The sequence below is a fragment of the Hamadaea sp. genome, assembly GCF_013362815.1.
Taxonomy (GTDB): Bacteria; Actinomycetota; Actinomycetes; order Mycobacteriales; family Micromonosporaceae; genus Hamadaea.
Map to the genome: position 1 here is coordinate 1 of NZ_JABFVK010000022.1, position 49,090 is coordinate 49,090.

The 49,090-nt window shown below is 70.1% G+C and carries 46 protein-coding genes, 3 pseudogenes and 1 riboswitch; of the genes and pseudogenes, 23 read left to right on the forward strand and 26 right to left on the reverse strand.

Annotation, left to right across the window (positions count from 1 at the left end; genetic code table 11):
- On the reverse strand, positions 1 to 287 hold a 287-nt coding region (gene groES / locus HOV77_RS12870; RefSeq protein ID WP_290861746.1), incomplete at its 3' end, for a co-chaperone GroES.
- A 196-nt stretch (positions 288 to 483) separates the two neighbouring features.
- Between groES and HOV77_RS12875 the strand changes: the two genes are divergently transcribed.
- Positions 484 to 1,674, forward strand: a complete 1,191-nt coding sequence (locus HOV77_RS12875; RefSeq protein ID WP_290861748.1) for a class I SAM-dependent methyltransferase — start codon at positions 484 to 486, stop codon at positions 1,672 to 1,674.
- A gap of 135 nt (positions 1,675 to 1,809) precedes the next feature.
- Positions 1,810 to 2,289: a Cys-tRNA(Pro) deacylase gene (gene ybaK / locus HOV77_RS12880; RefSeq protein ID WP_290861753.1), complete on the forward strand. Its 480-nt coding sequence runs from the start codon at positions 1,810 to 1,812 to the stop codon at positions 2,287 to 2,289.
- 58 nt (positions 2,290 to 2,347) lie between these two features.
- Here the strand turns inward: ybaK and HOV77_RS12885 are convergent, their stop codons facing one another.
- The 4 genes from HOV77_RS12885 to HOV77_RS12900 form a co-directional block, all read right to left on the reverse strand.
- Positions 2,348 to 3,589, reverse strand: a complete 1,242-nt coding sequence (locus tag HOV77_RS12885) for an MFS transporter (protein WP_290861755.1) — start codon at positions 3,587 to 3,589, stop codon at positions 2,348 to 2,350.
- 2 nt (positions 3,590 to 3,591) lie between these two features.
- Positions 3,592 to 4,236, reverse strand: coding sequence for a helix-turn-helix domain-containing protein (locus tag HOV77_RS12890; protein ID WP_290861757.1), 645 nt, complete (start codon positions 4,234 to 4,236; stop codon positions 3,592 to 3,594).
- 137 nt (positions 4,237 to 4,373) lie between these two features.
- Positions 4,374 to 6,110 carry an ABC transporter ATP-binding protein gene (locus HOV77_RS12895; protein ID WP_290861759.1) on the reverse strand — a complete coding sequence of 579 codons (1,737 nt, stop codon included), beginning with the start codon at positions 6,108 to 6,110 and terminating at the stop codon, positions 4,374 to 4,376.
- A complete protein-coding gene (locus HOV77_RS12900) occupies positions 6,110 to 7,846 on the reverse strand; it encodes an ABC transporter ATP-binding protein (protein WP_363260145.1) in 1,737 nt (578 codons plus the stop codon). The genes HOV77_RS12895 and HOV77_RS12900 overlap by 1 nt, the downstream gene beginning before the upstream one ends.
- Positions 7,847 to 7,926: 80 nt before the next feature.
- On the opposite strand from HOV77_RS12900, the gene tsaB reads away from it, so the two are divergent.
- The 4 genes from tsaB to HOV77_RS12920 are packed head-to-tail and all read left to right on the forward strand — an operon-like array spanning position 7,927 to position 10,355.
- A complete protein-coding gene (gene tsaB, locus HOV77_RS12905) occupies positions 7,927 to 8,583 on the forward strand; it encodes a tRNA (adenosine(37)-N6)-threonylcarbamoyltransferase complex dimerization subunit type 1 TsaB (RefSeq protein WP_290861761.1) in 657 nt (218 codons plus the stop codon).
- Complete coding sequence (rimI, locus tag HOV77_RS12910) at positions 8,580 to 9,026, forward strand: ribosomal protein S18-alanine N-acetyltransferase (protein WP_290861765.1); 447 nt, start codon at positions 8,580 to 8,582, stop codon at positions 9,024 to 9,026. Before tsaB ends, rimI begins: the two co-directional genes overlap by 4 nt.
- Before the next feature lie 10 nt (positions 9,027 to 9,036).
- Positions 9,037 to 10,083, forward strand: a complete 1,047-nt coding sequence (tsaD, locus tag HOV77_RS12915; RefSeq protein ID WP_290861767.1) for a tRNA (adenosine(37)-N6)-threonylcarbamoyltransferase complex transferase subunit TsaD — start codon at positions 9,037 to 9,039, stop codon at positions 10,081 to 10,083.
- A gap of 17 nt (positions 10,084 to 10,100) precedes the next feature.
- On the forward strand, positions 10,101 to 10,355 hold the full coding sequence (locus HOV77_RS12920; RefSeq protein WP_290861769.1) for a hypothetical protein: 255 nt from the start codon (positions 10,101 to 10,103) through the stop codon (positions 10,353 to 10,355).
- 105 nt (positions 10,356 to 10,460) lie between these two features.
- Here HOV77_RS12920 and tsaE read toward each other — a convergent pair whose 3' ends face one another.
- The 5 genes and pseudogenes from tsaE to HOV77_RS12945 form a co-directional block, all read right to left on the reverse strand.
- Entirely contained in the window at positions 10,461 to 10,937 is a 477-nt protein-coding gene (gene tsaE / locus HOV77_RS12925; protein ID WP_290861839.1) for a tRNA (adenosine(37)-N6)-threonylcarbamoyltransferase complex ATPase subunit type 1 TsaE, read from the reverse strand.
- Positions 10,938 to 10,942: 5 nt separating this feature from the next.
- On the reverse strand, positions 10,943 to 12,019 hold the full coding sequence (locus HOV77_RS12930; RefSeq protein ID WP_290861771.1) for an alpha/beta hydrolase: 1,077 nt from the start codon (positions 12,017 to 12,019) through the stop codon (positions 10,943 to 10,945).
- 2 nt (positions 12,020 to 12,021) lie between these two features.
- Positions 12,022 to 13,131 (reverse strand): alanine racemase, encoded by a 1,110-nt coding sequence (alr, locus tag HOV77_RS12935; RefSeq protein WP_290861773.1) that lies wholly within the window; start codon positions 13,129 to 13,131, stop codon positions 12,022 to 12,024.
- Positions 13,132 to 13,410: 279 nt separating this feature from the next.
- Positions 13,411 to 14,832 carry an NAD(P)H-hydrate dehydratase gene (locus HOV77_RS12940; RefSeq protein WP_290861775.1) on the reverse strand — a complete coding sequence of 474 codons (1,422 nt, stop codon included), beginning with the start codon at positions 14,830 to 14,832 and terminating at the stop codon, positions 13,411 to 13,413.
- Positions 14,833 to 14,897: 65 nt separating this feature from the next.
- Positions 14,898 to 15,263, reverse strand: a pseudogene (locus HOV77_RS12945) (holo-ACP synthase); the annotation flags it as partial.
- A gap of 133 nt (positions 15,264 to 15,396) precedes the next feature.
- On the opposite strand from HOV77_RS12945, the gene HOV77_RS12950 reads away from it, so the two are divergent.
- Positions 15,397 to 15,639, forward strand: coding sequence for a hypothetical protein (locus tag HOV77_RS12950; protein ID WP_290861777.1), 243 nt, complete (start codon positions 15,397 to 15,399; stop codon positions 15,637 to 15,639).
- Positions 15,636 to 17,102: an alpha/beta hydrolase gene (locus HOV77_RS12955; RefSeq protein ID WP_290861779.1), complete on the forward strand. Its 1,467-nt coding sequence runs from the start codon at positions 15,636 to 15,638 to the stop codon at positions 17,100 to 17,102. Before HOV77_RS12950 ends, HOV77_RS12955 begins: the two co-directional genes overlap by 4 nt.
- Before the next feature lie 3 nt (positions 17,103 to 17,105).
- Here the strand turns inward: HOV77_RS12955 and glmS are convergent, their stop codons facing one another.
- The 4 genes from glmS to rplM form a co-directional block, all read right to left on the reverse strand.
- A complete protein-coding gene (gene glmS, locus HOV77_RS12960; RefSeq protein WP_290861781.1) occupies positions 17,106 to 18,977 on the reverse strand; it encodes a glutamine--fructose-6-phosphate transaminase (isomerizing) in 1,872 nt (623 codons plus the stop codon).
- 150 nt (positions 18,978 to 19,127) lie between these two features.
- Positions 19,128 to 20,456, reverse strand: a complete 1,329-nt coding sequence (gene glmM / locus HOV77_RS12965; RefSeq protein WP_290861783.1) for a phosphoglucosamine mutase — start codon at positions 20,454 to 20,456, stop codon at positions 19,128 to 19,130.
- A gap of 91 nt (positions 20,457 to 20,547) precedes the next feature.
- Entirely contained in the window at positions 20,548 to 21,030 is a 483-nt protein-coding gene (rpsI, locus tag HOV77_RS12970; protein WP_290861785.1) for a 30S ribosomal protein S9, read from the reverse strand.
- A gap of 20 nt (positions 21,031 to 21,050) precedes the next feature.
- Positions 21,051 to 21,494: a 50S ribosomal protein L13 gene (gene rplM, locus HOV77_RS12975; protein WP_290861787.1), complete on the reverse strand. Its 444-nt coding sequence runs from the start codon at positions 21,492 to 21,494 to the stop codon at positions 21,051 to 21,053.
- Between the two features lie 297 nt (positions 21,495 to 21,791).
- On the opposite strand from rplM, the gene HOV77_RS12980 reads away from it, so the two are divergent.
- From HOV77_RS12980 to HOV77_RS12990, 3 genes are all read left to right on the forward strand, one after another.
- Positions 21,792 to 23,141: a nitrate/nitrite transporter gene (locus tag HOV77_RS12980; protein WP_290861789.1), complete on the forward strand. Its 1,350-nt coding sequence runs from the start codon at positions 21,792 to 21,794 to the stop codon at positions 23,139 to 23,141.
- Between the two features lie 150 nt (positions 23,142 to 23,291).
- Positions 23,292 to 23,882: a malonic semialdehyde reductase gene (locus tag HOV77_RS12985; RefSeq protein WP_290861790.1), complete on the forward strand. Its 591-nt coding sequence runs from the start codon at positions 23,292 to 23,294 to the stop codon at positions 23,880 to 23,882.
- A gap of 123 nt (positions 23,883 to 24,005) precedes the next feature.
- Positions 24,006 to 24,557, forward strand: coding sequence for a MarR family transcriptional regulator (locus HOV77_RS12990; protein WP_290861792.1), 552 nt, complete (start codon positions 24,006 to 24,008; stop codon positions 24,555 to 24,557).
- A gap of 135 nt (positions 24,558 to 24,692) precedes the next feature.
- Here HOV77_RS12990 and HOV77_RS12995 read toward each other — a convergent pair whose 3' ends face one another.
- Both HOV77_RS12995 and HOV77_RS13000 read right to left on the reverse strand, forming a co-directional pair.
- Positions 24,693 to 24,995, reverse strand: a complete 303-nt coding sequence (locus tag HOV77_RS12995) for a type II toxin-antitoxin system PemK/MazF family toxin (protein WP_290861794.1) — start codon at positions 24,993 to 24,995, stop codon at positions 24,693 to 24,695.
- Between the two features lie 13 nt (positions 24,996 to 25,008).
- Positions 25,009 to 25,284: a DUF6364 family protein gene (locus tag HOV77_RS13000; protein WP_290861796.1), complete on the reverse strand. Its 276-nt coding sequence runs from the start codon at positions 25,282 to 25,284 to the stop codon at positions 25,009 to 25,011.
- Positions 25,285 to 25,558: 274 nt separating this feature from the next.
- On the opposite strand from HOV77_RS13000, the gene HOV77_RS13005 reads away from it, so the two are divergent.
- From HOV77_RS13005 to HOV77_RS13035, 7 genes are all read left to right on the forward strand, one after another.
- The gene (locus tag HOV77_RS13005) at positions 25,559 to 27,664 is read left to right on the forward strand and encodes a molybdopterin oxidoreductase family protein (protein ID WP_290861798.1); all 2,106 of its coding nucleotides are present in this window, start codon (positions 25,559 to 25,561) and stop codon (positions 27,662 to 27,664) included.
- Entirely contained in the window at positions 27,661 to 29,136 is a 1,476-nt protein-coding gene (locus HOV77_RS13010; protein WP_290861799.1) for an FAD-dependent oxidoreductase, read from the forward strand. Before HOV77_RS13005 ends, HOV77_RS13010 begins: the two co-directional genes overlap by 4 nt.
- Positions 29,133 to 31,616: a nitrite reductase large subunit NirB gene (gene nirB / locus HOV77_RS13015; RefSeq protein WP_290861801.1), complete on the forward strand. Its 2,484-nt coding sequence runs from the start codon at positions 29,133 to 29,135 to the stop codon at positions 31,614 to 31,616. Before HOV77_RS13010 ends, nirB begins: the two co-directional genes overlap by 4 nt.
- Positions 31,613 to 31,990: a nitrite reductase small subunit NirD gene (nirD, locus tag HOV77_RS13020; protein ID WP_290861803.1), complete on the forward strand. Its 378-nt coding sequence runs from the start codon at positions 31,613 to 31,615 to the stop codon at positions 31,988 to 31,990. Before nirB ends, nirD begins: the two co-directional genes overlap by 4 nt.
- 70 nt (positions 31,991 to 32,060) lie before the next feature.
- Positions 32,061 to 33,176: a uroporphyrinogen-III synthase gene (locus tag HOV77_RS13025; protein WP_290861805.1), complete on the forward strand. Its 1,116-nt coding sequence runs from the start codon at positions 32,061 to 32,063 to the stop codon at positions 33,174 to 33,176.
- Positions 33,177 to 33,226: 50 nt separating this feature from the next.
- Positions 33,227 to 34,294, forward strand: a complete 1,068-nt coding sequence (locus HOV77_RS13030; protein WP_290861808.1) for a hypothetical protein — start codon at positions 33,227 to 33,229, stop codon at positions 34,292 to 34,294.
- Positions 34,295 to 34,516: 222 nt separating this feature from the next.
- The gene (locus tag HOV77_RS13035; RefSeq protein WP_290861810.1) at positions 34,517 to 35,029 is read left to right on the forward strand and encodes a DinB family protein; all 513 of its coding nucleotides are present in this window, start codon (positions 34,517 to 34,519) and stop codon (positions 35,027 to 35,029) included.
- Here the strand turns inward: HOV77_RS13035 and thiC are convergent.
- The 6 genes and pseudogenes from thiC to HOV77_RS13065 all read right to left on the reverse strand — a co-directional run.
- A complete protein-coding gene (gene thiC, locus HOV77_RS13040; protein WP_290861812.1) occupies positions 35,026 to 36,567 on the reverse strand; it encodes a phosphomethylpyrimidine synthase ThiC in 1,542 nt (513 codons plus the stop codon). The two genes, HOV77_RS13035 and thiC, sit on opposite strands and share 4 nt — an antisense overlap.
- A gap of 54 nt (positions 36,568 to 36,621) precedes the next feature.
- Positions 36,622 to 37,413 (reverse strand): bifunctional hydroxymethylpyrimidine kinase/phosphomethylpyrimidine kinase, encoded by a 792-nt coding sequence (gene thiD, locus HOV77_RS13045; RefSeq protein WP_290861841.1) that lies wholly within the window; start codon positions 37,411 to 37,413, stop codon positions 36,622 to 36,624.
- A 59-nt stretch (positions 37,414 to 37,472) separates the two neighbouring features.
- Positions 37,473 to 38,267: a thiazole synthase gene (locus HOV77_RS13050; RefSeq protein ID WP_290861814.1), complete on the reverse strand. Its 795-nt coding sequence runs from the start codon at positions 38,265 to 38,267 to the stop codon at positions 37,473 to 37,475.
- A 2-nt stretch (positions 38,268 to 38,269) separates the two neighbouring features.
- Positions 38,270 to 38,461, reverse strand: a complete 192-nt coding sequence (gene thiS / locus HOV77_RS13055) for a sulfur carrier protein ThiS (RefSeq protein ID WP_290861816.1) — start codon at positions 38,459 to 38,461, stop codon at positions 38,270 to 38,272.
- Positions 38,458 to 39,432 (reverse strand): glycine oxidase ThiO, encoded by a 975-nt coding sequence (gene thiO / locus HOV77_RS13060; protein WP_290861818.1) that lies wholly within the window; start codon positions 39,430 to 39,432, stop codon positions 38,458 to 38,460. Before thiO ends, thiS begins: the two co-directional genes overlap by 4 nt.
- An 80-nt stretch (positions 39,433 to 39,512) precedes the next feature.
- Positions 39,513 to 40,109: pseudogene (locus tag HOV77_RS13065) on the reverse strand (thiamine phosphate synthase); the annotation flags it as partial.
- Positions 40,102 to 40,210: riboswitch (TPP riboswitch) on the reverse strand. (Overlaps the previous pseudogene by 8 nt.)
- A 136-nt stretch (positions 40,211 to 40,346) precedes the next feature.
- On the opposite strand from HOV77_RS13065, the gene HOV77_RS13070 reads away from it, so the two are divergent.
- Positions 40,347 to 41,654, forward strand: a complete 1,308-nt coding sequence (locus HOV77_RS13070) for a glycoside hydrolase family 18 protein (protein ID WP_290861823.1) — start codon at positions 40,347 to 40,349, stop codon at positions 41,652 to 41,654.
- Positions 41,655 to 41,739: 85 nt separating this feature from the next.
- Here the strand turns inward: HOV77_RS13070 and HOV77_RS13075 are convergent, their stop codons facing one another.
- Positions 41,740 to 43,440 carry an ATP-binding cassette domain-containing protein gene (locus HOV77_RS13075; protein WP_290861825.1) on the reverse strand — a complete coding sequence of 567 codons (1,701 nt, stop codon included), beginning with the start codon at positions 43,438 to 43,440 and terminating at the stop codon, positions 41,740 to 41,742.
- Between the two features lie 106 nt (positions 43,441 to 43,546).
- Between HOV77_RS13075 and HOV77_RS13080 the strand changes: the two genes are divergently transcribed.
- Positions 43,547 to 44,779: a CBS domain-containing protein gene (locus HOV77_RS13080; RefSeq protein WP_290861827.1), complete on the forward strand. Its 1,233-nt coding sequence runs from the start codon at positions 43,547 to 43,549 to the stop codon at positions 44,777 to 44,779.
- The gene (locus tag HOV77_RS13085) at positions 44,772 to 45,341 is read left to right on the forward strand and encodes a DUF1003 domain-containing protein (RefSeq protein WP_290861829.1); all 570 of its coding nucleotides are present in this window, start codon (positions 44,772 to 44,774) and stop codon (positions 45,339 to 45,341) included. Before HOV77_RS13080 ends, HOV77_RS13085 begins: the two co-directional genes overlap by 8 nt.
- Before the next feature lie 113 nt (positions 45,342 to 45,454).
- Here HOV77_RS13085 and HOV77_RS13090 read toward each other — a convergent pair.
- The 3 genes and pseudogenes from HOV77_RS13090 to HOV77_RS13100 all read right to left on the reverse strand — a co-directional run.
- A pseudogene (locus tag HOV77_RS13090) lies at positions 45,455 to 45,655 on the reverse strand (hypothetical protein); the annotation flags it as partial.
- Positions 45,656 to 45,657: 2 nt separating this feature from the next.
- On the reverse strand, positions 45,658 to 46,452 hold the full coding sequence (locus tag HOV77_RS13095) for an enoyl-CoA hydratase-related protein (protein WP_290861830.1): 795 nt from the start codon (positions 46,450 to 46,452) through the stop codon (positions 45,658 to 45,660).
- Positions 46,449 to 47,246, reverse strand: coding sequence for a PaaX family transcriptional regulator C-terminal domain-containing protein (locus HOV77_RS13100; protein ID WP_290861832.1), 798 nt, complete (start codon positions 47,244 to 47,246; stop codon positions 46,449 to 46,451). The genes HOV77_RS13095 and HOV77_RS13100 overlap by 4 nt, the downstream gene beginning before the upstream one ends.
- A gap of 203 nt (positions 47,247 to 47,449) precedes the next feature.
- On the opposite strand from HOV77_RS13100, the gene HOV77_RS13105 reads away from it, so the two are divergent.
- Together HOV77_RS13105 and HOV77_RS13110 are read left to right on the forward strand one after the other, a co-directional pair.
- Entirely contained in the window at positions 47,450 to 47,617 is a 168-nt protein-coding gene (locus HOV77_RS13105) for a DUF3117 domain-containing protein (protein WP_084556858.1), read from the forward strand.
- A 136-nt stretch (positions 47,618 to 47,753) separates the two neighbouring features.
- Positions 47,754 to 49,090 (forward strand): leucyl aminopeptidase family protein (locus HOV77_RS13110; RefSeq protein ID WP_290861835.1); only part of this gene is annotated, 1,337 nt, incomplete at its 3' end.

Here is a 49,090-nt window from a genome sequence, read left to right on the forward strand (position 1 = left end):
CGGGCGGAGAGCACCAGGTACTCCTCGCCGGCGTACTTGATCTCGGTGCCGCCGTACTTCGAGTAGACGACGGTGTCGCCGACCTGCACGTCGACCGGGATCCGAGCGCCCTTGTCGTCGAAGCGGCCCGGGCCGACGGCGAGGACGGTGCCCTCCTGCGGCTTCTCCTTGGCGGTGTCGGGGATAACGAGCCCCGACGCGGTGGTCGTCTCAGCCTCGTTCGCCTGGACCAGGATGCGGTCCTCGAGCGGCCTGATCGCAACCTTCGTCGCGGTAGTCACGAGCATACCCTCCTGGGGTATCGGAAATTGCTGTCTGTCCACCCTCCGCAGCGGCACCGTCGTCGCGGGTGCCGGGCCGCCGTGGCTGGCTGGTGCCCTGATGGCACTTGTCATTCTTAGCACCCTCAGCAGGAGAGTGCTAAACCGAAGGTTATGACGTGGCTAGCACTCAGTCAAGGAGAGTGCCAGTACGATCGCCCGTGTGGACTCCGAACAGCTCGCCGCGCTGCGTTCCCGGGAGGGAATCGCCGCGCTGGCCGCCGCGGAGGAGCTGATCGACACCGACCGGCTCGCCGCCATCAGCGCGCTGCGCTCCCGGGGATACGCCGCCGAGGTGGCGGGAGCGGCGCTCACCCAGGCCGTGCTGCGGGCCCGGGCGGCCGCCAAGTTCGGCGAGTCCGCCTCCCGGATGCTGTTCACCCAGGCCGGCCTGGAACAGGCCACCCGGCCGGTCGTCGCCGCTCGGCGCGCCGCCCGGCTCGCCCAGGCGGGCGTACGCCGGGTGACGGATCTGGGCTGCGGAATCGGGTCGGACGCGATCGCGATGGCCCGCGCCGGGATCACCGTGCACGCCGTCGACGCCGATCCGGTGACCGCCGACATCGCCGCCTTCAACTTCGAGGCGCTCGGCCTCGACGCCGTCGTGACCTGTGCCGACGCCCAGGACGCCTCGTTGCACGACATCGGAGCGGCGTTCTGCGATCCGGCTCGGCGGCAGACCGGTTCCGGCGTACGCCGAACTCGGCGGATCTTCCGTCCCGAGGACTACTCGCCGCCCTGGGACTGGGTCTCCCGCTTGCCGCAGGCTGTCGAGTACACCGTCTTGAAGCTGGCCCCGGGGTTCCCGGGCGAGCTGCTGCCCGACGACTGCGAACTCGAACTGACCAGCGTCGACGGCGACGTCGTGGAAGCCGCCGCCTGGTTCGGGCCGCTGGCGCGCGTACCCCGGCGGGCTTCGGTTCTGCGGGGCACCGCCGTCCACGAGCTGACCGGCTCGGGCGAGGCGCTGGGACCGGTCGGTCCGGTGGGCGAGTTCGTGTACGACCCGGACGGGGCGGTCGTCCGCTCCCATCTCGTGGCGGAGTTCGCCCGGCTGGTGGACGGCCGGCTCGGCGACCCCGACATCGCGTACGTGTGGGCCTCGGCTCACCTTCCGACGCCCTTCGGGCGCTGCTTCGCCGTGGACGAGGTACTGCCGTTCTCGCTGAAGCGCCTGCGCTCGGCCCTGCGGGAGCGCGGCGTCGGACGACTGGAGATCCTCAAACGCGGGTCCGCCCTTGACGTCGAACAACTACGACGTGACCTTCGGCTCTCCGGGGACGCTGACGCCAGCCTGCTGCTCACCAAGGTCGCTGGGCGGCCGGTCGCGGTGATCGCTCGCGCTCTTCCTTAGCGCTCCGGCGGTCGTTGGTGGGGCTTCGCGCGCTTGGGCGCGTGCGTTTATCCCGGGATAACGCGGTCTTCGCGCTCGTCGAGGGGACGTTATCCCCGGATAACGCGTACGCGTAGGCCCGTACACTCGATCACCGTGGCAAGCCAAGGAACTCCGGCCACCGCGCTGTTGGCCAAGCAGAAGGTCGCGCACACGCTGCACCCCTACGACGTGTCTCCGGACGCACCCAACTACGGCGCGCTCGTCGCCACCGCGATCGGCGCCGATCCCGCTCGAGTCTTCAAGACGCTGGTCACCGAGGTCGACGGTGGACTGACCGTCGCCGTCGTGCCGGTCACCGGCGAACTGGACCTCAAAGCACTCGCTTCCGCCGCGGGTGGCAAGCGAGCCGCGCTGGCCGACCGTGCGGTCGCTGAGCGTACGACCGGCTATGTCCGAGGTGGCATCAGCCCGCTCGGCCAGCGCAAACGGCTGCCGACCGTGATCGACGCGACCGCGTTGGCCGGTGCCACCGTCTACGTCAGCGCCGGCAAGCGCGGGCTTCAAGTTCAGCTCGCCCCCGACGACCTCGTACGCCTCACCGGCGCGGTCGTCGCTTCGATCGCCTCCAGCTAGAGGACCTTGAATGGAAAACGCTGCCGGGGCAACGTTTTCCATTCAAGATCGCCTGAAATCAGGCGGCGACGAGTTCCGGAGTGACAACAGGAGCGGGCCGCCGATCCATCTCCCGCCAGAACTTCCCGACGAACGGCGCAAGCGTGGCGAGCAGGTACGCCACACCGCAGACGATCAACGCGAGCTGAGCGCCGTACTCGCCGAGCCAACCGGCCGCCAGTGCGCCGAGCGGCATCCCCGCGAACGCCACCGCCGTCCCCAGCCCCTGTACGCGAGCCTGCAAGTGCTCCGGCACCCGCTCGTACATGACGGCCGAGAGGATGGGGTTGACCGCCGCGATGGCCACCCCGTCGATCAGCCCGAGGACCACGATCGACCAGGCGGGAGCGCCGAAGGCGAGGAAGAAAAAGCGGGGCGCACCGGCGATGAGGAAGCCCACCGAGAACAGCGCCCAGCGGGGCAGCCGCGGAGCCAGGAAGCCGAAGGCGATGTTGCCGAGCACGGCGCCCAGACCGAAGGAGCCGCCGACCAGGCCGATGCCGACCGGCGTACCGAAGATGTCGCGGGCCCACAACGGAACCAGCACGGCACTGAAGCCCTGGTCCAGCATGTTCGTCACGAACAACATCAGGATCAGCCCGAGGACGAGCCGGTCGCCTCGCAGGTACGCCAGCCCGCCCCGAAGGGCCACCCCATACGGCTCGGCCGCCCGATCCGCCTTCCCCGGTACGCGTACCAGCAGCCCGACAAGTAGCGCGCACAACCCGAACGAGACCGCGTCGAGCAGCAGGACGTCGGCGGCATCGCCGAACCAGACGATCAGCGGGCCGGCGAGGATGCCGCCGATGAGGCCGGCCGCCCGGCTGGTCCCGTCGACCAGGGTGGCCGCCCGGGTCATCTCGACCCCGGACTTCGCGACGACCTGGGGGAACATCGCACCTCGCTTGGCGGTGTCGCCGAACCCGCGGAGCAGTCCGGCGACCGCGACCAGCACCATGAGGACTGGCAGGCCGAGCCCGCCGGACCGGTGCAGCAGCGGGATCGCGCCGACGACGACGAGACTGAGCAGGTCGGCGACGACCGAGATCCGGCGTCCGCCGATCTTGTCGATGACCGGCCCGCCGAGGGCACAGGCCAGCACGTACGGGACGAGTTCAGCGGCTCCGACGAGCCCGGTCTTGGCGGCGCTGCCGGTGCTGACGAGCACCAGCCACGGCAACGCGATCATCGTCATCCGGCTGCCGAGCAGGGACAGCGTGCTGGCGAGCAGAAGGCCGGCGAGGGGGGCGCGGCGATTCATGATCAGTTCTCCTCAGAAGCGTCACGGGAGTCACGAGCGTCGCGGGAGTCAGGAGCTTCACCGGCGTCGCGACGGTCCAAAGAGTCATGGTTCAGAAACGGCAGGATGTTGAGCTGGACCACCACCTGCTCGGCCCCGGGCGGGCCCGGCTTCTCGTAGTGCGGGCGGGCGCTCTTCAGCAGCTCCAGCAGCTTGGCGGAGAGCTCCGCCGCCTCGGCCGGGGTCAGTAGGAGGCCGTAGTCGTTGAGGCCCATGGAGTCGTCCCACTCGGGCGGGATCGAGGTCGCCTCGCCGAGCCAGCGGTCCACCCGCTCCGCGCTGGCGGTCGCCACCGCCCGCATGTAGATCTCGGTCTCGAGCGGCGCTTCCCGAGCGGCCGGGGCTTCGAGGGTGGTGCTCTGGTGACTCGCGCGCCACCAGCGCTCCCGGCCGGTGCCGAGCGAGGCGTCCTCTTGGACGAAGCCGTACTGGGCGAGCTGCCGGAGGTGATAGCTCGTGACCCCGCTCGACTGCCCGATGCGCTCGGCCAGCTTCGTGGCGGTCGACGGGCCCTCCATGCGGAGCAGGCCCAGCAGGCGTACGCGAATCGGGTGCGCGATGCCCTTCAGCGTGTGGGCGCTCAGGTGGATCCGGCTCTCCTCGGTCATACCGCAAAGATAGTTCTGCAAAGAGTTCTTTGCAAGCACTTCTTTGCGGTCGGCCCGCGCCCAGACGGATCAGGGATCTGGGTCGAATCTTGAGGAAAGATTCGACCCAGATCCCTGATCGAGCGCCAAAAAGGGCGTCAGGCCTGCCAGGAGCGCCAGAGCGCGGCGTACGACCCGTCAGCGGCCACGAGTTCGTCGTGCGACCCGAGCTCGGCGATCCGCCCGTCCTCCACGACGGCCACCCGGTCGGCGTCGTGGGCCGAGAACAGCCGGTGCGCGATGGCGATGACGGTCCGCCCGTCGAGCACTGCGGCCAGGGACCGCTCCAGATGACGAGCGGCTCGGGGGTCGATGAGCGAGGTGGCCTCGTCCAGGACGAGCGTATGCGGATCGGCGAGCACCAATCGGGCGAGCGCCAGCTGCTGGGCCTGTGCCGGGGGCACGGTGAAGGTGCCCTGGCCGACCTCGGTCTCCAGCCCGTCCGGCAGTGACTCCACCCATTCCCGGAGATCGACGGCGTCCAACGCACGCCACAGGTCCGATGACGTGGCAGTGGGCCGCGCCAGCAGCAGGTTGTCGCGAAGCGTACCCAGGAAGACGTGGTGTTCCTGGGTGACCAGGGCGACCTCGCCTCGGCGTACCGGCAGTGGCAGGTCGGCCAGCGGAGCCCCGCCGACGGTCACCGATCCCGAGGTCGGCGGGTGGATTCCAGCCAGCAGGCGGCCCAGCGTCGACTTCCCCGCGCCGGACGGGCCGACCATCGCCAGCCGCTCCCCCGGCGCCAAGGCCAAGTCGATGCCGTGCAGAACCGGTCGGCCTTCCACATAGGAGTAACGAACCTCCGAAGCGACCAGGTCGGAGCCCACCGGGCGGACGTCCGAGGAGGCGTCGGACGGCAGCAGGCTGACGCCGACGAGCCGGGCGAGCGCGGCCCCGCCGACCTGGATCTCGTCCAGCCATTCGAGCGCGTGCTCGATCGGCCGGACCATCTGCTGCACGTACGCCACCGCCGCCGCCAGCTCACCGATGGAGACCCAGCCCTTGAAGTAGAACGCACCGCCGATGACCAGAGTCGACGTGATCGAGATGTAGAAGCCCGCGTCGATCGTCGGGAACAGGATCGTCCGCAACCGGAGAGTGAACCGCTCAGCGGCGTACGACTGGGAGATCTTGGCGTCGATGTCGGCCCGCCGCCGTCCCCCGAAGCCGAAGGCCTCGCTGGTCCGCGAGCCCTCGACCGTCTCCGCGAGGGAATCGGTGACGTCCGCGTAGGCCGCGTTCTCGCGCAGGTAGCCGGGCGTGGCGCGGCCGAGGTACCAGCGTGAGATGGCGATGAGCAGCGGCGCGCCGAGCAGGCACGGAATCGCGAGCTGCCAGCTGTTGAGCACGAGCGCGCCCGCCGAGAGGACGGCGGTCACAACGGCGACGAAGAGCTCCGGCACGCCCCGGCGCACGCTGTGGTTGAGCGAACCGACGTCGCGGGAAGCCCGCGTCATCAGGTCACCGGTGCCCGCACGCTCCACAGTCGACAGCGGCACGCCGAGCACCCCGTCGACGAACTCCTCCCGGATGTCGGCGAGCATGCGTTCGCCGAAGCGGGCCGAGGCGTACACGGCGAACCGGATGAACACCGCGTTCGCCAGCACCGACACCACGATCGCCAACGCCAGAAGGTCGACGCGATCCGTGGTGCCATGGTCGGCGACGGTGTCGATGAGCCGCCCCAGCAGGGCCGGCGCGAACAACCCGGCGACGGCGGCGAGGCCGTGCAGCAGCACGACGAGCGCCAGCGCTCCCCGATGTTCGCGCAGCAGCCGCACGGCGTACGCCTTGACGACCGGCGCGGTGGCGATCGGCAGGATCTCCCGGCTCATCAGGCGTCCTCTCCCCGGGTCACGACCGCCCGGTAGCGCGGTTCCGTACGAAGCAGTTCACGGTGGGTGCCCTCGGCGACGACCTTGCCGTCCTCCAGGTAAAGCACCAGGTCGGCTCGGTCCAGCACCAGCGGGCTCGTGCTCGCGACCACCGTCGACCGCACGCCTCGCTCCGCGCGATACGCACCGATCCGGGCGGCGATGCGCGCCTCGGTGTGCGCGTCGACCGCGCTGGTCGGCTCGACCAGCAGCAGCATCGGCGGGTCGGCAAGCAACGCGCGGGCCAGCCGCAACCGTTGCTGCTGCCCGCCGGAGAACTCGCGGCCGCGCTCGGCCACGTGACTGTCCAGGCCGTCCGGCAGCGCGTCGACCACGTCGGTCGCGCTCGCCGCCGTCAGCGCCGCGCGAATCTGCTCGCCACTAGCTGCACGCCCGGTCCCGGCCCGCGGGTCCAGCTCCGCGCGCAGAACACCGCTGAACAGACGCGCGTCGTTGTCACCCACGAGGATGACCTCACGGATCGCCCGCCTCGCCATTTTCTCCAGGGGTACGCCGTCAGCAGTGACCGAGGTTTCGGCGTACCGGCCGAGGCGATCCACTACTTCGGCCGCGTCCTCCGGTTTGGCACTGGCGATGACGGTGTACCGGCCGGCCGGGATGGTGACACCCGACTCCGGATCGTGGAGCTCCACGGCGCTCGTCGGCGGCATCGCCCGGTCGAGCGCGCTGGGCTCGTCGATCTCCGGCTCCAGCTGCAGGAGGTAGACCATCCGTTTGGCCGCCACGAGACCACGGGTGATCTTGTCGACGAGTTCCACGATGGTCCGCAGCGGCACCAGCAGGAAGGCGGCGTACCCGTAGAAGGTGAACAGCTGGCCCACCTTGATGTCGCCGGCGAGCGCGAACCGCGCGCCGAGCCACGTGACCAGCGCGACGAACAGACCGGGGAGCAGCACCTGCGCGGCCTCGAGCAGCGCGTCGACCTTGCCCACCCGGACGCCCTCGGTTCGGAGCTTCTGCGACTGCTGCCGGTAGCTCGCGGCGAAGACCGACTCGCCGCCGACACCCCGGAGTACACGCAACCCCGCGACGATGTCCCCCGCCCGGCTGATCAGCGTCCCCTGCTGATGCCGGTACGCCGCCTGCCGGGTGTGCAGCGGCCGGATCAGCAGCGCGACCGCCGACATCATCACCGGTACGCCGATCAGCACGACCAGCCCGAGCTGCCACGACGTCGTCAGCAGGATGACCGAGACCACCACGATCGCGACGACCGCGCCGGAACCCCGCAGGAGGATGTCCAGCGCGCCACCGATGTGGCTGACGTCGGAGTTGCCGATGCTCACGACCTCGCCGGTGGCGATGCGCTTGGGCAGCGTCGCGCCGAGGCGGTTGGCCTGGTCGACGGTCAGCTGGATGGTCCGGTACGCCGCCCGCAGCCAGTTGTAGACGGCGAACCGGTGCCGCATGATGTTCGCCCACGCCGTGATCGCGCTGAGGAGCACGAAAACGCCGGCCCAGCGAAGCAGGCCGGCGAAGTCGGGTGCGTCGATGGCGCGGCCGATCGCGGCCGGGCCGAGCGCCATGGCGACCATCCAGATGACGCCGAAGCTCATACCCACGGCCATCGTCGGCCACTGCTTGCGCCACAACCAGAACAGGTAACGCCCCGGTGACCGCCCGTCGGGACGGCCGGGATCAGGTTCGGGAAGGGGTTTACGTAAGGGGCGGCGCACAGCGCGGACATTACGAGATCGGCCCGCCGCGCGGCAACCGGTTTTCGCCTCGGACCGGCTGCCCGGATAGGCTGTTCGTCGTGCTTGTCCTCGTTCTCGACACCGCAACGCCCGCCATCACCGCCGCGGTGGCTGAGATCACGCCCACGGATGTGCGAATTCAAGCCGAACGGGTGACGGTCGACGGCAAGAAGCACGGCGAACTTCTCGCCCCGCAGATCGACGCGGCGCTCGCCGAGGCCGGCGTCAAGCCGCGGGAGCTGACGGCGATCGTGGCCGGCGTCGGCCCCGGCCCGTTCACCGGCCTGCGAGTGGGCCTCATGACGGCGGCCGCCATCGCCGACGCGCTCGGGATTCCCACGTACGCCGTGTGCAGCCTCGACGGGCTCGGTGCCACGACCTCCGGCACCGCCCTGGTGGCGACCGACGCCCGGCGGCGCGAGGTCTACTGGGCGGCGTACGCCGAGGGGCAGCGGGTCGACGGACCCCACGTCGCCAAGCCGGCCGACGTCGGGCAGACGGTGGCCGACCACGCCGTCGGCGAAGGCGCCCGGAAGTACGCCGATCAGCTCGGCCTCGCCGTCGGCGCCGAAGCCCCGGACTATCCGTCGGCCGAGTGGCTGGCCCGGCTCGCGGCTTCTCGCGTACGCGAGAACGCGCCGTCGGAGCGCCTCACCCCGCTCTACCTGCGCCGCCCCGACGCGGTGGAGCCGGGAGCACCGAAAAAGGTGTCATGACCTTTCAGTTGGGGCGGCTTCGGTGGTGGCAGATCGCCGATCTCCTGCCGATCGAGGCGGACCTGTTCGGGACCGAGGCGTGGACGGCGGGCATGTTCTGGAACGAGCTCGCCAACGGCCACCTCTATCTGGCCGCGACCGAGAACGACCAGGTCCTCGGCTACGCCGGGCTGGCGCTGAGCCCGCCCGACGAAGCCTGGATCAACAACGTCGCCGTACGCCGAGACGCCCAGCGCCGCGGGATCGGCCGCGCCCTGGTCACCGCCCTGCTCGACGTGGCGGGCCGGGCCGGGGTGGACCAGACGTTGCTCGAAGTCGCCGCCGACAACAAGCCCGCCCAAGCGCTCTACACCGACTTCGGCTTCGAGACGGTCGGCGTACGCAAGGGCTACTACCAGCCGAGCAACACCGACGCGTGGGTCATGCGCCGGATCGAACCATGAGGTGATCGTTGTGAAGAGCGAACCGCTCGTCCTGGGCATCGAGACGAGCTGCGACGAGACGGGCGTGGGCATCGTCCGGGGCCACACCCTGCTCGGCGAGGCCCTTGCGTCCAGTGTGGACGAACACGCCCGGTTCGGCGGCGTCGTGCCGGAGGTGGCCAGCCGCGCCCACCTCGAGGCGATGATCCCGACCATGCAGCGCGCACTGGACCAGGCCGGAGTGACCTTGGCCGACGTCGACGCCATCGCGGTGACGGCGGGCCCCGGCCTGGCCGGGGCGCTGCTGGTCGGGGTGGCCGCCGCCAAGGGGTACGCCCTGGCCGCGGAGAAGCCGATCTACGGCGTGAACCACCTCGCCGCCCACGTCGCCGTCGACACGCTGGAACACGGGCCGCTGCCCGAACCAGCCGTCGCCCTCCTCGTCTCTGGCGGCCACTCGTCGCTGCTGCTGGTCAACGACCTGGCCCGGGGCGTCACTCCGTTGGGTGCGACCATCGACGACGCCGCCGGTGAGGCCTTCGACAAGGTCGCCCGCCTGCTCGGGCTGCCGTTCCCGGGTGGACCTTGGATCGACAAGGCGGCTCGCGACGGCGACGGCGAGGCGATCGCCTTCCCGCGTGGGCTCACCGCGCCGAAGGATCTCGCCACCCACCGATACGACTTCTCATTCTCGGGGCTGAAGACCGCCGTCGCCCGCTGGGTCGAGACCCGCGAGAAGGCCCGCGAACCGGTGCCGGTCGCCGACGTCGCGGCCTCGTTCCAGGAGGCGGTCTGCGACGTGCTGACCACCAAGGCGATCGACGCCTGCCGCGCGAACGGGATCGAGACGCTGGTCATCGGCGGTGGCGTCGCCGCGAACTCCCGGCTCCGGGCGCTCGCCGAGCACCGGGCGGCCAAGCACGGCATCGCGGTACGCGTACCGCGGCCGAAGTTGTGCACCGACAACGGCGCGATGGTCGCCGCCCTCGGTTCTCATCTCGTGGCCTCGGGCGTCGCGCCCAGCCGCCTCGACCTCCCGGCCGATTCCGCAATGCCGCTCACATTGGTCGTGGCATGACTGCTACGTTGCCAGGCGTGATCGTGCGCATGTGGGAGATCCGCGCATACCCCCACCACTTCGAAGAACTGCTCGGCTGGGTCTGCGACATCGCCGTACCCGGCCTGGAGATTCAGCCGTTGCACGTGTCGACCGAGGTGTTCTCCTCGGCGGACGGCCGGATCGTCGTCATGTCCCGGTGGCGGGGCGAGCCCACGCCGCTGCCCGATCCGCCGCGCGACCTCGTGGCGCGCTCCGCGCACAGCTGGGACTTCACCGTCGTCGACCGCTGAGCCGCGCCGCTGATTGGATGAGCCGAGGCACGCAGATCACGGTTACGCAGGCTAAATCCGCGCGGGAAGCATGCATTTCCCTGATCTGCCGCTCATGGGGCTGGGCTAGGAACTGAGGCGGGCGGCCCAGTCGCCGTCGTGGCCGACGAGCTGAACCTCGCGGGTGTCGTCGTCGTACCGGGTGATCCGCACTTCGAGGTAAGCGTCGGCGAGCTGCTCGACCATGCCCTCGCCCCACTCCACGAGGGTCACGGAGTCGTCGATGTCGGCGTCGAGGTCCAGGTCGTCCACCTCGGCCCGCGGATCACGGACCATACCCAGGCGGTACGCGTCGACGTGCACCATCGGCACGCTCCCACCGGCGTGCACGTCCGGACGATGAACCCGGGCGATGACGAAGGTCGGCGAGGTCACGTCGCCGAGAACGCGCAGCCCCGCGCCGATCCCCTGGGCCAGGGCGGTCTTGCCGGCGCCGAGCGGTCCGGTGAGGATCACGAGGTCGCCGGCCCGCAGCAGGCGGGCCAGCTCCGCGCCGTACGCGTGAGTGTCTTCGACCTTCGCCAGCTGGACGGGACTTTGCACCGACGTCACCCGACCACCTTATCGAGAAAGTCCTGCAGGGCCTCGTTCACCGCGTCGGCGTGCTCCAACAGAACGACGTGCCCGGAATCCGGCACGACGACGAGCTCGGCGTCCGGGAGGTGCCGGACGATCTCCTCCGAGTGGCTCACGGGCAGGATCGGGTCCTTCTCGCCGCAGATCACCATCACCGGCTTGGTACGGATCGCGGCCAGCGCCGGGTACCGCGCATGGCTGTAGAGCGTACGCAGATAGCGGGTGACCGTGTCCATCGGCGTACTGGAGTTCATTTGCTCCACATAGGAGACCAGTGCCGGACTCGGTCGCCTGCCGCCGAAGCCGTAGCGCCGGGTGAGCAGCCAGGCCAGGTCGCTCGAAGCATGCCGGGCGCGGTCGATCATCCGTCCGCTGTACTTCGTGGCCCCCGAGACCATGCCGAGCAACGGCCCAGCCCCGGCGATCATCTCCGGTACGCCACCGAGCTTGCCGTTCTCGGACTTCCCGCCGCTGGTGGAGATCAGCACCACTCCGGCCACGCGGTCGGCGAACAGGTCCGGGAACAGCTCGGCGCAGGCCATGATCGCCATCCCGCCCATCGAGTGTCCGATCAGGACGATCGGACCGACCGGGGTGGTCTGCTCGATCACGTCGCGCAACGCCTCACCCAGCGCGGGCAGCTCATATTCGCCGTCCTCCAGGCGACCCGACCGACCATGGCCGGGCTGGTCGTAGAAGACCATCCGGTAGTCGCCGGGATCGAGGTAGCGCCGCTGCATGTGGAACGTGCCCATGTCCAGGCAGAAGCCGTGGACGAAGATCAACGTCGCCTCCGGCTCGGCATCGCCGCCGAGGTCCACTGCCACGCCGTCAGCCGGCTCGACTACTTCGACGTACAGCTCGACCCCGTCTGCCGTCGTCACGGTCAGCGCCTCGTCATACGGCAGCCGGCCGAACGGTTCCTCGGCGTACGGATCTTCGGAGTTCTTTCGTGTTCGGCCCACCAAAGTACGCTCCGCCGCGACTCCGGCGGCCACACCGGCCGCCGCCACCCCCGCCAATGCCCCGACGATGCCCCACCTAGCCATCGTCAGCCTCGATACCTGCGCGGTACGCCCGACCGCCCGAAGCGGGTCACGATCTCGTAGTTGATCGTGCCCACGACCGCCGCCCAATCGTCGGCGGTCGGCTCACCCCGGTCACCCGGTCCGAACAGGACAGCCTCATCCCCGGCCGCCACCACTGCGTCGTCGCAGTCGACCACGAACTGGTCCATGCACACCCGACCGGCGATCTCGAAGCGCTTGCCGTTCACCCATACGGGCCCGCTGCTGCTCGCATGCCGGGGCACCCCATCGGCGTACCCGATGGGAATGAGGCAGAGCGTGGTCTCGCGGGGCGTGACGTAGGTATGGCCGTAAGACACGCCCTCGCCGGCCGGAACGCGCTTGACGAGCGCGACCGGCGCGCGGACCGTCATCGCGGGCCGCAAGCCGAAGTCCTGGCCCTCGATGGGCGACAGGCCGTAGACCGCGACCCCCGGGCGGACCAGGTCGAAGTGAGTGTCGGGGCGAGTCAGCGTCGCGGCCGAATTGGCGAGATGCCTCAGCCGGGGTGTGACGCCGAGGCGCTCCGCGATCGCCGAGGCTTCGAGGAAGACGTCGAGCTGACGGTCGATCGACGGATCGCCGAGCACGTCGGCGCAGGCCAGATGGCTCCACACCGCGACGATCTCCAGTACGCCCTCCGCCTGCGCCTTCGCCGCAGCCTCGACGAGCTTGGGCCAGACGTCGAGCGTCGCGCCGTTCCGATGCAGACCAGTATCGATCTTGAGATGGGCGCGGGCGACCTTGCCGGCTCGCCGGGCGGCCTCGGCAAGCTCGGTCACCTGAGCCACGCTGGAGACGCTGAGATCCACATCAGCGGCGACGCCCTCGGGCAACGGCGTACCCGGCGGGAGCAACCAGGCCAGCACCGGAGCGGTCACTCCGGCCGCCCGGAGTTCGAGCGCCTCCGGAAGACTGCGTACGCCCAACCAGGTGGCCCCGCCCGCGAGCGCTGCGCGCGCGCTCGGCACCGCCCCATGGCCGTAGCCGTCCGCCTTCACCACCGCCATCACCTCGGCCGACGTGCGTTTCCTGAGCAACGCGACGTTGGCCCGGATGGCCGCGAGATCGACGACCGCTTCCGCCTGCCACATGCTTCCACCCTACCGGCTGGTACGCATTCCCCGCCTACGGAGATCACCTCGCGGCGCTCGCTGTTCGCGCGTGGTCGGCGGGACAACGTCGCTATTCCGCGCGGTCTCCCGGGACGTATCCCCGGGACAACGCGCGCGGCAGCACCCGGTCCCGGCACGTATCCCGGGATAGCGTCGCTATTCCGCGACGGGAAGGGACGTTATCCCGGGATAACGCGCAGGCCGCACAGCGACGCGCAGGCAGCGAGCAGCGAGCAGGCCGCGCAAGGCAAGCGGGCGTCAGCGAGGAACAACCCCACGCAAAGCGACAGCGACATCAGAGCTGGTCACAGATCCGGAGGAGCCCGCCACCCGCCCAGCCAACCCATGCAAGTAGGCAGCTGCGACGGCAGCGCGTACGGGGGTGAGGCCGGCGGCGAGAAGCGACCCGAGCAGCCCGCCGAGAACGTCGCCTGATCCGGCGGTCGCCAACGCGGGGCTGCCGGTCGGATTGACCCAGGCCTCACCGTCGGGCCCGGCGACGATCGTCCGGTCGCCTTTGAGCAACACGACCGATCGCGTCCAAGCTGCGAGGGTGAGCGCCGCCCCCACTCGGTCGGCGCCGGGGGCGTACCCGGCGAGGCGGTTGAACTCGCCGTCATGCGGGGTGAGCACGGTCGGCGCGGATCGGGCTCGAAGTTCGTTCGCGTGGGTGCCGTCGACCAGCATCGTGATGGCGTCGGCGTCGAGGACCGCCGGGAGCGGCGACGCGAGCACCGCTCGCAGTTCTTCGCGGGCGCGCTGGTCGGTCGAGAGCCCGCTGCCGCACACCCAGGCCTGTACGCGGCCGGAGTCGGAGACGCGCCGAGCCACCACGACCGACGGGTGCAGGGTGGCCACGATCGAGTGGGCGGAACCGGCGTACCGGACCATCCCGGTGGGGCCGGCGAGCGCGCCCGCGGTGGACAGCAGCGCTGCGCCCGGAAAGCTCGCCGAGCCGGTGGCCAGCCCTACGACGCCCCGGCTGTACTTGTCCGACTCCGGTCCGGGGTGCGGCCACCATTCGTCGATGTCGGACTGTTCGGCGAGGCGTACGGCGGGCGCAGCCGCCATCGTCAGGCCGATGTCGACGAGTTCGACCTGCCCGGCGAGCGGCGCGGCCGGTCCGACGACGAGCGCGGGCTTGAGCACGCCGAACGTGACCGTCACGTCGGCGCGTACGGCCGGACCGAGCACGTCGCCGGTGTCGACCGCCACCCCGGAGGGCACGTCGACCGCGATGATCGGGGCGTTCAGCTCGGCGACCCGGTTGGCCGCGTCGAGGGCGGCTCCTCGGAGAGCACCAGTCGCGCCGATGCCGAGCATGCCGTCGACGACGAGATCCACTTCGGCCGGCCAGTCGGTGACGACCCGGCCACCCGCCGCGAGCAGCGCCTGCAGGCCGCCGACATGGGCTCGGCGCGGGTCGACGAGCCACGCTGAGACCGCCACGCCCTGACCGGCGAGCGTCGCGCCCGCGTACAAGGCGTCCCCGCCGTTGTCACCGGTGCCGACGAGAAGCAGCACGCGTGAGCCATAGATCCGGCCCCGCGTACGCAGCGTGATCGCGCAGCGCCGGGCCAGTCCGGCGGCGGCCCGAGCCATCAACGTCCCGGCGGGCAGCGTCTCCATCAGGGTCTTCTCGGCCGCCCGCACATCGGCTGCCCGCCATGCCGCTCTCATGCCTCGCCCCCGAGTTGTTCCAGTCGAGCCCCGTCCTCGCCGGGCTGACGCCCGATGGAACCGTCTCGTTCGGCGATGACCACCGCCGATGCGATGCCGCCGTCGTGCGACAACGACAGATGCCACCGCTGAATCCCCAGGCCGGCCGCTGCTCGCGCGACCGTGCCCGCGATCACGAGCCAGGGACGACCGGCTTCGTCCACCGTCACCTCGCAGTCGTGCCAGTGCAGGCCCTGCGGCGCGCCGAGGGCCTTGGCGACCGCCTCCTTCGCCGCGAACCGGGCGGCGAGCGACTCCGCCGAGCGTTCGTGGCCCGACTGCGTAATGCGCTCGGCCTCGGTGAACACCCGCTCGGCTAGCTGCGGGGTGCGCTCCAGGGCGGCGCGGAAGCGCTCGACGAGCACGACGTCGTTGCCGACCGACACGATCACAGGGCACACCCTACCGGCCGCGCAACCCCTGTGGACGGCCGCTTCGGCGAGGCCCGCGCGGTTGTCCACAGGTCCTTGAGCCGATCCCCGGCACCGGTCAGCATCGGCGGCAGTTATCTCTGGGAGGTGACCCATGGAGTTCGAAGTCCACATCGGCCGGCTCGGGCAGTGGTCCGACCGGCTCGACGACACCGGGACCGCGCTGGCCCAGCCCAAGCTGGTCGCGGCTCCGGCCGGGTGGGCGGCCGCGGCCGCACTGTCCACCTGGGAGACGGCGCTCGTCGGGCTGCTGCGCGCGATCGGCGAGCAGACAGTCCACACTGGTGATTCGGTCCGGGCCTGCGCGGCCGGCTATCGGTCCGCGGACCGCTCATGATCATCGGGTACGCACAGCTCTGCGCAGCCGACGTGGCGACCTGGCACGCCGGGGCGACCGCCTGGCGGCGGCTGGCGCAGCAGCTCGACGAGCGTCTCGAAGAGTTCGACGCGACCGCGGCCGGGCTGCGTCAGGACTGGCGGGGAACCGCTGCCGACGCAGCCTCGGTCGCCGTCGCGGATCTGCGGGGGTTGACCGCCGCCTGCCGAACGCCGATCGAACAGACCGGGCGGTTGCTGGCTGAGCACGCCGACCGGGTCTCGGCGGCTCGGCAGGCGCTGCTCGCTGCGCGTACGCCGGAGCAGGCGGCCATGGCGGTGGCCGCCGCCCGCCAGTCCGACGAGCGTACGGCGACGGCGTTGACGCAGCTCACGGCGTCCCTGAGCCCGCCGTGCCCGCCGAACGCCGGGCCGGTGGCCGTCCGCGAATGGTGGCGCAGCCTCAGCAAGACCCAACGTGACCTGCTGATTCTCTCGTCACCCGAGCGGATCGGCCGGTTGGACGGCGTACCGGCGGCCGATCGGGACCGGGCGAATCGGGAGCTGCTCCGGCACGAGCAGGATCGGCTGACCACCCTCTTGGACAGCCTGCGCGCGGATCCGAACGCCGATCGGGAGCGTGACCGGGTGGAGCGGACGCTCGCCGGGCTCGCGACGCTCGCCGACCGGCTCGCCCGCCCCGGGACCTACCTGCTGGGGCTGGACACGGCGGGCGACGGCCGCGCGATCGTGGCGCTCGGCGACCCCGATCACTCGGCGAACGTGCTCACCTACGTTCCCGGCATGGCCGTACGCCTCGACGGCCACCTCGGCACGTCGCTCGACCGGACGGCGGCGATGGCCGAGGCCACGGCGGCCGCCGATCCGGCGAAGTCGACCGCGGCCGTCCTCTGGCTGGGCTACGACGCTCCGGACAACGTGCTCCAGGCCGCCTCGGCGAGCGCCGCTCACGACGCCCGGGCCGCTCTGCACGAATTCCAAGACGGGCTGGCCGCGACCCATGAGGGCGAGTTCGGCGAGCAGAGCGTCGTCGGGCACTCCTATGGCGCGCTGGTCGTCGGCGAGACCGTCCGCGATCTCGGCCTGCGCGCGGACGACCTGGTGTTCCTCGGCGCGCCCGGGGTCGGCGTGGAGCACGCGGCCGATCTGCACGTGGACCCGAAGACGGTGTGGGCGGCCAGCGCCGACAACGACATCGTCGGGCTGTCCGCCCCGTCCGTCCGGCAGGTCCTCAAGGAACTCGTCTGGCCGCGGTACATGGGTGATCCGATGCCGGACCTCTGGCACGGCCACAATCCGGCCGACGCCGGCTTCGGCGGCCACGTCTTCGAGGCGGCCGACAACCCGAACCCGATCTCGGCGCATTTGGCGTACTGGGATCGCGGCAATCCGGCGCTCACCAATGTGGGCCGGATCGCCGCAGGCCAGGACACCTCGGTGAGCGCACCGCCACCGAAGTCCTGACGACTACTCGACGGTGACCGACTTCGCCAGGTTCCGCGGCTGGTCGACGTCGTGTCCCCGGGCGGTCGCGATCTCGCAGGCAAGGACCTGCAACGGAACCGTCGTCACGAACGGGGCGAGGAGGGTCGGCGTACGCGGGACGCGGATCACGTGATCGGCGAAGGGAACGACGGCCTCGTCGCCCTCCTCGGCGATCACGATGGTCCGCGCACCCCGGGCGCGTACTTCCTGGATGTTGGAGACGATCTTGTCGTGGAGCACTCCCCGACCGGCCGGCGACGGCACGACGCAGACGACCGGGGTGCCCTCGTCGATCAGCGCGATCGGGCCGTGCTTGAGTTCTCCGGCGGCGAAGCCCTCGGCGTGCATGTACGCCAACTCCTTGAGCTTCAGCGCGCCTTCCAACGCCACGGGATAGCCGACGTGGCGGCCGATGAACAGCACTGTGTTGCGAGTGCTCAGATCGCGGGCCAGCGTACGCAGACCGTCGAGGTCGTCCAGCACGGTGGCGATGGCGTCGGGCATCGCCCGCAGCTGCTCGACTACCGAGCCGACCTCGTCGGCGTACTTGATCCCGCGGACCTGGGCGAGGTGCAGGCCCACCAGGTAACAGGCGGCGAGCTGGGTCAGGAAGGCCTTGGTCGAGGCGACCGCGATCTCCGGGCCGCCGTGCGTGTAGAGGACCGCGTCGGACTCCCGCGGGATCGTGGAGCCGTTGGTGTTGCAGATCGCCAGGACGCGCGCCTTCTGCTCCTTGGCGTGGCGCAGCGCCATCAGGGTGTCCATCGTCTCGCCCGACTGCGAGATGGCGATGACCAGAGTGGACCGGTCGAGCACCGGGTCGCGGTAGCGGAACTCGCTGGCGAGCTCGACCTCGCACGGGATGCGGGTCCAGTGCTCGATCGCATACTTGGCGACCAGCCCGGCGTGGTACGCCGTCCCACAGGCGACTACGAAGATCTTGTCGACGTCACGCAGATCCTGGTCCGTGAGGCGTACCTCGTCGAGGAGGATGCTGCCGCTCTCGCTGAGCCGCCCGAGCAGGGTGTCGTGCACCGCCTGCGGCTGCTCCAGGATCTCCTTCTCCATGAACCAGTCGTGGCCGCCCTTCTCCGCGGCGCGCGCGTCCCAGTCCACGTGGTACGGACGGGCCTCGGCCGGCTTGCCCTCGAAGTCGGTGACCTCGACGCCGTCGGTCGTGATCAGCACGACCTGGTCCTGACCGAGTTCGAGCGCCTCCCGGGTGTACGCGATGAACGCGCTCACGTCGCTCGCGAGGAAGTTCTCGCCGACGCCGACGCCGACCACCAGCGGTGAGTTCCGGCGGGCGCCGACGACCGCGCCGGGAGCCTCCCGGTCGACGGCGAGCAGTGTGAACGCGCCTTCCAATCGGCGGCACACCCGGCGCATCGCCTCGGCCAGCCCGGCCGCGCCCTTCTCGGGAACCGCGGCGAGTTCGAACGCGAGCAGGTGCGCGACGCACTCGGTGTCGGTCTCCGACTGGAACTCGATCCCCTGCGCCTCCAGCTCGGCCCGCAGGTGCACGAAGTTCTCGATGATGCCGTTGTGGATGACCGCGACCCGGCCGTCGGCCGACAGGTGCGGGTGGGCGTTGCGATCCGTCGGTCCACCGTGGGTCGCCCAGCGGGTGTGGCCGATGCCGACCGTTCCGGCGGCGATCCGGGGATCGGCGGCCTCGGCGAGCACGCGGTCCAGGTTGGCCAGCTTGCCGGCCCGTTTGGCCACGGCGATCTCGGCCTGGCTCAGAACGGCGACGCCGGCCGAGTCGTAGCCGCGGTACTCCAGCCGCCGCAGGCCGTCCAGGACGATCTCCAGCGCCGGTCGGGCGCCCGCGTATCCCACGATTCCACACATGCCTCGCAGCGTAGCGGAGTTTCGCTCAAAGTCCATGCGCGATCGGGATACTTTTGCGCACAGTAACTGCTCAAAAACCGACTCTCCCGGCGAACGACAAGGGCCGGACCAGCAGTGCGCTGATCCGGCCCCGAAGCGGGAGGGTGGAGGTCAGGTGGCGGAACGCACCGCCGACGCGATCTCCTCCGCGGTTTCTGCCGCCAACTCCGGCGTCGACGCTTCCACCATTACGCGTACCAGTCGCTCTGTGCCGGACGGACGAAGCAGAACGCGCCCGGTGGCCCCGAGCCGCGCGGCGACCGCGTCCACGGCCGCGACCACCGTGGGGTGACCGACCACGGAGCGGTCGGCCTGCACGTTGATCAGCCGCTGGGGCAGCTTGGTGACCACCGAGGCGAGCTCGGCGAGGCTCTTTCCGGTCTCCGCCATCCGCGCCATGAGCATCAGGCCGGTGAGCAGGCCGTCGCCGGTCGTCGCGTGGCTGGGCAGGACGATGTGGCCGCTCTGCTCGCCGCCGAGCGAGTAACCGTGCTCGCGCAGCTCCTCGAGCAGGTACCGGTCGCCGACCTTCGTCTCGACCAGATCGATGCCGGCGTCCCGCATGGCGATCTTGAGCCCGAGGTTGCTCATCACCGTCACGACCAGCGTGTCCTTGGCGAGCGCGCCGGCCTCCTTGAGAGCCAGCGCGAGGATCGCCATGATCTCGTCACCGTCCACGACCTCACCGGTCGCCGTGACGGCAAGGCAGCGATCGGCGTCGCCGTCGTGCGCGAGCCCCAGGTCCGCGCCGTGGGCGACGACGGCCTCCCGCAGCGCGTCGAGATGGGTCGCGCCACAGTCCTCGTTGATGTTGACGCCGTCGGGCTCGGCGTAGATCGGGACGACGGTCGCCCCGGCCTCCTGGTACGCCGACGGAGCGACGTCGCTGGCCGCGCCGTTGGCGCAGTCGACCACGACGGTCAGCCCGTCCAGCTGGACCGGCACGGCGGCACGCAAGTGTTTGAGGTAGTGCTCGGCCCCGTCGAGCAGGTCGTGCACCCGGCCCACCCCGGCGCCGGTCGGGCGCTGCCAGGCCTCGCCGATCCGCGCCTCGATGGCGTCCTCGATCTGGTCGGACAGCTTGTGACCGCCCGCGGCGAAGAGCTTGATCCCGTTGTCGGGCATCGGGTTGTGGCTGGCCGAGACCATCACGCCGAAGTCGGCCCGCACCTCGCTCGTCAGGTACGCCACGGCCGGCGTCGGCAGCACACCGGCCCGGACGACGGTCGCCCCGGCACTGGCCAGACCGGCGACGACCGCGGCCTCCAGCATCTCGCCGCTGGCCCGGGGATCCCGGCCGACGACCGCCACCGGCTGGTGACTGCGATCCGCCTCGGCCAGCGTGTGCGCGGCCGCAACGGCGATCGACATCGCCAGTTCGGGGGTGAGGTCGCCGTTGGCCAGGCCACGGACGCCGTCCGTGCCGAAGAGCCGACCCATGTGTCCTCCTCGAGAAAGTCCGGGCAGACGAAAATGGCCGAGGGGCAATCGGCCCCCCGGCCATTCCCTTAAGCAGGCTGTGAAGCCGGCATCAACGCTTCGAGTACTGAGGCGCCTTGCGGGCCTTCTTGAGACCGTACTTCTTGCTCTCCGTCACGCGGGCGTCACGGGTCAGGAAACCGGCCTTCTTCAGCGCCGGACGGTCCTCGAGGTCGAGCTCGACCAGGGCGCGGGCGATGCCGAGGCGCAGCGCGCCGGCCTGGCCGCTGATGCCGCCACCGCGCAGGTTGGCGATGATGTCGAAGGCCTCGGGCTTCTCGACGACGACCAGCGGCTCGCGCACGGTCTGCTGCGAAACCTTGCTCGGGAAGTAGACCTCGAGGTCACGCCCGTTGCACGTGATCTTGCCGGAGCCCGGGATGATGCGGACTCGGACGATGGCCCGCTTGCGCCGGCCGACGGTCTGGACGGGGCGGTCCCCGCGGGGGGCCTTCACGGCCACCGGAGCGGGCGCGGCGACGGCCTCCACAGCCGTGGCGACCGCGGCCGGGGTCGGCACAGAAGTCTCGGTCATGGTGATTCCTTCGCCCGCGCTCACTGCGCGATCTGCTTGATCTCGAAAGGCTGCGGGTTCTGCGCAGCGTGGGGGTGCTCAGGGCCCGCGTAGACCTTGAGCTTGCCCATGATCTGGCGGCCCAGCTTGTTGTGCGGGATCATGCCCTTGACGGCCAGCTCGATCGCCTTCTCCGGCCGCTTGCTCAGCAGCTCGTCGTAGCGGACCTGCTTGAGACCGCCCGGGTAACCCGAGTGGCTGTAGGCAATCTTGGTCGCGCGCTTGTTGCCGGTGAGGGCAACCTTGCCCGCGTTCACGATGATGACGAAGTCACCGGTGTCCACGTGCGGCGCGAAAGTGGGCTTGTGCTTGCCGCGCAGGAGCGTGGCGGCGTGGGTGGCGAGCCGGCCCAGCACGACATCAGAAGCGTCGATCACGTGCCACTGACGCTCGATCTCACCCGGCTTCGGGCTGTACGTACGCACAGGTTTACCTTGTCTGGTCGTCGGACATGTCTTTGCGATGCTCTTGCGGTGTCGCGTCGAAGGTTTCTCGCGACACCAATCGACAAGCCTACCTGACCGGTCCGCACCGCTCTGCTGTCGGGTTGGCTCAGCACGCAACAGCCCACAACGATACCTGTTGGCTTGCGCCAGGGTCAAAACGGCGGCCGCCGTATGGCTCGCCTCACAGGGTACCCGCCGTCAAGGTGCGCCTGGTTTCACCTCCCGGGTACGCGCAGCGCACAACACGGCAATCACACGTTCGTAACTTTCCTGACCATGACCGCGACAGTCACCACACCGGCACCGGCTGCACCGCAGCAGCGGGTGATCTCGCACTGGGACCCCGAGGACACCTCCTTCTGGGAGTCCACCGGCCGCCGGGTCGCCCGGCGCAACTTGATCTTCTCGATCTTCGCCGAGCATCTGGGCTTCTCGGTCTGGACGCTCTGGAGTGTGGTGGTCATCGCGCTGCCACCGGGGCTCTTCGCGTACTCGGTCAACCAGAAGTTCTGGCTGGTCGCACTGCCCAACCTCATCGGATCCCTCATGCGGATCCCGTACACGTTCGCCGTCACCCGGTTCGGTGGGCGTACCTGGACGATGATCAGCGCACTGCTCCTGTTGATCCCCGTCTCGGGGATGATCTACGCGGTGACCGCCCGCCCGGCGTACTGGGTGGTGCTGACCATCGCCGCGACCGCCGGGCTCGGTGGCGGCAACTTCGCCTCGTCGATGACCAACATCTCCTTCTTCTTCCCCGAGCGGAAGAAGGGCACCGCGCTCGGACTGAACGCCGCGGGCGGCAACCTCGGCATCAGCGTCATGCAGTTGGTGGTACCGATCGCGTTGTCGTTCGGACTGGTCTACGGCGGCGTCATGTGGCTGCCGCTGATCCTGGCCGCCGCGATCTTCGCGTACGCGTTCATGAACAACCTGACGGTGGCGAAGTCCCCGCTGCGAGCCCAGTTCGCCACGGTGAAGCGGGCGCACACCTGGATCATGTCGTTCCTCTACATCGGGACCTTCGGCTCGTTCCTGGGCTACTCGGCGGCGTTCCCGCTGGTCCTGAAGTTGCAGTTCCCGAACGCCCCGGTGGCGCACCTGGGAGCGGCGACGATCACCCTGGCCTTCGCCGGCCCGCTGGTCGGCTCGGTCGCCCGGCCGTTCGGCGGCTGGCTGGCCGACCGCGTCGGCGGCGCCCGGGTGACCGCGAGCTGCTTCGTGCTGATGGGTCTCGGCTCGTTCGGCGTCGTCACCGCGGCCGGGGACAAGAACATGGCGCTCTTCCTGGCCTCGTTCGGGGTGCTCTTCACCGCAGCCGGGGCGGGCAACGGCTCGACCTACCGGATGATCCCGGCGATCTTCGCGGCGAAGTCCCCGGACGCCGCGACGGCCAAGCGGGAGTCGGCCGCCACGCTCGGCATCGCCGGGGCGGTCGGCGCGCTCGGCGGGTTCTACCTGCCCCGGGCGATCAGCGACTCGATCGCCGGGAGCGGCGGCATCGGCACCGCGTTCACCTGGTTCACCGTCTTGTACGCCGCCTGCCTGGCCGTGACCTGGTGGTGTTACCTGCGGCGGCGGGTGCTGACCTCGGTCGCGCCGAGCCTCGCCCACGCCTCCGTCTGACCTTCCCGGCCCGTTGGTCATGGCGAAATCCATGATCAACGGGCATATTTGAGTGACGCGCTCAACTAGTTCTTGCGCATTGGTTGAAGATTCATCTACCTTGGGTCTCGGCGATCACGCCATCCGACTTCGAACCTCCGGGAGACCCCTATGAGCCTCGTTCTCGACCAGGCGGCGCAGGATCTGCTGTTCCGCGAGGCGCGTACTGCGAACGCCTTCACCGACGAGCCAGTGAGCGACGAGCAGATCCAGGCCGTCTACGACCTCGTCAAGTACGCCCCGACCGCGTTGAACTCCCAGCCGCTGCGCGTCGTGCTGGTGCGTACGCCGGAGGCCCGGGAGCGCCTGGTCGGCGCCATGGCCGAGGGCAACAAGGCCAAGACCGCCGCGGCCCCGCTGACCGCCATCCTCGCCGCGGCCCACGACTTCCACGAGAAGCTCGACAAGACCTTCCCCCACGCGCCCGGCCTCAAGGACCGGTTCGCCGAGGAAGAGGCCCGCGTCCGGACCGGCCGCTTCAACGGCGCGATCCAGGTGGGCTATTTCATCTTGGGTGTACGCGCCGCGGGTCTGGCCGCCGGCCCGATGGGTGGGTTCGACGCCGAGCTGCTCGACAAGGAGTTCTTCGGCGACGGCCGGGCCAGCGTCCTGGCGGTCGTCAACATCGGTAAGCCCGCCGACAACGCCTGGTTCGACCGCAACCCGCGGCTGGACTTCGACGAGGTCGTGACGACGGTCTGAGGGCCACCCCACGATCGAAGCCTCCGCAGCCGGCGTCGCGACCTGCGACGTCGGCTGTCGGCTTAGCGGCAGGGTGATGCGTGACCTACTCGACCTAGAGGGGAAGTGAGTACTGTGACTGGCATGTCCGCCGAGACAAAGACCGAAGCCCGCTGGCTCACCGACGACGAGCAGCGGTCCTGGCGGGCGTTCCTCGAAGGCAGCCGGCTGCTGATGCACAACCTCGAACGAGGGCACCAGAAGCACGGCCTGTCCGCCACCGATTACGAGATCCTCGTCCAGCTGTCGGAATCGCCCGAGCACCGGCTCCGGATGAGCCAGCTCGCGGTGCGTACGCTGCTGGAGAAGAGCCGCTTGTCGCACCAGATCACCCGGATGGAGAAGGCCGGGCTGATCGAGCGGCAGCCTTGTCCGGACGATCGCCGGGGACAGTTCGCAGTGCTCACCGAGCACGGCTGGGAGACGATCCAGCGCGTCGCCGTCGACCACGTCAACCAGGTACGCGAGATCTTCGTCGACCGCATGACGCCCGAGCAGTTCGCCGTACTGGGCGCCGCGTTCGAGCAGGTCGCCGAGGGTCTGCGGAAGCCGCGGCCGGAAGCCTGTGCCGAGGCGCTCGGCTACGAGGCGCCCGAGTCGTGCGGCGCCGGCGACGACGAATCCTGCGACGGCTGAGCCGCAGGACGCGGATCGCCGGCGAGCGCAGTTGATCACCTGTTGACGGAGTCGATCACCCGCTGAGCGAAGTGGCGTCCTGCATAAACGCAGTCGATCACCCCGGTTAGTTCATGATCGCGCGGAAAACCCGCGTCACAGGTCTTGGATGATCTTGAGCGCTCGAGCCACCCGCCGCATGGTGTCGGTGTCCGCGACCTCGACGAGGTCGGTGAACCACTTCTTCATCGGCGAGGAGACGCGATCGGGCATGATCACGAGTTCGCCCATCTGGACGGCCAACGGCGAATCTCGCAGCTCCTCCTCGTCCACGACCTCGGCGACGACCACGATCGGCACGTCGGTTCCGTTGTAGACGTCGGAGCTGATGACCAGACCGAGTCGCTCACGAGCGCCCTCGATCCGCCAGATCTCACCTCTACGCAGCACGCTTGCCATGCCCTCCGCCGATTCAGCGCGGTCGACGACCGCCACCATGGGTCATTCCACCACGCAATGCGTCGGTGACCGTCTCATAGTCGGCCTCGTCCGCAAGCGCCTGCTTCTCCAGCTTGTCCAGGCCCGCTCTCCGGAGCACGTCGGCGTGCGCGCCGAAGAGCTCGCGTAGGGCCTTCTCCTTGGCGGCCTTGTCCATCCAGGCCGACAAAGACATGCCGTCACGTTCCGCATAGCGGCGCGCGTCGGCGATCGTGTCATCCGAGAACGAGAGAGTCACCTTCGCAGTCATGCAAGTGAGGGTACCTCTGGTATGACCCATAGTCATCCCCCAATCGGAACTCCCCGCATGAGTGAATGCGCAGCTCACATGAGGTGTAACTGATCTCACGGACAGTCACTAACGATCACGCTAGAACCTCGTGTCATTGGACAAAACCCCCATCTGTGTCCTGCCGGTCATACCACTGGCCAACACCGTCCCCACCGAACAGATGAGCGCGACTTTGCAGGTCGGAAACATATGAGAAGTCGGGCCGAAACCGCCTCCCTGCACGCTCGTCTACATGCCAGCCGAGGTCGCCACCCACTGCCCGTATTGCGCGCTGCAATGCGGGATGACGCTGCGCATCACCAAGCCCGACAGCGCCGACGATCGGGAACGCGTCGAAGTGGCTCCCCGCGATTTCCCCACCAACCGCGGTGGGCTGTGCCAGAAGGGCTGGACCGCCGCCGAACTGCTCGACCACCCGGAGCGGCTGCGTACGCCGCTGGTCGAGGGAACTCCGGCGACCTGGGGGGAGGCGTACGCCTTCATCGTCGGCAAGATCGAGCAGATCCAGCGAGAGCACGGGCGGGACGCCGTGGCGGTCTTCGGCGGCGGTGGGCTGACCAACGAGAAGGCGTACGCGTTGGGCAAGTTCGCTCGAGTGGCGCTGCGGACGAAGAACATCGACTACAACGGGCGCTTCTGCATGTCGAGCGCGGCCGCCGCCGGGATGCGCGCGTTCGGCGTCGACCGTGGACTGCCGTTCCCGCTCGCCGACATCGGCAAGGCCAAGACGCTCATGCTGGTCGGCGCGAACGTCGCCGAGACCATGCCCCCGTTCGCCCGCTACCTCACCGAGCAGCGTGACGTGCCCGGCGCGACGCAGATCGTCATCGACCCCCGGGCGACCCCGACCGCCCGCGCGGCCACCCTGCACTTGCAGCCGACGCCGGGCACCGATCTGGCGCTGGCCAACGGGCTGCTGCACATCGCGATCGCCGAGGGCCTGATCGACGCCGAGTACCTCGATACCCGCACGACCGGCTTCGACGACGTACGCAAAATGGTCGCGGAGTACTGGCCGGCCCGAGTCGAGCGGCTGACCGGCGTACCCATCGCTGATCTGGAACGAGCCGCGCGGGCCTTGAGCGACGGTCCGGCGATCATCTTGACCGCGCGCGGCGCGGAGCAGCACGCCAAGGGCGTGGACACGGTGACCGCGTTCGTCAATCTCGCGCTGGCCCTGGGTCTGCCGGGCCGGCCGGGTTCCGGCTACGGCTGCCTGACCGGGCAGGGCAACGGCCAGGGCGGCCGGGAGCACGGTCAGAAGGCCGACCAGCTGCCCGGCTACCGCAAGATCGACGACCCGGCCGCACGCGAGCACGTCGCCGCGGTGTGGGGAGTCGACCCCGCCGACCTGCCCGGACCTGGCCGATCCGCCTACGAGCTGCTCGACAGCCTGGGCGAAGACGTCAAGGCGTTGCTCGTGTTCGGCTCGAATCCGGTCGTCTCCGCTCCGAATGCTGTTCACGTAGAGAAACGTCTGCGAAACCTGGATTTGTTGGTCGTGTGCGACTTTGTCATGAGCGAGACGGCACATCTCGCCGACGTCGTCCTCCCCACTGCCCAGTGGGCCGAGGAGGACGGCACCATGACCAACCTCGAGGGCCGCGTGCTGCGGCGCAAGGCCCTCCGCAAGCCACCGCCAGGGATAGGGACGGATCTGGCGGTGCTGGCCGAGCTGGCTCACCGGCTCGGCACGGGGACGGCTGCCGTTCGGGCAAACGGCGACCCTCCCCCGAGTGCGCGGTTCGATTCCGATCCGCGCGCGGTCTTCGAGGAGCTGCGGCGTGCCTCCGCAGGCGGGTTGGCCGACTACGCGGGCGTCACGTGGGAGCGGGTGGACGCCGAGGACGGCGTGTTCTGGCCTTGCCCGTCTGTGGACCGGGCGGGCACGCCGCGGCTCTTCGAGGAGCGATTCGCCCATCCGGACGGCCGGGCCCGCCTGATCGCCGTCGAGCATCGGCCCGCGGTCGAGGAACCCGACGCCGACTACCCGCTCTATCTGACCACCGGCCGCGTGCTCGCGCAGTATCAGTCCGGCGCGCAGACGCGCCGCATCGAGCCGCTCACGCGGGTCGCCGGGTCGGGGTTCGTCGAGCTCCATCCCGATCTCGCGGCTCGTCTCGAGATTTCTCCAGATCAACTTGTACGCGTGACGAGCCGCCGCGGCGAGATGACCGCCCCCGCGCGGCTGACCGAGAGCATCCGGCCGGACACCGTCTTCGCGCCCTTCCACTTCGCCGGTCGGCAGCGCGTCAATTCGCTGACGTCCGACGCGTTGGACCCGATTTCTCGCATGCCTGAGTTCAAGGTTTGCGCCGTCAAAGTCGAGCCGGCATGACCGCACTTCTGACGACCGCCGATGTCGCCGGTCTCCTCGTGGACAGGAGAACAACGGTGGATGGAGTAGTGATCGTCGGGTACGGAATGGCAGGCGCGCGTTGCGCCGCCGACCTGGCCCGGCGCGGCGTCAAGGCGACCGTCGTGGGCGCCGAGCCGCATCGGGCGTACAACCGGATCTTGTTGTCGAACCTGCTCGCAGGCAAGGTCGACGAGACCGGCGTGGAGTTGCCCGACTCCGGCGGAGCGATTCGGACCGGCTCGCCTGTCGTCGCGATCGACCGGGGCGCCCAGACCGTGACCTGCGCCGACGGCACGGTCGTGGAGTACGAGCACCTCGTGCTGGCCACCGGGGCCACCGCCTGGATTCCGCCCGTCGAGGGCCTCGACCCGGACGCGCTGCCCGATCGGGTCGCGGTGTTCCGGACCCTGGACGACTGCCGCCGCATCCTCGACTACAGCGAGGGTGCGCGTACGGCGATCGTGCTGGGCGGGGGCCTGCTCGGGTTGGAGGCCGCTCGCGGGCTGGCCGGACGAGGGCTGTCGGTGCAGGTCGTGCACCCCGTCGGCCACCTGATGGAGCGGCAGATCGATCCGGATGCGAGTGCCATCCTGGCCGGCACCCTGGCCGAGCTCGGCATCACCGTCCACACCGGAGTGTCGGGCGCACGGCTCACCTCCGGACCCGACAGCGTCACGCTCACCCTGTCCGACGGCCGCGAACTCACCACCGACGTGCTGGTCCTTTCATGTGGCGTACGCCCGGAGACGGGGCTGGCCCGCGACGCCGGGTTGGCCGTCGAACGGGGCATCGTCGTGGACGACCGGCTGCGGACGAGCGACCGGCGGATCTCCGCCATCGGCGACTGCGCTCAACATCGCGGTCAGGTCGGCGGGCTCGTCGCTCCGGCGTGGGCCCAGGCCGAGGTGGTGGCCCGGGTGCTCAGCGGCGAGGAGCCGCTGGCGGCGTACCAGCCCGCGCCGATCGTGACGCGGTTGAAGGCGAACGGCATCGACCTCGCCTCGATGGGCACGCTCGACGGCGAACACCACGAGGATCTGCGGTTCGCCGATCCCGCCCGGGGCACCTACGCCCGGCTTCGCATCCACGAGGGCCGGGTCTCCGGCGCCGTGCTGCTGGGCGACAACCCGCTGGTCGGGCAGGTCATCCAGCTCTTCGACCGGGGCGCGCCGGTGCCTAGTGACCGTCGCGCGCTCCTCCTCGGGCGCAGCCTGGGCGGACCCGCCACCGCTCAGGTTGCGCCCACTCCGGCGCTGATGCCCGATGCCGTGACCGTCTGCCAGTGCAACACGGTCAGCAAGGGCTCAATTGTGCGCGCCTGGCGCGACGGCTGCCGCGACGTCGCGGCGATCGCCGAGCGCACGCGCGCCACCACCGGCTGCGGTACCTGCACCGACGCGGTCTGCGGCATCGCCGATTGGCTGTCTGCGCAGGAAGGTGTCAAGGCATGAGGAATCTGATCGTGGTCGGCCACGGGATGGTCGGGCAGCGTTTCGTCGAGGCCCTCTCCGCCCGGGACACCGCCGGCCAGTGGCGGATCACCGTCCTCGGCGAGGAGCCGCGGCCGGCGTACGACCGGGTGCGGTTGTCCGCCTTCTTCGACGGAGCCAGTGCTGAGGAGTTGTCGCTCGGTGACGTGCCGGACGGCGTCGAGCTGCGACTGGGTGAGGCCGTTCTCGGGATCGACCGCGCACGCCGGATCGTGCAGACCGACGCCGGCGAGTACGCCTACGACAAGCTCGTGCTCGCCACCGGCAGCCGCCCGTTCGTGCCGCCGATCGCCGGAGCCGACCTGCCGGGCGTCTTCGTCTATCGCACGCTCGACGATCTGGAGGCGCTTCAGGCGTACGCCGAAGGCCGCCGGGTCGGCGCGGTGCTCGGTGGCGGTCTGCTCGGTCTGGAAGCGGCGAACGCCTTGCGCCTGCTCGGTCTCACCACCCATGTCGTGGAATTCGCGCCCCGGCTGATGCCGTTGCAGGTGGACGACGGTGGCGGTGCCGTCCTCAAGGGACACGTCGAGGGCCTCGGTCTCGCCGTCCACACCGGACGCGCCTGCGCGAGCGTCGTGGGCACCGACGAGGTGACCGGCCTGACCTTCAGCGACGGCGGCTCGGTCGAGGCCGAGGTCGTCGTGATCGCGGCCGGCATCCGCCCCCGCGACGAGCTGGCCGCGTCGGCCGGTCTGCCACTCGGACCGCGCGGTGGCTTCCTCGTCGACGCCGGTTGTGCGACCGAAGACCCCGACGTGTACGCCGTCGGCGAGTGCGCCGCCCTGAGCCTCGACGGCACCGAGGGCCGCACCTATGGACTCGTCGCTCCCGGGTACGCCATGGCCGAAGTGGTGGCCGACCGGATCGTCGGCGGCGACGCCGCGATGACCACGCCCGACACGTCGACGAAGCTGAAGCTGCTCGGGGTGGACGTCGCCTCGTTCGGAGCGCCGGACGGGCCGCTGGACGTCGTTTACCACGACGGGGCCAACGGGGTGTACGCCAAACTCCTGCTCTCCGACGACGCGCAGACCCTGCTCGGCGGTGTGCTCGTCGGCGACGCTTCGGCGTACCCGACGTTGCGGGCGAGCCTCGGCGGGCCGTTGCCCGGTCCGCCGATCGCGCTGCTGGCCGGGGACTCCGCCGGAACGGCCGGGGCCGGCGCGCTGCCCGGGACGGCTCAGGTGTGCTCGTGCAACGCCGTCACGAAGGACGCCATCGTAGGGGCGATCCGCGAGGGCGCGGCCGACGTGCCGGCCATCAAGGCGTGCACCCGCGCCGGCACCACCTGTGGTTCGTGCGTACCGATGTTGAAGAGCCTGCTGAGCGAATGCGGTGTGCACCAGTCGAAGGCGCTCTGTGAGCACTTCACGCACAGCCGCCAGGAGCTGTTCGACATCGCCCGGGTCCGGGGCATCCGCACCTTCTCCGAGCTCATCTCCGAGCACGGGCAGGGCCGCGGCTGCGACATCTGCAAGCCGGTGGTCGCGTCGATCCTCGCCTCGCTGACCAACGGCTACGTGCTCGACGGCGAGCAGGCCGCCCTGCAGGACACCAACGATCACTTCCTCGCCAACATCCAGAAGGACGGCACCTACTCGGTGGTGCCCCGCATTCCGGGCGGCGAGATCACCCCGGAGAAGCTCATCGTCATCGGCGAGGTGGCCAAGGACTTCGGGCTCTACACGAAGATCACCGGCGGCCAGCGGATCGACCTGTTCGGCGCGCGGGTCGAGCAACTGCCGCTCATCTGGCGACGACTGGTCGACGCCGGGTTCGAATCCGGCCACGCGTACGGCAAGGCACTGCGTACGGTGAAGTCGTGCGTCGGCAGCACGTGGTGCCGGTACGGCGTACAGGACTCGGTCGGCCTCGCGGTCGACCTGGAACTGCGCTATCGCGGGCTGCGAGCGCCGCACAAGATCAAGTCCGCCGTGTCAGGCTGCGCCCGCGAATGCGCCGAAGCCCGGGGCAAGGACTTCGGGATCATCGCGACCGAGACCGGCTGGAACCTCTACGTCGGCGGCAACGGCGGCTTCCGGCCCCGGCACGCCGATCTGCTCGCCTCCGATCTATCCACTGAGGACCTAATCCGTACGATCGACCGGTTCCTCATGTACTACATCCGCACAGCGGACCGGTTGCAGCGGACGGCCGCCTGGCTGGAGGCGCTGGACGGCGGGCTGGACCACCTGCGGGACGTCATCATCCACGACACCCTGGGTCTCGGCGCCGAGCTGGATGCGGCGATGGCCCACCACGTCAGCTCGTACGCCGACGAGTGGAAGGCCACTTTGGACGATCCGGCCCGGCTGGCGCGGTTCGTCTCGTTCGTCAATGCGCCGGGAACGCCCGACCCCTCGATCAGCTTCGAGACCGAGCGCGGGCAACGAGTGCCCGCTCGCCCCGTGCCCGTAACGCTCACCGGGAGGAAGTCATGACCACTGCATTCGCCGATTTCGCCGACCTCGCGACGTGGACGCCGATCTGCTCGATCGCGCGCCTGGAGGTCGAGCGGGGCGTCGCCGCCCTCGTCGACGGCATCCCCGTCGCGATCTTCCGGACCTTCACCGGAGACGTGTACGCCCTCGACAACGTCGACCCGTTCAGTGGGGCGTCGGTGCTGTCCCGGGGCATCGTCGGCACCCGCGGAGACGTCCCGACCGTCGCCTCCCCCATGCACAAGCAGGCGTTCGACCTGCGTACGGGGGATTGCCTCGACGATCCCACCATGCGCGTGCGCGCCTGGGCCGTCCGCGTACGCGATGGGGTGGTCGAGATCGGCGAGCCCCTCGCCGTGAGCGTGCCCGCATGACCGGCCCTCGGCCGGTCACCGGTCAGCACAGCCTCCATCATGCGAGCGCCGGCCGCAGGTCGGTGATCGCATGACCGCCGTTGCCGCTGGTACTCAGACGGAGGGTGAGCTCGCCGGCTTCACCATCGGCGTGACCGCCGACCGGCGGCGGGACGAGCTGGCGGCGCTCTTGGAACGACGTGGCGCGCGGGTGGTCATCGCACCCGCGCTCCGCATCGTGCCGCTCCCGGACGACGTCGAGCTGCGCGAGGCCACCCGGCGGTGCCTCGCGACCCCGCCGGACATCGTGGTGGCCAACACCGGCATCGGGATGCGCGGGTGGCTGGAGGCCGCCGAGGGCTGGGGGCTCGGCGATGCTCTCCGGCAGGTGCTCGGCAACGCGTACCTGGTCGCCCGGGGGCCGAAGGCACGCGGGGCCGCCCGCGCGGCCGGGCTCTTCGACCAGTGGTCGCCGGAGTCGGAAAGCTGCGACGAAGTGCTCTTCCACCTGCTGGCGCGGGGCGTACACGGCGAAGTCGTCGCGGTTCAGCTGCACGGCGATCAACAGCCGGACTTCTGCGCGGCGCTGCGGTCGGCCGGGGCCGACGTCATCGAAGTGCCGGTCTATCGCTGGGCGCCGCCGCACGATCCAGCGCCGTTGCAGCGCCTGGTCGATCTCGTGCACGGCCGGCTCATCGACGCCGTCACGTTCACGTCTGCCCCCGCAGTACAGGCGTTGCTGGACGCGGCCGGCCCGGCTCGGGCCGAATGCGTGGCGGCGTTGCGATCGGACGTCGTGGCCGCCTGCGTCGGCCCGGTGACGGCGGCTCCATTGACAAACCTGGGCATTCCCGTCGTCACGCCCAGCCGCGCCCGGCTCGGCGCATTGGTCCGCTCGCTCGCCGACGAGCTGCCCAAGCGGGCGGTGAACCTGCACGTCGCCGGGCACGAGCTGACTCTGCGCGGGCACGCCGCAGTGGTGGACGGGCAGCTCAAGCCGCTCGCCCCGGCGCCGATGGCGGTCCTGCGCGCGCTGGCGACCCGGCCCGGCCGGGTGCTGTCGCGAGCATCGTTGTTGCCGTCGCTGCCACGTGGCGCGGACGAACACGCCGTCGAGATGGCTGTCGCCCGGTTGCGCGCCGGACTGGGCGGACCGGGATTCGTGCAGACCGTCGTCAAACGCGGCTATCGCCTGCCGGTGGAATGATTTGCTCGTCCCACTGGCGTGAGCGGCCTAGGAGCTCTAACGTCTGGCGCGTGAAGACCTGGGGCCGTGCGATAACGTCCGCGTTCGTTTTCGCGGCGATCATGGGAGCGGGACAGGTCGGCGTCGCCACCGTCCTGGACGTGCTGCGCCTCGACGGTGCGTACGCCGACGACAACGTATGGCTGGCGCAGACCGCCTTCCTCGCCTGGTTCGCCGTGATCGCGGTCGCGGCGGGAACCGCCATCGGAGCCCATTCCGCGGGGCTCGGCGTACGCGTCAGCGCCGCCGTCGCGGCTGGCATCGGTGGCGCGGCCGGCACGGCGATCGCCCTCTTCCCGGCTCGGCACGCGCAACTCCCGAACGGCGATCCGGCGTTGCAAGCCGGGCTGGCGCTGACCATCGGGGCCGCCGCCGGGCTCGTCTTCGCGTTCGCCATCCTCAGCGCGCGGTCGCTCGCCTGGAGTGCCGGGGCGTACGCCCTGGTCGTGTGGGGTCTCATCGCCGGTGGGGTGGCCAAGTCGGCCGACGCTCCGCCGCGGCTCGGCGGGCTGGCCGGGCTCGGGCTCTCCCCCGCCGCGGTCGACGACGCGCAGCTGTTCGGGTTGCCCGCGATCGCCGCCGTCCTCGGCGTGATCGTGGCGGTGACCGCCCGGCTGCGCGGCCACCACCGGCTCGCGGTCGCTCTCAGTGGCGCGGCCGGTCCGGCGACCGTGGCCCTGGCGTACGCCATCGCCGGGCCGGGCTCGTCGGACTTCCAGAAACTCCCGTGGGTTGCGGCGCTGGGCGCGGTCCTGACCGGCCTCGTCGCCTCGGCCATCGTCGCGATCCCGCCGCGGCGGCAGCCGGACGACGCCACCTCCTCGACTCTCGGTACTGAGGCGCTCGCCGTGCCCGCGCCGACGAGTGCGCCGGATAGCGCAGTGCGTACCGAGACGGACAAGTTGCCGCCACGGCGTGAGTCGAAAGCCCGGCCGGCCCCGGCGCGGTCACGCCCTCGGCCGACGAACGACGCTGTCGAGAGCTGGGTCAGCGGCCTCGGCGAGCCGTCGGCGGCGACTAACGCTTCGGCGTCTTCGTCGAGCGAGCGCGGCGGCTTCGTGCCTCGCCCCCTCGGCTGAGAACAGCGCCGCTCGGCTGAGGTCAGCACCGCTCGGCTGAGGTCAGCACCGGATCAGGGTTCCGGGTCGAATCTTGCTCCAAGATTCGACCGAGAACCCTGATCCAGCGCCCAAAGGCCGTCCAAAGGCCGCCCAAAAGGCGCCCAAAAGGCACCCAAAAGCGGCCCAGGGGCGAGGGCGCGAGCGGAAAACGGGTGGCGGGCGGACGGTAGCGTCTCCGGGGTGACAGCACCCCTTGTGAACCGTACCAACGCTCCCCGGCACGGCGAGGAGCGTACGCAGCTCGACGCCTGGCTCGATTTTCATCGCGACACCCTGATCATGAAGTGCGCCGACCTCACCGACGACCAGCTTCGGCAGCAGTCGGTGCCACCCTCGACGCTGAGCTTGCTCGGTCTGGTACGCCACATGGCCGAGGTCGAGCGCTGGTGGTTCCGGCGGCAGTTCGACGGGGCCGCCCTCGGCGACCTGTTCTGCACCGAGGAGGACCCCGACTTCGACTTCAACGGGTCGGCGACGTCTGATCCGGCCGCCGACTTCCGGGCGTTCCGGGAGGAGGTCGAGGCGGCCCGGGTGACGGTGACCGGGCGGTCGCTCGACGAGACCTTCGTCGACCGCCGCGGCAACACCTTCGACCTGCGCTGGGTCTACCTGCACATGATCGAGGAGTACGCCCGCCACAACGGCCACGCCGACCTCCTCCGCGAATGCGTCGACGGGGCGACCGGCGACTAGGACACGACCGGGAGGTAGACCTTGCCGCCCGACGCCGCGAATTCTTCCGACTTCGCCTGCATGCCTTGGCGCGCGTACTCGCGAAGGTCGGCGCTGATCCGCATCGAGCAGAACTTGGGCCCGCACATCGAGCAGAAGTGCGCGGTCTTCGCCGCGGGCGCGGGCAGCTCCTCGTCGTGGTACGCCCGGGCGGTGTCCGGGTCGAGGGATAGCTCGAACTGGTCCTCCCACCGGAATTCGAAGCGGGCCTTGGACAGCGCGTCGTCCCGGGCCTGCGCGCCCGGGTGGCCCTTGGCGAGGTCGGCCGCGTGCGCGGCGATCTTGTACGCGATCACCCCGGCCTTGACGTCGTCCCGGTCGGGCAGCCCGAGGTGTTCCTTGGGCGTGACGTAGCAGAGCATCGCGGTGCCGTACATGGCGATCATGGCGGCCCCGATGGCGCTCGTGATGTGGTCGTACGCCGGAGCGATGTCCGTCGTGAGTGGACCGAGGGTGTAGAACGGGGCGGAGTGGCACCACTCCTGCTGCAGGTCGACGTTCTCCTTGATCTTGTGCATCGGGACGTGCCCGGGTCCTTCGACCATCACCTGTACGCCGTGCTCCCAGGCGACGGTGGTCAGTTCGCCCAGCGTACGGAGTTCGGCCAGTTGAGCGGCATCGTTGGCGTCGGCTATGCTGCCGGGCCGGAGCCCGTCGCCGAGCGAGAACGTGATGTCGAACGCCGCGAAGATCTCGCACAGCTCGGCGAAATGCGTGTAGAGGAAGTTCTCCTCGTGATGGGCCAGGCACCAGGCCGCCATCAAAGAACCGCCACGCGAGACGATCCCGGTCACTCGATCGGCGGCGAGCGGCACGTGCGGCAGCAGCACTCCGGCGTGCACGGTCATGTAGTCGACGCCCTGTTCGGCCTGCTCAAGTACGGTGTCTCGGAAGATGTCCCAGGTCAACAGGGTGGGATCACCCTTCACCTTCTCCAGCGCCTGATAGATCGGGACGGTGCCGATCGGCACGGGCGATTCACGCAGGATCGCCTCGCGCGTCTCGTGGATGCGCGGCCCGGTCGACAGGTCCATGACCGTGTCCGCGCCCCATTTCGTGGCCCAGCGCATCTTCTCGACCTCCTCGGCGAGGTCGAAGGTGACCGCCGAGGTGCCGATGTTCGCGTTGACCTTCACGAGGAAGGCCGAGCCGATGATCATCGGCTCCAGCTCCGGGTGGTTGACGTTCGCCGGGATCACCGCGCGTCCCGCGGCCACCTCGCGCGCCACGAGCTCGACCGGCACGCCCTCGCGTACCGCGACGAACTCCATCTCCGGGGTCACGATCCCGGCTCGGGCGCAGGCCAGCTGGGTGGTCGGCTGCCCGCTCCGCCGTCGTTCTTCGATCCAGCTTGTACGCGCAGCGTGGCTGGGCCCCGACGTGTCGTAGAGCCGGATGGTCTCTCCGTCGGTGAGCACGAGTTCGGTGAAGGGCACCGCCAGCGCCCCTTCATACACTTTTTCCCGTGATACTGCGAGATTTCGGGTTTCTGCGGCCACAAGAAGCCTCCATTCTCATGTGGACGCCGACGCCGACCGCCCGCCGAGCGGCGGTCAGCGCCGCCATTCGAAGTGGTCCAGCGGACCGGCTCCGGCGCCGAGCCGCCAGTCGACCGCGCCGGTGAGCGCACGGGCGACGTACTCCTTGGCGAGCCGGATCGCGTTTTCCACCTCGGCGCCCTGGGCCAGCAGCGCGGTGATCGCGGCGGAGAAGGTGCATCCGGTGCCGTGGTTGTTGGGCGTGGGTACGCGACGGGCCCGCAGCGACTTCGCGCCGTGCTGGGTCCACACGACGTCGACCGAGTCGTCGCCGGGCAGGTCGCCGCCCGTGATCACGATGGTGACGTCGCCCCGCCCCGACGCTAGCTGCGAAGCCGCGCCCGCCATGTCGGCCGGGGTGGTGACCTCCCAGCCGACCAGCGCGGAAGCCTCCTCCCGATTCGGGGTGAGCACCGTGGCGTACGGGAGAAGACGTTCGATCGCCGCGCGTACGCCCAGACTCCGGCCGGTCGAGGCACGCAGCACGGGATCGATGACGAGATGCGGGAACGCACCGTTGCGAGCCCGTGCCGCGACTTCGGCCGCCGCCTGAGCCGAGGCGAGCATGCCGACCTTGGCCGCCGCCACCGGCATGTCGTCGAGGACGGCGGCGAGCTGCGTACCCACCACCGGACTCGGAACGAGGTAGAGATCGTGGACGCCGAGCGTGTTCTGCGCGGTCAGCGCCGTGATGACGCTCGTGCCGTAGCAGCCGTGGGCGGCGAAGACCTTCAAGTCGGCCTGGATTCCCGCGCCCCCGCCCGGGTCGGAACCGGCCACGGTCAGCGCGACTGGTGGGGTCTGCATGGTCTGCATGCCCCTAACGGTCGCCTGCGCGGAAGATCCGGCGTCGGACAACGAGTGAGTCACCATTCGGCTATACCGATATTCGCAGTCGAGCGCCGGGCTTCCCGGCGACGGGGGATGCGCCCGGCCCGGGCGGCGAGCCGGCCGCCGAGCACCGCGTGACGCATCGCCGCCGCCATCGCGGCCGGATCGGCGGCCCGGGTGATCGCGCTGGCCACCAGGACCGCGTCGCAGCCGAGTTCCAGCGCGAGCGCCGCGTCGCTGGCGGTGCCGATCCCCGCGTCCAGCACCACCGGGACGTCGATGAACTCGCGGATCAGTTCGATGTGGTACGGATTGCCGATGCCGAGCCCGGAGCCGATGGGCGAACCGGCCGGCATCACCGCGGTGACACCGGAGTCGGCGAGCCGCCGGGCCAGAATCGGATCGTCCCCGGTGTACGCGAAGACGGCGTAGCCGTCGTCGACCAGCGTCCGGGTCGCGGCGAGGAGTTCGACCGCGTCCGGCAGGAGCGTGCGCTCGTCGCCGATGACTTCCAGCTTGATCCAGTTCGTGCCGAACGCCTCGCGCGCCATCCGCGCCGTACGCACCGCGTCAGCCGCGGTGTAGCAGCCCGCCGTGTTCGGCAGGATGCGCAGCCCGAGCCGGTCGAGCAAGGCGACCAGACCCTGGGTATGCGTACCGACGCGGCGGAGTGCGACGGTCACGATCTCGGCTCCGCTGGCCCTGATCGCCCGTTCGAGCGCGTCGAGGCTGGTCGCGCCGCCGGTGCCGAGGATGAGGCGGCTGGCGTACTCGCCGCCGTCGAGGATCAACGGATCGGCATCGGTGCCGACCTGGAGCGCAGTGTCCATGGTCAGCCTCCCTGTGCGGCGGTGAGGATCTCCACCGTGTCGCCGTCGGCGAGCGGGCACGTGCCCCACTCGCCACGCGGCACGACTTCGCCGTTGATCGCGACGGCCACTCCCCGTTGCTCCCGCGTGACCGCCGCGACCAGCTCGGCGACGCTGCCGACTAGCTCTTGTTCGATTCCGTTGACGGTGATCACTGCGCCTCCACCAGGTTCACGACCCGGTCGGCCGTCCACGGTGTCAACGCGATCCCGTTCCGGTAATGCCCGGCTGCGACCACCAGCCCTCGGCGTACGCGATCGACGATCGGCAGGTTGTCCGGGGTCGCCGGGCGGAATCCCACCGAGACCTCGGCGAACTCCGCCTCGCGTACGCCGGGCACTAGGGCGATCGCGTCGCTGAGCAGTTCATGCACGCCACCGGCGGTCGGCCGGGGATCGGACTCCTCCGACGAGGTCGCTCCGACGACGATCTCCCCGTTCGGCCGGGGCACGAGGTAGACGTGCCTGCCATGGACGTAGCCCCGGATCAGGTGAGCCAGCTTCGGGCCGCCCCGCAGCCGGACGATCTCCCCGCGTACGGGGTGGATCGGCAGGCCGGTGAGGGCGGCGGTGCCCGATCCGGCCGCGACCACGACGACGTCGGCATCCACATCAGACAGACCGTGGACGGCTCCGGCAACCGCGACCCCGGCTTTCGCACAGGCCTCTCGCAGGCGCTCGACCAACCGCCGGGGGTCCACCTGAGCATCGATCTCCGTGTACGCCCCTGCGTGTACCCCTGGCTGGAGAAGGGGCTCGCGCTGCCGCAACTGATCCGCGGAGAGCGCCTCGACCGGCAACCCGAGACTCTCCTGATAGGACCGATAGCGAGCGATCTCGGCCTGGTCGGCGGGGGTGACGCCGACCAGAAGCGAGCCGGAGCGGGCGAAGCCGACGTCGCCGAGCTGGGCGGCGAAGGCCGGCCAGGCGCGGACCGAGGCGACCAGCAGATCGGTCAGGCGGTGCTCGCCGAACGCGGCCTCGGCGACCGGGGCGAGCATGCCGGCGGCCGCGTGCCAAGCGCCCGGCGCGCCGTCGTCGTGGAGCGTGACGGCGTGATCGCGTTGCGCGAGCCGCCAGGCGCAGGCGAGTCCGATCGGCCCCGCGCCCACCACCGCAACCCTCATGACTTCTCCTGCAGATCACGGTTACGCATGTCATCCTGCGCGGTTTTAGCCTGCGTATCCGTGATCTGGTGCGGATCTTGCGTGACGGCCGCGAGGAGGGCGGCGGTCGCGGCGGCGGGATCGGCGGCGTCGCGGACGGCCCCGATCACCGCGATCCCGTACGCACCCGCAGCGAGCACCGCGGGCACGTCGGCCAGGGTGAGCCCGCCGATCGCGATCACCGGTACGCCCGCAGCCGCGCCCACGACCGCGACCAGCCCGGCGAGGCCGATGACGTTGGTGGCGACGTCTTTGGTGAAGCTGGGATTGACCTGGCCGCAACCGAGGTAGTCCGCGCCTTCGGCGATGACCTGCCGAGCGCGTTCGGGCGTCCGGGCGCTGGCCCCGATCAGCCCGCTCCCGCCGAGCACCGTACGCGTCGCATGCACCGGAAGGTCGTCGGCTCCGACATGGACAGCCGCCGTACGCAGTGCGACCGCGATGTGCGGCCGGTCGTTCACGACGCAGATCGCGCCGCGCTCCGCGCACATCGGCGCGATCCGGCTCGCGAGGTCGTAGAGAGCTCGGTCGCTGACCGAGTCCTCGACGCGTACCTGGATCAGGGGCGCGCCACCGGCCAACGCAGCCCGCGCGACATCGACCGAGTCGGTCACCACATGTAGACGGGGAACCCGCATCCGCACTCCTCCCTGCGCCGGCATGATCCGGATCAGGTTCTACGGTCGGGGCTACCCAGCCCCCTCTCAGCCCGGTGCACCGGACTCCCGTGGGTTGTCTCGCGCAGACTAACCACGCTTCGTCGCGAAACGCAAGGCTCACGTCACGACCACGACACGATACTCATCTCTTCGTCTATTGGTTAACAAACCTTTCGAATATACCTTCGGCTCACTTCGTCATCCCTGGAGGTGTTCGTGCGCGCCGTACTCGCCCTCGTCTTAGCCGCTTCCCTCACCGGTGTCGCCAGTCCAGCCGCAGCTTCTACATCGGACCCGGCGCTCGCCGCGTCCTACGTCAAGGTGGGCTACTTCACGCAGTGGGGTATCTACCGCCGCAACTTCACGGTGAAGAACGTCCACACCTCCGGCATGGCCGACAAACTCACCCACATCAATTACGCCTTCGCCAACGTCGGCGCCGACGGCAAGTGCTTCGAGGCCAACGAGGCGGGGGTCGGCGACGCTTGGGCCGACTATCAGAAGCGGTTCAAGGCGTCCGAGTCGGTCGACGGGGTGGGCGACGCGTACAACACGCCGTTGGCCGGGAACTTCAACCAGTTACGCAAATTGAAGGCGCTCCACCCGGGCCTGAAGGTGCAGCTGTCGATCGGCGGCTGGTCATGGTCGAAGTACCTCTCCGACGCCGCGCTCACCCCGTCGTCGCGCCAGGCCATGGTGGCCAGCTGCATCGACATGTTCCTCAAAGGCAACCTGCCGTTGATCGGGACCTCCACCCAGGGCGGACCGGCCTCGGCGTACGGAGTCTTCGACGGTTTCGACATCGACTGGGAGTGGCCGGCGTCGGACGGCAACACCGGCAACGTCGTACGCCCGGAGGACAAGGCCAACTTCCTCGCCCTGCTCGCCGAGTTCCGTACGCAGCTGACCGCGTACGGGACGCAGGTCGGGCGGACCTTCTCGCTGACTGCCTTCCTCCCGGCCGACCCGGCGAAGATCGACGCGGGCATCGACCCCGCCGTCTTCGGCTACCTCGACTTCGCCACCGTCCAGGGCTACGACCTGCATGGGGCGTACGAGCCCGTCACCAACCACCAGGGCCAGCTCTACTCTCCCGCCGCCGACCCGGCACCCCAGCGATACTCGGCCGACCAGGCTCTGCAGCACTATCGCGCTCAGGGAGCGCCCGCGAACAAGCTCGTCCTCGGCATCCCCTACTACGGACGAGGTTGGGCCGGCGTCGCAAGCACCAACAACGGCCTCTACCAGACTTCGACCGGACCGGCCCGGGGCACGTATGAAGACGGAATCGACGACTACAAGAAGGTCATCGCCAAGTCCGGCCCGACCTTCTACGACCCGGTCGCGGGCGCGGTCTGGAAGCTCAGCGGCAGCACGTTCTGGTCCTACGACGACCCTCGCTCGATCGCGCAGAAGACGGCGTACGTCAAGGCGAACGGGCTGGGCGGGACGATGGTGTGGTCGCTCGACGGCGACACCGCCGGGGGTGAGCTGACCAGCGCGATCTCCACCGGCCTCGCCTGAGATCTCGGCGCTTTATCCCGGGATGACGTGGCCTTGCGTCGCGGGAAGGCCACGTCATCCCGGGATATGTGCATCCAGCGTGGGGTCAGCGGACGTCCCAGACGGGCTCGGGCGTCTCGACGACCTCGTTGTCGCCCTGGAAGACGACGAACCGATCGAACGACTTCGCGAACCAGCGGTCGTGCGTCACCGCGATGACCGTCCCCTCGAACTTCGCCAGCCCCTCCTGCAACGCCTCGGCGCTGGCGAGGTCTAGGTTGTCGGTCGGCTCGTCGAGCAGCAGCAGCGTCGCCCCGGACAGCTCAAGCAGCAGCACCAGGAACCGCGCCTGCTGCCCGCCGGACAGCGTGCCGAAGTTCTGGTCACCCTGCTTGGCCAACTCGTATCGGTCCAAGGCCCGCATCGCCGCGTGCCGGTCCATGCCCTGGCGATGATCGTCGCCACGCCACAAGATCTCCACAAGGGTACGCCCGAAGAGCTCCGGCCGATCGTGCGTCTGCGAGAAGTGTCCGGGTAGGACACGCGCCCCGAGCCGGGCCGTTCCCCCGTGGGCCACCGGGGCGTGCGTACCGCCGTCCACACTGGAAGTCACGCCCTCGGTGCCACCCCGGGCGAGCAGCCGCAAGAAGTGGGACTTGCCGGTGCCGTTCGCCCCGAGCACGGCGAGCCGATCGCCGTACCAGAGTTCCAGGTCGAACGGGAAGGTCAGGTTCTCCAGCTCCAGCTGCTCACAGATGACCGCGCGCTTGCCGGTGCGGCCACCGGAGAGCCGCATCTTGATCTCCTGGTCCTTCGGCGGCAGCGGTGGCGCGCCGGCCTCCTCGAACTTGCGCAGCCTGGTCATGGCCGACTGGTAACGCGAGGCCATGTCGGAGTTGTACGCCGCCTTCTGCTTGTACATCAGCATCAGCTGGCGGAGCTTCTCGTGCTCCTCGTCCCAGCGACGGCGGTCCTCCTCCATCTTCTCGTGCCGGGCGTACCGGGCGTCGTGCCAGCTCGCGAAGCCGCCGGGATGCACCCAGGCGGTGTCGCCCTCCACGGCCACCACCCGGTCGGCGGTCTGATTCAGCAGCTCCCGGTCGTGCGACACGTACAGCACGGACTTCTCCGACTCGCGCAGCCGCTTCTCCAGCCACCGCTTGGCCGGTACGTCGAGGAAGTTGTCCGGCTCGTCGAGCAGCAGCACTTCCTCCGGGCCCCGGAGCAGCAGCTCGAGGGCGAAGCGCTTCTGCTGGCCGCCGCTGAGCGTACGCACCGGCCGGTCGCGCGTGCGATCCCAGGGAAGGTCCAGCACGAGCGTGCTGACCGTGTCGGTGAGCACCTCGAACTCGTAGCCGCCGGACTCGCCCCAGGCGGTCAGGGCCTCGGCGTACCGGAGTTGGGCCTGCTCGGCCGACTTGCTGAAGCGTCCCCGCGCCTCGGCTGCGGCCAGTTCCCGTTCGGCCTTCGCCAGGCGTTCGCCGGCCTCGCGGACGAGCGGCGGAGCGAGCGACAGCGCCAGTTCGGCCAGGACCGTGTCCTCGCCGAGCGCGCCACCGGCGGCCCGTCCGTGACCGAGCATGCCGATGAACTGGCGCATGATGCCCAGCCCGCCGAACCGGCTGATCACACCGGTCTTCACCGGCAGGTCGCCGGCCACCATCCGCAGCAGCGTCGTCTTGCCCGCGCCGTTCGGCCCGACGAGCGCCACCTTGGCTCCCTCGCCGACCCGGAACGAGACGTCGGCGAACAGCACCCGCCCGTCCGGCAGCGTATGTGCGACTCCGGCCACATCCACGTATCCCACGGCGGGCAATACTGCCTGATCAGTGCCCTCGTCGCATACGCATTTCGCGCGGGCGGCCGCGGGGATCTTGTGCGTGACGCGCCCGGAGTCCGATTAGGCTGTGCACGTGGCCACGACGACCAGGGTTTACGTCGCCCGGCTCGCCGGCCTCGCCGTCTTCGACCCGAACGGCGACCAGGTGGGTCGGGTACGCGACGCGGTGGCCCGGGTCACCTCCAAGCCGCCCCGGGTCGTCGGCATCGTCGCCGAGATGCCCATGCGGCGGCGCATCTTCCTGCCCATCGGGCGGGTGACCTCGATCGACAACGAGAGCGTCCTGCTCAACACCGGCACCCTGAACCTGCGCCGATTCGAGAAGCGCCCAGGCGAGATGCTGGTTCTTGAGGAGCTGCTGGACCGCCGGGTGACCATCGTCGACCGGGGTCAGCCGGCCACCGTCGTCGACGTCGCGATGGAACCGGATCGCACCGGCGAGTGGAAGCTGAGCCGGGTCGCCGTACGCGAGGTGACCGGGCGGCTGAGCCGCCGGGGGCAGGTGCACCAGGTCGAGTGGGACGAGGCGCAGGGGCTGCTGACTCCGGCCGCCGAGCAGGGCACGGAGTCGCTGCTGGCAGTGCTCGAGAAGATGCGCCCGGCCGACTTGGCGCACGCCTTGCAGGAGATGCCCGATCCGCGGCGGAACGAAGTCGCCAAGGCGCTGGACGACGAGCGGCTCGCCGACGTCATCGCCGAGCTGCCCGAACAGGACCAGGTCGAGATCATCGCCTCGCTCGACCGGGAGCGCGCGGCCGACGTCCTGGAGGAGATGGACCCCGACGACGCCGCCGACCTGCTCGCCGAGCTGCCGCAGGTGGAGCAGCAGGTGCTGCTGGACCTCATGGAGCCCGACGAGTCGGCGTCGGTGCGAGCCCTCATGTTGTACGCCGAGGGCACCGCCGGTTCGGTGATGACCTCCGAGCCGGTCATCCTGACCCCGGACGCCACTGTGGCGGAGGCCCTGGCCCGCGTACGCGAGCCGCAGGTCTCCCCGGCCGTCGCCGCGCAGGTCTTCGTGGCCCGGGCGCCGATGGCCACGCCGACCGGCCGCTACCTGGGGATGGTGCACTTCCAGCGGCTGCTGCGTGAGCCACCGGCGTCGATGCTGGGCCGGATCGTCGACAACGACATCGATCCGCTGGAACCGGAGACGACGCTGCCCGACATCACCCGGCGGATGGCGACCTACAACCTAGTCGCGATGCCGGTCGTGGACGCGAGCGACCGCCTGCTCGGCGCGGTCACCGTCGACGACCTGCTCGACCACCTCCTGCCGGAGGACTGGCGGGAACGTCATGGCTGAGCGGCGGCGGCTGGACCAACCGCGCGAACCCGGCCGGGTGCACATGCCGCGGTTCGACCCCGAGGCGTTCGGCCGCTGGTCGGAAGCGATCGCCCGGTTCATGGGGACCGCGCAGTTCCTGGTGTGGATGACGCTGGTCATCTTGCTGTGGATCGGGTGGAACACGCTCGCGCCGGCGAGCCTGCGATTCGACCCCTACACCTTCACCTTCCTGACCCTGATCCTCTCCCTGCAAGCCTCGTACGCCGCTCCGCTCATCCTGCTCGCACAGAACCGCCAGGCCGACCGCGACCGGGTGTCGCTGGAGCAGGATCGGCAGCGGGCGGCGGCGCAGAAGGCCGACACGGAGTACCTGGCCCGGGAGATCGCGGCGCTCCGGATCGCGCTCGGCGAGGTGGCGACGCGCGACTTCCTGCGCTCGGAGCTGTCCCGGCTGGCCGAGGAGCTGGACGAGGCGGCGCATCGCCGGTCCCAGCTGGAACGCAAGCATCATCAGAAGGAGCTGCGGGCGACGGCCCGCCACGAAGGCTTCGACGACGAGTGGGACACCGACCGCTCGTAGCGCCAACACTAGGGGTGAGCAGGAAAAAGCCGCGCGCCGCAAGGGGCATGGCGCGCGGCTGACGTGCTACCTCACATCGATGATCGCACGTGGTGGCAGACCAGTCCAGAGCGTCAGTCGTCCTCTTCCGGGTCGAGGTTGGTGACCTCGCCGCCGACGAAGGGGATCATCGCGAGCTCGTCACCGACCGGCGAGACGTAGGCCGGCAGCTCGGCGGAGCCGAGTTCGGCAACGTATCGCCAGTACTCGCCGACCGCCTCCGCAGGCGAGTCGGCCTCGATCGGGAGGGCAACATTCACCAGCCAGGACTTCTTGCTCACGCCCCACTATAGGCAGGCGGCCGCTTCTCGACGAAGGCGAAGGTGCCCTCCCGATGATCATGGGTGGACCCGCAGTCGGCCTGGGCCTCGGCCTCCACCGCCAGCGCTTCGGCGAGCGATCCGGCCGCGCCTTCGACCAGTTCGCGCTTGATCGCGGCGTACGCCCGAGTCGGCCCCTCGGCCAGCCGGGCGGCCAGCTCCTGGGCGGCCGGGAGAACGGCCTCGTCGTCGTCGACCAGCCGGGTCAGCAGCCCGAGGTCGAGGGCGGCCTGGGCGCGTACCGGCTCGGCGAGCATCAGCAGCTCGACGGCTTTGGCGTGGCCGACCAGGCGCGGCAGGATCCAGGACGCCCCGGTGTCACCGGCGAGGCCCACCTTGGCGAAGGCCATCAGCAGGCTGGTCGACGGCCCACCGATCCGGAAGTCCGAGAGCAGGGCCAACGACGCCCCCGCACCGGCGGCCGCCCCGCGTACTGCGGCGATCACCGGCACCGGCAGGGTGGCGAGCGTGAGCGCGATCGGGTTGTAGTGCTCGCTGACCGTCCGCAGTGGGGTGTCGCTACCGCTCTCGAGGAAGCCGACATGCTCTCGCAGATCCTGGCCGACGCAGAACGCCCGGGTTCCCGCGCCGGTCAGCACGACCGCGCGTACCGAGGGATCGGTGGAAAGCCCGCCGAGGGTGTCCCGCAACGCTTCCTTCAGCGGCACGTCCAGCGCGTTCATCGCATCGGGCCGGTTCATCGTCAGCGTCACGACGCCGCCGGAGCGGTCTACGAGCAGCGGATCCATCAAGGTCTCCCATCACTCAGGCAGGTGGTCACGAAGCGGTCGGCCGCCGGGCGCAGCCGGGCCGCGTGGCGGTCGAAGAAGGCGGCCGCCGCCGTACCGGCCCAGCCGTCGGGCAGGAGGGCGAGGGGCAGCTGCGGATCGGAGAACAGGAAGCCGCGCCAGGCGTGGACCAGCTGGAACCGGGCGGCGTACGCCTGCTCGTCCGGGGTCCGCGCGCTGACGGCGGTGACGATCGGGCGCAGATCTTCGACGAACTTCTCGTACTCGGCGGCGATCTCGGTCAGGTCCCACGCCCGCCGGACGAGCGCCATCGCGCCGGGCACCCCGCCGTGGTGGCTCGAGGAGAACCGTTCGTACGCCACGTCGGAGTCCTGCAGCAACGGCTCGATCTCGGGGGACGGGCGGGCGGCCACCCAGGCCCCGTCGCTGAGGCGGGCGTACCCGAGGAAGGACAGTGCGGAGAGGAGGCGTTCGCGCGGCCGCCGCTCGGCCGGGAGGGTGAGCGTGATCAGGTCGAACCGGCCGTCCCAGCCGGCTCGGGTGGTGCGGTAGATTCGCGCGGCCGCCGCGTCGAGGCGGCGTTCGGCCCGCGCGGTCAGCTGATACCCGGGACCGGCGGGGGTGCGTGTCGCGGCGAGCCAGCCTTGGCGCACCATACGGGAGACCGCGGTACGCACCGCGGGAGCGGCGATGCCGACCGGAGCCAGCAGCCGGACCAGGGCGGCGACCGGCGCGCGACCACCCCGGGATCGGAGGTGGTCGCCGTACAGATCGAAGAGCGCCGACCGGGCCTGCATAGCCGCAAATTGTTACACTTTGTGGCCGTTTTAGCTAGCAATTGTCACATCGATGGCGGCCCGGTTTGGGCTTCGTGGCAGCGATCAGGGAAAATCATTGGTCGGGACCATGCACCGGTCCACCCATCCGGTGCGTTCCTGGATGGCTGACGCGCGGCGGGGAGACCCGCTGCCCCTGGTGGGAAGTCTGAGGGGAGACAAACATGGCGGCGATGAAGCCGCGGACGGGCGACGGTCCGCTTGAGGTCACCAAAGAGGGCCGGGGCATCGTCATGCGGGTGCCGCTGGAAGGCGGCGGTCGCCTGGTGGTCGAAATGACCCCAGACGAGGCCACCCGCCTCGGCGAGGCCCTGAAGGAGGCCGTGGGCTGAGGCGCCGCTTCACAGCGTGCCTTGAGGGCGTGGCCCACCGGCGGATCGACTCGACAACTGAACACAGAACGCGCTGCTGCGACGGTTGGCCGACCGATGCGGCGGCGCGTTCGCGTTCTCGACTAGGGTGGGCGTCATGGTCGACTTCCGGCTCGCCGAGACGCCCCCCTCCGAAGCGACGGTCGTCGCTGTCCCCGCTCCGTCGGCCGGCGGCCGCTGGGACATTCCGGAGGCCGAAGCGTTCCTGACGCAGACCGGGCACACCGGTGAAGCGGGCCGGATCGAGAAGCTCGTTCGTCCCTTGTCGAGGCCTTCGACCGTTTTCTTCGCCGGGGTCGGTCCCGGCGACGAGGCGGGCTGGCGAGCGGCGGGAGCGGCGATCGTGCGGTCGGCAGGCAAAGCGACGTCGATCACAGTCGACCTGACTTCTGCGGTCGATCACAACGCCGCTACCAGGGGTTTCGTGGAGGGTGCCGGGCTGGCCGCGTACCACGCCAATCCGGCGAAGCGATCGCCACTGACCGATGTGACCCTCCTCGTCCCCGACCCGATCGCCGCCGCCGAGGCGCTGGAACAGGGCCGGTCCGTCGTCGAGCGCACGTCGTTCGCCCGGACGCTGACCAACACGCCGTCGTCGACGAAGGACCCGGCCTGGTTCGTCGACCAGGTCAACGCGGCGGCGACCCGCGCCGGGGTGGGTGTCGAGGTCTGGGACGTCGACCGGCTGCGGAACGAGGGCTTCAACGGCATCCTCGCGGTCGGCGGCGGGTCGACGCGGGGTCCGCGAATGCTCCAGCTCGACTACGCGCCTTCCGACGCGACCAGGCACATCGTCCTCGTGGGCAAGGGCATCACGTTCGACACCGGCGGCATCGACATCAAACCGGCCGAGGCCATGCTGCTCATGCGCAAGGACATGGGCGGGGCGGCCGCCGTCGTCGGCGCGGTGCTCGCGGCGGCCGATCTTCAGCTGCCGGTACGCGTGACGGCGCTGACGCCGTTGGCGGAGAACATGATCTCCGGAACCGCCTGGCGTCCCGGCGACGTGATCGAGCACTACGGCGGGCTGACCACCGAGGTGCGCAGCACCGACGCCGAAGGGCGCATCGTCCTCGCCGACGCCATGGCATACGCCGTCGAGCAGTATTCCCCCGACTTCCTCATCGACGTGGCGACGCTGACCGGCGCCAACCGGGTGGCCCTCGGCCGCCGGATCGGCGCTCTCATGGCCGACGACGACGACCTGGCCGACGCGCTGCTCGCCGCGGCCGCCCGAGCCGGGGAGGGTCTTTGGCGGCTGCCCCTGCCCGGCGACTACGTCTCCATGGTCACCAGCGAGATCGCCGACCTCTACAACCACAGCGACGGCGGGGCCGGGACGATCACGGCCGGGCTCTTCCTCCGGGAGTTCGCGGGCAAGCAGCGCGACCGTTGGGCCCACATCGACATGTCGTCGCCGTCGTGGACCGACGA

Coding starts and splice junctions, on each gene's coding strand:
- HOV77_RS12885 (WP_290861755.1), bottom strand. CDS start 3,589: ATGAATCGCCGCGCCCCCCTCGCCGGCCTTCTGCTCGCCAGCACGCTG.
- HOV77_RS12890 (WP_290861757.1), bottom strand. CDS start 4,236: ATGACCGAGGAGAGCCGGATCCACCTGAGCGCCCACACGCTGAAGGGC.
- HOV77_RS12895 (WP_290861759.1), bottom strand. CDS start 6,110: ATGAGCCGGGAGATCCTGCCGATCGCCACCGCGCCGGTCGTCAAGGCG.
- rimI (WP_290861765.1), top strand. CDS start 8,580: ATGACCTTTCAGTTGGGGCGGCTTCGGTGGTGGCAGATCGCCGATCTC.
- HOV77_RS12930 (WP_290861771.1), bottom strand. CDS start 12,019: ATGGCTAGGTGGGGCATCGTCGGGGCATTGGCGGGGGTGGCGGCGGCC.
- alr (WP_290861773.1), bottom strand. CDS start 13,131: ATGTGGCAGGCGGAAGCGGTCGTCGATCTCGCGGCCATCCGGGCCAAC.
- HOV77_RS12940 (WP_290861775.1), bottom strand. CDS start 14,832: ATGAGAGCGGCATGGCGGGCAGCCGATGTGCGGGCGGCCGAGAAGACC.
- HOV77_RS12950 (WP_290861777.1), top strand. CDS start 15,397: ATGGAGTTCGAAGTCCACATCGGCCGGCTCGGGCAGTGGTCCGACCGG.
- HOV77_RS12955 (WP_290861779.1), top strand. CDS start 15,636: ATGATCATCGGGTACGCACAGCTCTGCGCAGCCGACGTGGCGACCTGG.
- glmS (WP_290861781.1), bottom strand. CDS start 18,977: ATGTGTGGAATCGTGGGATACGCGGGCGCCCGACCGGCGCTGGAGATC.
- glmM (WP_290861783.1), bottom strand. CDS start 20,456: ATGGGTCGGCTCTTCGGCACGGACGGCGTCCGTGGCCTGGCCAACGGC.
- rpsI (WP_290861785.1), bottom strand. CDS start 21,030: ATGACCGAGACTTCTGTGCCGACCCCGGCCGCGGTCGCCACGGCTGTG.
- HOV77_RS12980 (WP_290861789.1), top strand. CDS start 21,792: ATGACCGCGACAGTCACCACACCGGCACCGGCTGCACCGCAGCAGCGG.
- HOV77_RS12985 (WP_290861790.1), top strand. CDS start 23,292: ATGAGCCTCGTTCTCGACCAGGCGGCGCAGGATCTGCTGTTCCGCGAG.
- HOV77_RS12990 (WP_290861792.1), top strand. CDS start 24,006: ATGTCCGCCGAGACAAAGACCGAAGCCCGCTGGCTCACCGACGACGAG.
- HOV77_RS12995 (WP_290861794.1), bottom strand. CDS start 24,995: ATGGCAAGCGTGCTGCGTAGAGGTGAGATCTGGCGGATCGAGGGCGCT.
- HOV77_RS13000 (WP_290861796.1), bottom strand. CDS start 25,284: ATGACTGCGAAGGTGACTCTCTCGTTCTCGGATGACACGATCGCCGAC.
- HOV77_RS13005 (WP_290861798.1), top strand. CDS start 25,559: ATGCCAGCCGAGGTCGCCACCCACTGCCCGTATTGCGCGCTGCAATGC.
- HOV77_RS13010 (WP_290861799.1), top strand. CDS start 27,661: ATGACCGCACTTCTGACGACCGCCGATGTCGCCGGTCTCCTCGTGGAC.
- nirB (WP_290861801.1), top strand. CDS start 29,133: ATGAGGAATCTGATCGTGGTCGGCCACGGGATGGTCGGGCAGCGTTTC.
- nirD (WP_290861803.1), top strand. CDS start 31,613: ATGACCACTGCATTCGCCGATTTCGCCGACCTCGCGACGTGGACGCCG.
- HOV77_RS13025 (WP_290861805.1), top strand. CDS start 32,061: ATGACCGCCGTTGCCGCTGGTACTCAGACGGAGGGTGAGCTCGCCGGC.
- thiD (WP_290861841.1), bottom strand. CDS start 37,413: ATGCAGACCCCACCAGTCGCGCTGACCGTGGCCGGTTCCGACCCGGGC.
- HOV77_RS13050 (WP_290861814.1), bottom strand. CDS start 38,267: ATGGACACTGCGCTCCAGGTCGGCACCGATGCCGATCCGTTGATCCTC.
- thiO (WP_290861818.1), bottom strand. CDS start 39,432: ATGAGGGTTGCGGTGGTGGGCGCGGGGCCGATCGGACTCGCCTGCGCC.
- HOV77_RS13085 (WP_290861829.1), top strand. CDS start 44,772: ATGGCTGAGCGGCGGCGGCTGGACCAACCGCGCGAACCCGGCCGGGTG.
- HOV77_RS13100 (WP_290861832.1), bottom strand. CDS start 47,246: ATGCAGGCCCGGTCGGCGCTCTTCGATCTGTACGGCGACCACCTCCGA.
- HOV77_RS13105 (WP_084556858.1), top strand. CDS start 47,450: ATGGCGGCGATGAAGCCGCGGACGGGCGACGGTCCGCTTGAGGTCACC.